Origin of the sequence: Streptomyces sp. NPDC058985 (genome assembly GCF_042740985.1) — a bacterium.
In the GTDB taxonomy this organism is placed as follows: domain Bacteria; phylum Actinomycetota; class Actinomycetes; order Streptomycetales; family Streptomycetaceae; genus Streptomyces.
The window spans coordinates 104,831-149,903 of the sequence record NZ_JBHYJX010000016.1 but is presented as its reverse complement, the minus strand read 5'-3'; the positions used below and the strand labels follow the sequence as shown (position 1 = coordinate 149,903).

Annotated in this window: 49 protein-coding genes, 1 tRNA gene and 1 riboswitch; of the genes, 28 read left to right on the top strand and 22 right to left on the bottom strand. The window is 70.8% G+C overall.

Going from position 1 to position 45,073, the window contains the following annotated elements; all coding sequences use genetic code 11:
- Window positions 1-180: 180 nt before the first annotated feature.
- On the top strand, window positions 181-948 hold the full coding sequence (locus ACFW01_RS17265; protein WP_384504344.1) for an RDD family protein: 768 nt from the start codon (window positions 181-183) through the stop codon (window positions 946-948).
- A 30-nt stretch (window positions 949-978) separates the two neighbouring features.
- On the opposite strand, the gene ACFW01_RS17260 is transcribed toward ACFW01_RS17265, so the two are convergent.
- Window positions 979-1,260 (bottom strand): hypothetical protein, encoded by a 282-nt coding sequence (locus ACFW01_RS17260; RefSeq protein WP_234959553.1) that lies wholly within the window; start codon window positions 1,258-1,260, stop codon window positions 979-981.
- A 417-nt stretch (window positions 1,261-1,677) separates the two neighbouring features.
- On the opposite strand from ACFW01_RS17260, the gene ACFW01_RS17255 reads away from it, so the two are divergent.
- Window positions 1,678-4,023: an immune inhibitor A domain-containing protein gene (locus tag ACFW01_RS17255; protein WP_234959554.1), complete on the top strand. Its 2,346-nt coding sequence runs from the start codon at window positions 1,678-1,680 to the stop codon at window positions 4,021-4,023.
- Window positions 4,024-4,169: 146 nt separating this feature from the next.
- Window positions 4,170-4,511, top strand: coding sequence for a hypothetical protein (locus ACFW01_RS17250; RefSeq protein ID WP_234959555.1), 342 nt, complete (start codon window positions 4,170-4,172; stop codon window positions 4,509-4,511).
- 13 nt (window positions 4,512-4,524) lie between these two features.
- Here the strand turns inward: ACFW01_RS17250 and ACFW01_RS17245 are convergent, their stop codons facing one another.
- Together ACFW01_RS17245 and ACFW01_RS17240 are read right to left on the bottom strand one after the other, a co-directional pair.
- Window positions 4,525-5,112: a nicotinamidase gene (locus tag ACFW01_RS17245; RefSeq protein ID WP_161330770.1), complete on the bottom strand. Its 588-nt coding sequence runs from the start codon at window positions 5,110-5,112 to the stop codon at window positions 4,525-4,527.
- Between the two features lie 86 nt (window positions 5,113-5,198).
- Window positions 5,199-6,548, bottom strand: a complete 1,350-nt coding sequence (locus ACFW01_RS17240) for a nicotinate phosphoribosyltransferase (protein ID WP_234959556.1) — start codon at window positions 6,546-6,548, stop codon at window positions 5,199-5,201.
- A 109-nt stretch (window positions 6,549-6,657) separates the two neighbouring features.
- Here ACFW01_RS17240 and clpS point away from each other — a divergent pair, with 109 nt between their 5' ends.
- The 7 genes from clpS (at window position 6,658) to ACFW01_RS17205 (ending at window position 11,508) form a co-directional block, all read left to right on the top strand.
- Window positions 6,658-6,975 (top strand): ATP-dependent Clp protease adapter ClpS, encoded by a 318-nt coding sequence (gene clpS, locus ACFW01_RS17235; protein ID WP_234959557.1) that lies wholly within the window; start codon window positions 6,658-6,660, stop codon window positions 6,973-6,975.
- A gap of 41 nt (window positions 6,976-7,016) precedes the next feature.
- Window positions 7,017-7,625, top strand: a complete 609-nt coding sequence (locus ACFW01_RS17230) for a DUF2017 domain-containing protein (RefSeq protein WP_234959558.1) — start codon at window positions 7,017-7,019, stop codon at window positions 7,623-7,625.
- A gap of 369 nt (window positions 7,626-7,994) precedes the next feature.
- Entirely contained in the window at window positions 7,995-9,422 is a 1,428-nt protein-coding gene (locus ACFW01_RS17225) for an amino acid permease (protein WP_234959559.1), read from the top strand.
- 145 nt (window positions 9,423-9,567) lie between these two features.
- Window positions 9,568-9,990: a Mov34/MPN/PAD-1 family protein gene (locus tag ACFW01_RS17220; RefSeq protein WP_384504340.1), complete on the top strand. Its 423-nt coding sequence runs from the start codon at window positions 9,568-9,570 to the stop codon at window positions 9,988-9,990.
- A gap of 79 nt (window positions 9,991-10,069) precedes the next feature.
- Entirely contained in the window at window positions 10,070-10,165 is a 96-nt protein-coding gene (locus ACFW01_RS17215) for a putative leader peptide (RefSeq protein ID WP_019065921.1), read from the top strand.
- Window positions 10,166-10,273: 108 nt separating this feature from the next.
- Window positions 10,274-10,552, top strand: coding sequence for a MoaD/ThiS family protein (locus ACFW01_RS17210; RefSeq protein ID WP_161326815.1), 279 nt, complete (start codon window positions 10,274-10,276; stop codon window positions 10,550-10,552).
- A 5-nt stretch (window positions 10,553-10,557) separates the two neighbouring features.
- Window positions 10,558-11,508, top strand: coding sequence for a cysteine synthase (locus ACFW01_RS17205; protein WP_234959561.1), 951 nt, complete (start codon window positions 10,558-10,560; stop codon window positions 11,506-11,508).
- Between the two features lie 39 nt (window positions 11,509-11,547).
- On the opposite strand, the gene ACFW01_RS17200 is transcribed toward ACFW01_RS17205, so the two are convergent.
- Entirely contained in the window at window positions 11,548-12,012 is a 465-nt protein-coding gene (locus ACFW01_RS17200) for a type II toxin-antitoxin system PemK/MazF family toxin (RefSeq protein ID WP_384504338.1), read from the bottom strand.
- Between the two features lie 203 nt (window positions 12,013-12,215).
- On the opposite strand from ACFW01_RS17200, the gene ACFW01_RS17195 reads away from it, so the two are divergent.
- Window positions 12,216-12,968, top strand: coding sequence for an MBL fold metallo-hydrolase (locus tag ACFW01_RS17195; protein ID WP_234959563.1), 753 nt, complete (start codon window positions 12,216-12,218; stop codon window positions 12,966-12,968).
- A gap of 91 nt (window positions 12,969-13,059) precedes the next feature.
- Here the strand turns inward: ACFW01_RS17195 and ACFW01_RS17190 are convergent, their stop codons facing one another.
- Both ACFW01_RS17190 and ACFW01_RS17185 read right to left on the bottom strand, forming a co-directional pair.
- On the bottom strand, window positions 13,060-14,310 hold the full coding sequence (locus ACFW01_RS17190) for a PTS transporter subunit EIIC (protein ID WP_234959564.1): 1,251 nt from the start codon (window positions 14,308-14,310) through the stop codon (window positions 13,060-13,062).
- Window positions 14,311-14,536: 226 nt separating this feature from the next.
- Entirely contained in the window at window positions 14,537-15,832 is a 1,296-nt protein-coding gene (locus ACFW01_RS17185; protein WP_234959565.1) for a PTS transporter subunit EIIC, read from the bottom strand.
- A gap of 158 nt (window positions 15,833-15,990) precedes the next feature.
- Here ACFW01_RS17185 and ACFW01_RS17180 point away from each other — a divergent pair, with 158 nt between their 5' ends.
- The 4 genes from ACFW01_RS17180 to rdgB all read left to right on the top strand — a co-directional run bounded on the left by ACFW01_RS17180 (window position 15,991) and on the right by rdgB (window position 18,300).
- The gene (locus ACFW01_RS17180; protein ID WP_030975226.1) at window positions 15,991-16,224 is read left to right on the top strand and encodes a glucose PTS transporter subunit EIIB; all 234 of its coding nucleotides are present in this window, start codon (window positions 15,991-15,993) and stop codon (window positions 16,222-16,224) included.
- Between the two features lie 97 nt (window positions 16,225-16,321).
- A complete protein-coding gene (rph, locus tag ACFW01_RS17175) occupies window positions 16,322-17,059 on the top strand; it encodes a ribonuclease PH (protein WP_384504335.1) in 738 nt (245 codons plus the stop codon).
- A gap of 171 nt (window positions 17,060-17,230) precedes the next feature.
- Window positions 17,231-17,635, top strand: a complete 405-nt coding sequence (locus ACFW01_RS17170) for a hypothetical protein (RefSeq protein ID WP_234959567.1) — start codon at window positions 17,231-17,233, stop codon at window positions 17,633-17,635.
- A 62-nt stretch (window positions 17,636-17,697) separates the two neighbouring features.
- Entirely contained in the window at window positions 17,698-18,300 is a 603-nt protein-coding gene (gene rdgB / locus ACFW01_RS17165; protein ID WP_234959568.1) for an RdgB/HAM1 family non-canonical purine NTP pyrophosphatase, read from the top strand.
- A gap of 45 nt (window positions 18,301-18,345) precedes the next feature.
- Here rdgB and ACFW01_RS17160 read toward each other — a convergent pair.
- The 4 genes from ACFW01_RS17160 to bcp all read right to left on the bottom strand — a co-directional run bounded on the left by ACFW01_RS17160 (window position 18,346) and on the right by bcp (window position 20,184).
- Window positions 18,346-18,428 (bottom strand) — tRNA-Leu (locus ACFW01_RS17160).
- On the bottom strand, window positions 18,393-18,704 hold the full coding sequence (locus ACFW01_RS17155) for a hypothetical protein (protein WP_384504332.1): 312 nt from the start codon (window positions 18,702-18,704) through the stop codon (window positions 18,393-18,395). The genes ACFW01_RS17160 and ACFW01_RS17155 overlap by 36 nt, the downstream gene beginning before the upstream one ends.
- 227 nt (window positions 18,705-18,931) lie before the next feature.
- Complete coding sequence (locus ACFW01_RS17150) at window positions 18,932-19,582, bottom strand: HNH endonuclease signature motif containing protein (protein ID WP_234959570.1); 651 nt, start codon at window positions 19,580-19,582, stop codon at window positions 18,932-18,934.
- Between the two features lie 134 nt (window positions 19,583-19,716).
- Window positions 19,717-20,184, bottom strand: a complete 468-nt coding sequence (gene bcp, locus ACFW01_RS17145) for a thioredoxin-dependent thiol peroxidase (protein ID WP_122619862.1) — start codon at window positions 20,182-20,184, stop codon at window positions 19,717-19,719.
- A 92-nt stretch (window positions 20,185-20,276) separates the two neighbouring features.
- Between bcp and ACFW01_RS17140 the strand changes: the two genes are divergently transcribed.
- The 3 genes from ACFW01_RS17140 (at window position 20,277) to ACFW01_RS17130 (ending at window position 21,472) form a co-directional block, all read left to right on the top strand.
- A complete protein-coding gene (locus ACFW01_RS17140) occupies window positions 20,277-20,609 on the top strand; it encodes a DUF3618 domain-containing protein (RefSeq protein WP_234959571.1) in 333 nt (110 codons plus the stop codon).
- A 77-nt stretch (window positions 20,610-20,686) separates the two neighbouring features.
- The gene (locus ACFW01_RS17135; protein WP_167307483.1) at window positions 20,687-20,989 is read left to right on the top strand and encodes a co-chaperone GroES; all 303 of its coding nucleotides are present in this window, start codon (window positions 20,687-20,689) and stop codon (window positions 20,987-20,989) included.
- A gap of 62 nt (window positions 20,990-21,051) precedes the next feature.
- Window positions 21,052-21,121: riboswitch (guanidine-III (ykkC-III) riboswitch) on the top strand.
- 30 nt (window positions 21,122-21,151) lie between these two features.
- Window positions 21,152-21,472 (top strand): multidrug efflux SMR transporter, encoded by a 321-nt coding sequence (locus ACFW01_RS17130; RefSeq protein ID WP_055417143.1) that lies wholly within the window; start codon window positions 21,152-21,154, stop codon window positions 21,470-21,472.
- Here the strand turns inward: ACFW01_RS17130 and ACFW01_RS17125 are convergent.
- Window positions 21,466-23,883, bottom strand: a complete 2,418-nt coding sequence (locus ACFW01_RS17125) for a transglycosylase domain-containing protein (protein WP_384504329.1) — start codon at window positions 23,881-23,883, stop codon at window positions 21,466-21,468. The genes ACFW01_RS17130 and ACFW01_RS17125 overlap by 7 nt on opposite strands.
- 204 nt (window positions 23,884-24,087) lie before the next feature.
- Between ACFW01_RS17125 and ACFW01_RS17120 the strand changes: the two genes are divergently transcribed.
- The 4 genes from ACFW01_RS17120 (at window position 24,088) to ACFW01_RS17105 (ending at window position 27,571) form a co-directional block, all read left to right on the top strand.
- Window positions 24,088-24,894, top strand: coding sequence for an ABC-2 family transporter protein (locus tag ACFW01_RS17120; protein ID WP_234959573.1), 807 nt, complete (start codon window positions 24,088-24,090; stop codon window positions 24,892-24,894).
- 70 nt (window positions 24,895-24,964) lie between these two features.
- The gene (locus ACFW01_RS17115; protein WP_384504351.1) at window positions 24,965-25,729 is read left to right on the top strand and encodes an ABC transporter permease; all 765 of its coding nucleotides are present in this window, start codon (window positions 24,965-24,967) and stop codon (window positions 25,727-25,729) included.
- Between the two features lie 21 nt (window positions 25,730-25,750).
- Entirely contained in the window at window positions 25,751-26,746 is a 996-nt protein-coding gene (locus ACFW01_RS17110; protein ID WP_384504327.1) for an ATP-binding cassette domain-containing protein, read from the top strand.
- Window positions 26,747-26,779: 33 nt separating this feature from the next.
- Window positions 26,780-27,571 carry a DUF1707 domain-containing protein gene (locus ACFW01_RS17105; RefSeq protein WP_384504325.1) on the top strand — a complete coding sequence of 264 codons (792 nt, stop codon included), beginning with the start codon at window positions 26,780-26,782 and terminating at the stop codon, window positions 27,569-27,571.
- A 200-nt stretch (window positions 27,572-27,771) separates the two neighbouring features.
- On the opposite strand, the gene ACFW01_RS17100 is transcribed toward ACFW01_RS17105, so the two are convergent.
- Complete coding sequence (locus ACFW01_RS17100; protein ID WP_384504323.1) at window positions 27,772-29,136, bottom strand: SGNH/GDSL hydrolase family protein; 1,365 nt, start codon at window positions 29,134-29,136, stop codon at window positions 27,772-27,774.
- Window positions 29,137-29,335: 199 nt separating this feature from the next.
- Here ACFW01_RS17100 and ACFW01_RS17095 point away from each other — a divergent pair, with 199 nt between their 5' ends.
- From ACFW01_RS17095 to ACFW01_RS17085, 3 genes are all read left to right on the top strand, one after another.
- On the top strand, window positions 29,336-30,736 hold the full coding sequence (locus ACFW01_RS17095; RefSeq protein WP_384504321.1) for a DUF445 domain-containing protein: 1,401 nt from the start codon (window positions 29,336-29,338) through the stop codon (window positions 30,734-30,736).
- Window positions 30,737-30,842: 106 nt separating this feature from the next.
- Window positions 30,843-32,321 carry an MFS transporter gene (locus ACFW01_RS17090; protein WP_234959578.1) on the top strand — a complete coding sequence of 493 codons (1,479 nt, stop codon included), beginning with the start codon at window positions 30,843-30,845 and terminating at the stop codon, window positions 32,319-32,321.
- 33 nt (window positions 32,322-32,354) lie between these two features.
- Window positions 32,355-32,714, top strand: a complete 360-nt coding sequence (locus ACFW01_RS17085) for a VOC family protein (protein ID WP_234959579.1) — start codon at window positions 32,355-32,357, stop codon at window positions 32,712-32,714.
- 242 nt (window positions 32,715-32,956) lie between these two features.
- On the opposite strand, the gene ACFW01_RS17080 is transcribed toward ACFW01_RS17085, so the two are convergent.
- Window positions 32,957-33,259: a hypothetical protein gene (locus ACFW01_RS17080; protein WP_125494338.1), complete on the bottom strand. Its 303-nt coding sequence runs from the start codon at window positions 33,257-33,259 to the stop codon at window positions 32,957-32,959.
- A 226-nt stretch (window positions 33,260-33,485) separates the two neighbouring features.
- Between ACFW01_RS17080 and ACFW01_RS17075 the strand changes: the two genes are divergently transcribed.
- Window positions 33,486-34,385, top strand: coding sequence for an alpha/beta fold hydrolase (locus ACFW01_RS17075; protein WP_384504318.1), 900 nt, complete (start codon window positions 33,486-33,488; stop codon window positions 34,383-34,385).
- Window positions 34,386-34,521: 136 nt separating this feature from the next.
- The gene (locus ACFW01_RS17070) at window positions 34,522-34,995 is read left to right on the top strand and encodes a carboxymuconolactone decarboxylase family protein (RefSeq protein ID WP_384504316.1); all 474 of its coding nucleotides are present in this window, start codon (window positions 34,522-34,524) and stop codon (window positions 34,993-34,995) included.
- A gap of 65 nt (window positions 34,996-35,060) precedes the next feature.
- Here ACFW01_RS17070 and ACFW01_RS17065 read toward each other — a convergent pair whose 3' ends face one another.
- The 8 genes from ACFW01_RS17065 to ACFW01_RS17030 all read right to left on the bottom strand — a co-directional run bounded on the left by ACFW01_RS17065 (window position 35,061) and on the right by ACFW01_RS17030 (window position 43,763).
- Window positions 35,061-36,287: a cytochrome P450 gene (locus ACFW01_RS17065; RefSeq protein WP_384504314.1), complete on the bottom strand. Its 1,227-nt coding sequence runs from the start codon at window positions 36,285-36,287 to the stop codon at window positions 35,061-35,063.
- Window positions 36,288-36,334: 47 nt separating this feature from the next.
- Entirely contained in the window at window positions 36,335-37,555 is a 1,221-nt protein-coding gene (locus ACFW01_RS17060) for a cytochrome P450 (RefSeq protein WP_384504312.1), read from the bottom strand.
- Window positions 37,552-38,190 (bottom strand): ATP/GTP-binding protein, encoded by a 639-nt coding sequence (locus ACFW01_RS17055; RefSeq protein ID WP_234959584.1) that lies wholly within the window; start codon window positions 38,188-38,190, stop codon window positions 37,552-37,554. Before ACFW01_RS17055 ends, ACFW01_RS17060 begins: the two co-directional genes overlap by 4 nt.
- Window positions 38,168-38,521, bottom strand: a complete 354-nt coding sequence (locus ACFW01_RS17050) for a DUF742 domain-containing protein (protein WP_125494343.1) — start codon at window positions 38,519-38,521, stop codon at window positions 38,168-38,170. The genes ACFW01_RS17055 and ACFW01_RS17050 overlap by 23 nt, the downstream gene beginning before the upstream one ends.
- Window positions 38,518-38,967, bottom strand: coding sequence for a roadblock/LC7 domain-containing protein (locus tag ACFW01_RS17045; RefSeq protein WP_234959585.1), 450 nt, complete (start codon window positions 38,965-38,967; stop codon window positions 38,518-38,520). The genes ACFW01_RS17050 and ACFW01_RS17045 overlap by 4 nt, the downstream gene beginning before the upstream one ends.
- A 2-nt stretch (window positions 38,968-38,969) precedes the next feature.
- Complete coding sequence (locus ACFW01_RS17040) at window positions 38,970-40,703, bottom strand: ATP-binding protein (protein ID WP_384504309.1); 1,734 nt, start codon at window positions 40,701-40,703, stop codon at window positions 38,970-38,972.
- Window positions 40,704-41,286: 583 nt separating this feature from the next.
- Window positions 41,287-42,756, bottom strand: coding sequence for a hypothetical protein (locus ACFW01_RS17035; RefSeq protein WP_384504307.1), 1,470 nt, complete (start codon window positions 42,754-42,756; stop codon window positions 41,287-41,289).
- 398 nt (window positions 42,757-43,154) lie between these two features.
- A complete protein-coding gene (locus tag ACFW01_RS17030) occupies window positions 43,155-43,763 on the bottom strand; it encodes a hypothetical protein (RefSeq protein ID WP_384504305.1) in 609 nt (202 codons plus the stop codon).
- 395 nt (window positions 43,764-44,158) lie between these two features.
- Here ACFW01_RS17030 and ACFW01_RS17025 point away from each other — a divergent pair, with 395 nt between their 5' ends.
- Window positions 44,159-44,755, top strand: coding sequence for a hypothetical protein (locus ACFW01_RS17025; protein ID WP_384504304.1), 597 nt, complete (start codon window positions 44,159-44,161; stop codon window positions 44,753-44,755).
- Between the two features lie 44 nt (window positions 44,756-44,799).
- On the opposite strand, the gene ACFW01_RS17020 is transcribed toward ACFW01_RS17025, so the two are convergent.
- Complete coding sequence (locus ACFW01_RS17020) at window positions 44,800-45,000, bottom strand: hypothetical protein (RefSeq protein ID WP_384504302.1); 201 nt, start codon at window positions 44,998-45,000, stop codon at window positions 44,800-44,802.
- Between the last annotated feature and the right edge of the window lie 73 nt (window positions 45,001-45,073).

Below are 45,073 nucleotides of genomic sequence, written 5' to 3'. Positions count from 1 at the left end.
GTTCCCCGCGCCCCTTGAGGTACGTGCACTGGACGCGCCCCAAAGGGGCGCGGGGAACTGCGCGACCAGCCACGACGCACCCGCACCCGGCGACGAACCCCTGGCCGCTTCCCCCGACCGCGTACTCCGGACGGCCGCTCGCCGGATGCGGGGAAAGAGAGTCCGAGTTCGACTCGGGACATGAGCAGCGAACCGCCCCCCGGATCCGGCGGGCAGCCGCCGGAAGACGACCCGTTCAGGAAACCGCCTCCGTCCCCCGGACCGGGCCCGGAGCCCGGTTCCGGCGAGGGCGGCCCCTACGGCACCCCGCCCCCGGGTGGTGCCCAGCCCCCCGGCGGAGGAGGCCCCTACGGTGCTCCGCCTCCCGGCGGTGGTGGCCCGTACGGTGCTCCGCCTCCCGGCGGTGGTGGCTCCTACGGTGCTCCGCCTCCCGGCGGTGGTGGCCCCTACGGCGGTGATCCCTACGGCGGTGCCGGCGCCCCCGGCGACCCCCTCGCCGGTATGCCCCCGCTCGCCGACAGCGGCCGCCGCACCCTCGCGCGGATCATCGACATGATCCTCGTGGGCATCGTGGTCTGGCTGCTCAGCTGGGCCTTCAACGTCCAGGAGTACACGGTGGACGGCGAGGACATCGAGGTCGGCAACTCGCTCTGGCAGTCCGTGATCGCCGCCGTGCTCTACATCGCCTACGACACCTACCTGATCAGCAGGACGGGCCAGACCCTGGGCAAGAAGTGGCTCGGGATGCGGGTGGCCAACCTGGACAACGGAGCGACGCCCTCGGTGCAGACGTCGCTGATCCGCGCCCTGGTGCTGTGGATCCCGTTCGCGTTCTGCTGCGCCTGCATCTGGACGGTCATCGCGGGCGGCTGGAGCTTCTTCGACCGGCCCTACAAACAGGGCCTGCACGACAAGGCCGCCAAGACGGTCGTGGTCAGCACCCGCTGACGGCCCCGCTGACGGCCCAGCCGTCGGCTCCTACGCGGCGCGTCCGCGCGACTCGCCCGCCCCCGCGGAGATCCGGCCCGCCGGCACCGGCGTCCGGTCCGCGGCGGGCCCGCGGGCGGCGACGGTGGACACGGTGCGTGTCCTGGGCTGGGGGACCGTCATGGCGACCAGCAGCCCGAGGGCGAGCGCGGCGACGGCGATGACGGCGACTCCGGGACCCGAACTCGTCTGTGACAGCAGCAACATGGCGAGCGTCGAGAAGATCACGGTGCACGAACCGTAGGCGAACTGTGCGGCAGTCGGACGGGGCATGGCCATCGTGTCCTCGGAAGGCGATCTTGGGGGTGAGACGGGCTGTCGGCCTGGCTGTCCGCCGGCTTCCGGGCGTTCCGCCAAGCGACTCTAACCCGCTGTGTGCCCGAGTGGAACCAGCAGTAAGCATGGCCTAACCGACATGGCCGATGCACGGGGGGCGCACGGATTCATGACGTCCGGGAAGTGGACGGCGCCGCGCGCCCGCCGGAGGGGCCGGCGGCCCTGGCCGGGTGTCCGCAAAACGAACGACGCCTCCGCATAGTGCACTTGTTCTGCTCAAGTCAAGGTCTGTCTTTTCTGATGAACCTCTAGTCAAATGTCGTCACTTGACTACACGCGTTGAGCACGTGTGCGCGGACTTTGCTCTGTCCTTGTCCCCCCATCCGCGCGCGTGGACGCGGGGGAGGAACTCAAGTGACCAGTAGATCCTGGAAGTTCAGAACGGCGGCGACCACCGTCGCACTCGCCGCGGCCACCGCCACGCTCTCGGCGGCCGGTGTGGCGCAGGCGGACGCACCGTCCCGGCCCGAGGCCGTGGACCGCCAAGACCCGAGCCCGGACAAGGGCACACGCTCCCACGACCTGAAGGGCCCCCTGAGCGACACTCAGGCCGCCCAGCGTGAGGAGGCCCTCAACCAGGTCATATCCGGCAAGGCCTCGGTGAAGAAGAAGGACGGCTCCAACGTCGTCCAGCTCAAGAGCAAGAAGGGCGACGCCAAGTACGTCGAGCTGGGCCGGGAGAAGACCGACAAGATCTTCACCATCCTGGTCGAGTTCGGCGACAAGATCGACAGCCGCTACGGCGGCGACGCCGGCCCGCTGCACAACCAGATAGCCAAGCCGAACCGCAAGACGGACAACTCCACGGCCTGGCAGGAGGACTACGACCAGGAGCACTTCCAGGACCTGTACTTCGGTTCCGGCAAGGGCGTCAACTCGGTCAAGACGTACTACGAGAAGCAGTCCTCCGGCCGGTACTCGGTCGACGGCGAGGTCTCCGACTGGGTCAAGGTCCCCTACAACGAGGCCCGCTACGGCTCCAACAAGTGCGACCCCGACAACTGCGCCTGGTACGCGGTGCAGGACGGCGTCACCGCCTGGGTCGCGGACCAGAAGGCGGCCGGCCGGACCGACACCCAGATCAAGTCCCAGCTGGCCCAGTACGACCAGTGGGACCGCTACGACTTCGACGGCGACGGCGACTTCAACGAGCCCGACGGCTACATCGACCACTTCCAGATCGTGCACGCCGGCGAGGACGAGTCCGCGGGTGGCGGCGCGCAGGGCGAGGACGCCATCTGGGCCCACCGCTGGTACGCCTTCGGTACCGACGCCGGTGCCACCGGCCCGGCCGACAACAAGCTCGGCGGCACCCAGATCGGCGACACCGGTGTCTGGGTCGGCGACTACACGATCCAGCCGGAGAACGGCGGACTCGGCGTCTACGCGCACGAGTACGGCCACGACCTCGGCCTGCCGGACCACTACGACACGGCCGGCGGCGACAACTCGACCGGCTTCTGGACGCTGATGTCGTCCGGTTCGTGGCTGGGTGCCGGCCGCAAGGAGATCGGCGACACGCCCGGCGACATGACCGCCTGGGACAAGCTCCAGCTGGGCTGGCTCAACTACGACACCGCGAAGGCGGGCGTCAACTCCTGGCACAAGCTGGGCCTGGCCGAGTACAACACCAAGCACAAGCAGGGCCTGGTCGTCGAGCTGCCGAAGAAGGAGGTCACCACCGAGATCGTCGTTCCCGCCGAGGGGCAGACCCAGTGGTGGAGCGGCAGCGGTGACGACCTCAGGAACACGCTGACCCGCAGTGTCGACCTCACCGGCAAGTCGTCCGCCTCCCTCACCCTGGACGGCTGGTACGACATCGAGGCCGACTACGACTACCTCTACACCGAGGTGTCCACCGACGGCGGCGCCAACTGGACCGCGATCGACGGCACGTTCGACGGGCAGCCGATCCAGCGCGACGGCAGCGACAAGCCGGCCCTCAGCGGCACCGTGGACGCCTACGGCAAGCTGGCCTACCCGCTGGACGCCTACGCCGGCAAGAAGATCGACCTCCGCTTCCGCTACCAGACCGACGGCGGCGTGGCCCAGAAGGGCTTCGCGGCCGACGCGATCACGGTGACGGCCGACGGTCAGGCGCTCTTCACCGACAACGCCGAGACCGCGGACGCCGCTTGGACCGCCAAGGGCTTCTCCCGGGTGGGCGCGTCCTTCACCAAGGACTACGCGCAGTACTACATCGCCGAGAACCGTCAGTACGTGTCGTACGACAAGACGCTGAAGACCGGCCCGTACAACTTCGGCTTCTCGGAGCGCCCGGACTGGGTGGAGCACTACGCCTACCAGAACGGCCTGCTGATCTGGAAGTGGGACACCTCCCAGGCGGACAACAACACCAGCCAGCACCCGGGCACCGGCCTGGTCCTGCCGATCGACTCGCACCCGACCGCGCTGAAGTGGAAGGACGGCACGCTGATGCGCAACCGCATCCAGTCGTACGACTCGCCGTTCAGCCTCTACCGCACGGACGGCATGACGCTGCACCAGGCGGACGTCGCGAAGTACATCCCGGGCTCGAAGGGCGTCTCGGTCTTCAACGACCGCACGAACACCTACTACGACCCGGCGAACCCCACCGGCGGCGTCAAGATCACTGACACCAACACGAAGATCAAGATCCTCAAGGAGGCCAAGAACGGCTCGACGATCGAGCTGGAAGTCGGCCCCGCAGGCAGGTAAACAGCATTAGTGCAGGTCAGAGCGTGTTCGGCGGTGACCCCCTGGCGGGTCACCGCCGATCCGTGTTTAGGTGCGTCCTGTGGTTCTCTTATTGACACCGGGTCCGACGCCCGGACCGACGCCGGCTGACACGGGGGTATGACCGCATGGCCGCAGGAGGCTTCTGCAAGCTGCCGAACGGCACGGTGGTGGTGGCACTGAACCTGCCCAGCCCCGCCTGCCCGGAGGGCAGCGTGCGCTTTCTCGTCCACGCCCGCAACCGGGCGCGCGCCCTGACCAGGCTGCGCAACCTGGGGCTGCGCGCGGTCTACCTGCGGGGCAACGCGGCCCCGCCGACCCCGGACGAGGTCACCGCGGTCCTGCACCACCCGGACGGCCTGATATGGCGCACGGCGCCGGCCGCCGGGGTGGCGGGCGGCCCGGACCTGGTCCAGGAGCTGTGGCACCCGATCCGCGCCCTGCTCAGACAGCCGACCGCCCAGACCTAGAGCCGGCCGGCCGCTACTGGACGACCGGCTTCCCGGACAGCTCCACGCCCGCCTCCAGCAGCTCCTCCAGCGCCCGCTCGGTGGTCGCCTGGGCCACCCCGGCGGTCAGGTCGAGCAGCACCTGGGTGCGGAAGCCCTCGCGGGCCGCGTCCAGGGCGGTGGCCCGCACGCAGTGGTCGGTGGCGATGCCCACCACGTCGACCTCGTCGATCTCCCGGCTCCGCAGCCACTCGGCGAGCGGCGTCCCGTTCTCGTCGGCGCCCTCGAAGCCGCTGTAGGCCGCCGAGTACGCCCCCTTGTCGAAGACGGCGTCTATGGCGCCGGAGGCTACGGCCGGCGCGAAGTTCGGATGGAAGCCGACCCCCTCGGTGCCGGCGACGCAGTGCGCCGGCCAGGAGTGGACGTAGTCGGGGTTGTCGGCGAAGTGGCCGCCCGGCGCGATGTGGTGGTCGCGGGTGGCCACGACGTGGCGGTAGCCGGCGGGCGCCTGCCCGATCAGCTCGGTGATGGCGGCGGCCACGTCGGCACCGCCGGACACCGCGAGGCTGCCCCCCTCGCAGAAGTCGTTCTGCACGTCTACGACGATCAAGGCGCGGCGCATGGTCGGTGTCCTTCGACTGGGTCGATGAGGCGATGTGTGAGGTCGGTGGGAACGGGCGGAGCGGGGCCTGGCGGTCCGTACCAGCTTTAGTTACCCGACCCCTCGTGCGCGTACTCCGTCGGAATGACTGGTTCCCCTCGGGAGAGCTGCGTGGCGGAGAGCGGCAGCCCGGCGCGCGCGGCCGCGTGCCGGTCCCGGGCGGCGTCCAGCGGCTCGCGGGCGACCACCTCACCGCCCCTGACCAGCTCGACCAGGAGCTGCCGGTCGGCGAGGTCCGCGGGCACCGGCCCGGTGCCGATCACCTCGGCCTCCGCGTGGCCCTCGGCGTCCAGTCGCCGGGCGGCCCACTTGCGTCCGCCGACCGACGTCTTGCCGCCGCTGGACTTCTTGGCCACCGGCACCAGCGGCGCGCCCTCGCCGGCGCCGCCGGACTCGCGGGCGACCAGCTTGTAGACCATCGACGCCGTGGGGTGTCCCGAGCCGGTCACCAGCTGGGTGCCGACCCCGTACGCGTCCACGGGCGCCGCCGCCAGTGAGGCGATGGCGTACTCGTCCAGGTCCGAGGTCACGACGATCTTCGTCCGGGTGGCGCCCAGCTCGTCCAGCTGCTGGCGCACCCGGTGCGCGACCAGCAGCAGGTCGCCGGAGTCGATGCGCACCGCGCCCAGCTCGGGCCCGGCGACCTCCACCGCCGTACGGACGGCCTCGGCGACGTCGTAGGTGTCCACCAGGAGCGTGGTGTCCCGGCCGAGGGCGTCGACCTGGGCCCGGAAGGCGTCGCGCTCCTTGTCGTGCAGCAGGGTGAAGGCGTGCGCCGAGGTGCCGACGGTGGGGATGTTGTAGCGGAAGCCGGCGGCCAGGTCGGAGGTGGTGGCGAAGCCGCCGACGTAGGCGGAGCGGGCGGCGGCGACCGCGGCCAGCTCGTGGGTGCGGCGGGCGCCCATCTCGATCAGCGGGCGGTTCCCGGCGGCCGAGGACATCCGGGAGGCGGCGGCGGCGATCGCCGAGTCGTGGTTCAGGATGGAGAGGATCACCGTCTCCAGCAGCACGCACTCGCCGAAGGTCCCCTCGACCCGCATGACCGGCGAGCCCGGGAAGTACACCTCGCCCTCGGGGTAGCCCCAGATGTCGCCGCCGAAGCGGTACCGGGCGAGCCAGTCCAGGGTCTGCTCGTCGACGATGTCCTTCTCGCGCAGAAAGCGCAGCACGTCCGCGTCGAAGCGGAAGTTCTCCACCGCGTCCAGCACCCGCCCGGTGCCCGCCACGACGCCGTAGCGGCGCCCGTCGGGCAGCCGGCGGGTGAAGACCTCGAACACGCTCCGCCGCCCGGCGGTGCCCGCCTTCAGGGCGGCCCGCAGCATGGTCAGCTCGTACTGGTCGGTGAAGAGCGCCGTGGAGGGAACGTCGACCGGCAGCCCAAGGTCCGCTGTGTTCATACGACGGATCGTACCCCCATTTCGTCACTCTGACGATTTCGATGCCGGTCCGGTTCGCGTGGCGCCCACCACAGGCCCGTTTGTGCGGGTGCCCCCCTGTGGTGGCAGCATGGGCCCTGTGACGGCAGCCGCACCCATGGAGATCGAGAAGACCGAGTCGGCGGAGGAGGTCTCCGCCGTACCCGAGCCCGACGTGCCCTGGGTGACGATCGTGCACAACGACCCCGTCAACCTCATGAGCTACGTGACGTACGTCTTCCAGTCGTACTTCGGCTACTCCAAGGACAAGGCCACCAAGCTGATGATGGATGTCCACCACAAGGGCCGGGCGGTCGTCTCCTCCGGCTCGCGCGAGGAGATGGAGCGGGACGTCCAGGCCATGCACGGCTACGGCCTGTGGGCCACCCTCCAGCAGGACCGGAAATGACCCTCGCCCGCCCGCAGGACGGAAGTAGCTGAATCGCCCCCATGTCAGGACAGTTCGAACCGCTCCCCGGCGGCGGCGCGGCCGTCGCCCTCGACGACGTCGAGATCTCCATCATCCGCTCGCTGGCCGTGCAGCTCCTGGAGCTGATCGGCCCCGGCCCCGCCGAGGACGCCTCCGACGACCCGCTCGCCGAGCTGTTCGCCGAGGGTCCCAGCGAGCCGCCGTCCGACCCGGTGCTGCGCCGCCTGTTCCCGGATGCCTACGGCGACCCGGAGGGCACCCCGCAGGCCCGGGAGGCCGAGGAGCAGCGGGCGTCGTCCGCCGAGTTCCGCCGGTACACCGAGAACGACCTGCGGGCCGGCAAGCGGGAGACCGCGCTCGCCGTGATCCGCGCGCTGGACGCCGTGGCCTCCCGGTCGGCCGGCAAGGACGCGGCGGTGCTGACGCTGTCGGCGGAGGAGTCCCGGCAGTGGCTGGGCGCCCTGAACGACCTGCGCCTCGCGATCGGCTCCCGGCTGGAGATCGCCGACGAGGACGACACCGACCTGCTCTACCGGCTTCCGGACGAGGATCCGCGCAAGCCGATGGTGATGGCGTATCTGTGGCTCGGCGGGCTCCAGGAGTCGCTCGTCGCGACCCTCATGCCCTGACCGGGCCTTATGCCCGGAAGGCGGCGGTTCGGCCCCCCTTCGTGTCCGCTCAGCGGAGCCTCAAATCCGGGTAACGATCACCCCAAAAGCGCGCCCTTTTTTGCGCCTCCAGGGCACCTTGTGTCCCTTTTTGTCTGTGGGGTGCGTCACAAATGGTCCCTGTGGTCAGCGCCGCGGTCGTGGTAAATCTTCACGACCGCCCGGCGAACACCACCCGAATGTTCGGCCGGGTGCGCCACCGAGCCGGCGACCGCCGGCCAGGCACCGAGCGGGATGTGAGGCCCGCTCAGCTCCATCATCCGGGGGGATCGCGACCCGATCCGAGACCGACCGAAGGTCCGGATCGGCATGGAGAAAGGCGCATCACACATGACCTCTGCGCAGGTCGACACGGAGAAGGCACCGGAAGAGGGCTACGAGCGCGGGCTCAACAGCCGCCAGGTCCAGATGATCGCGATCGGCGGCGCCATCGGCGTCGGTCTCTTCCTGGGCGCGGGGGCGAACATCGCCAAGGCCGGCCCCAGCATCATCCTCATGTACGCCCTCGCGGGCGTGATCATCTTCTTCATCATGCGGGCGCTCGGCGAGCTCCTGCTCTACCGTCCCGTCTCCGGCTCCTTCGCCGAGTACTCGCGCGAGTTCCTCGGCCCCTTCTTCGGCTACTTCACCGGCTGGACGTACTGGCTGATGTGGGTGGTCACCGGCATGGCGGAACTCACCGCCGCCGCCATCTACATCCACTACTGGTTCCCCGAGATCCCGCAGTGGGTCTCCGCCCTGGTCTTCCTGGTCGTGCTCTTCGGGGCCAACCTCATCTCGGTGAAACTCTTCGGCGAGATCGAGTTCTGGTTCTCGATGGTCAAGGTCACCGCCATCATCGGCATGATCGTGATCGGCCTCGGCGTGCTCACCCTCGGCTTCAGCCAGGCCGGCGACACCGCCGCCGTCTCCAACCTGTGGCAGTTCGACGGCTTCTTCCCCAAGGGCATCGGCTCCTCCCTGATGACCCTCCAGGGCGTCATGTTCGCCTACCTCGCCGTCGAACTGGTCGGAGTCACCGCCGGTGAGTCGGAGAACCCGGAGAAGACCCTCCCCAAGGCGATCAACACCCTGCCCTGGCGCATCGCGCTCTTCTACGTCGGCGCCCTCACCGTCATCCTGGCGGTGGTCAAGTGGACCGAGTTCGCCGAGGGCGTCAGCCCCTTCGTGAAGGCGTTCGCCGTCATCGGCATCCCGGCCGGCGCCGGCATCGTCAACTTCGTCGTGCTCACCGCCGCCCTGTCCTCCTGCAACTCCGGCATGTACTCCACGGGCCGCATGCTGCGCACCCTCGCGGACAACGGCGAGGCCCCCAAGGTCTTCAGCCGCCTGTCGTCGACCAGGACCCCGGCGTTCGGCATCGCGGTCTCCGTCGTCTTCATGGGCATCGGCGTGGTGCTGAACTACGTCGTCCCGGAGAAGGCCTTCGGCTACGTCACCTCCGTCGCCACCGCGGCCGGCATCTGGACCTGGCTGATGATCCTGTTCAGCCACGTCCGGTACCGCCGCAAGGTCGTCGCGGGCCGTCTGCCCGCCTCCTCCTTCCCGGCCCCGGGCGGCTCGGTCTGCTCCTACATCGCCATCGCCTTCCTCCTCTTCGTCACCTGCCTCATCGCCTACGACGCCGACGCCCGCGTCTGTCTGTATGTGATGGCCGGCTGGGCCGCCGCCCTCGGCATCGGCTGGGCCGTGCTCAAGAGCCGCAACCCGCGGATCACCGAGCGGCACGGCGAACCGGAGCTGGAGAAGCTCGGCTGACCTGCGCGTTCGCGCGCCTCGCGGACGTCCGGCCGCACGGGGTGCTCGTGGCACCCGGCACGGCCACCGCTCAGGACGTCCGGCATACGGGCCGGTCCGTACCACCCCTCGGTACGGACCGGCCCTTCTGCTTATCCTGGGCCGCATGCTGACCATCACCCAGGCCCTGTACGACCAGATCGTCGCCCACGCGCGCGAGGACCACCCCGACGAGGCGTGCGGCGTGGTGGCCGGTCCCGAGGGCGAGGGCCGCCCCGAGCGGTTCATCCCGATGCTGAACGCGGCCCGCTCGCCCACCTTCTACGAGTTCGACTCGCAGGACCTGCTCAAGCTCTACCGCGAGATGGACGACCGCGACGAGGAGCCGGTGGTCATCTACCACTCGCACACCGCCACCGAGGCCCACCCCTCCCGCACCGACATCAGCTACGCCAACGAGCCAGGCGCGCACTACGTCCTGGTCTCCACCGCAGACGCGGACGGCGCCGGCGACTTCCAGTTCCGTTCCTTCCGGATCGTGGCGGGAGAGGTCACGGAGGAGGAGGTCAAGGTGGTGGAGGCCTACTGATACCGCATGGCGGACGAAAATCGTCCACGATGCGATATCACACTCCGGAAGCCGGACCGGGAATCGATACGATGAGCCCATGGTTCTTCTCGACGTGAGCGACAAGGCGCCGGGCACGCTGCTCGTGGCGCGGCTGCACGTCGACCTGTGCAGGCTGAACAGCGCCATCTGTTGATCTTCCGCCGCCGCCGTACGGCCCCTCGGCCGTGCGCCGCGGCGTGCCGACGTGTGCCGCCGCGTGCCCTCCGAACCCACCACGAACTTCCGACAGGAGCCCTCAGCCATGGCCATCGAGGTCCGCATCCCGACCATCCTCCGCCAGTACACCGACGGTCAGAAGGCGGTGGAGGGCAACGGGGACACCCTCGCCAAGCTCTTCGCCGACCTCGAGACCCGGCACACGGGCATCCAGGCACGCATTGTGGACGGAGACCAGCTGCGCCGCTTCGTCAACGTCTACCTGAACGACGAGGACGTCCGCTTCCTGGACGGCATCGACACCAAGCTCAGCGACGGCGACAGCATCACGATCCTGCCGGCCGTCGCCGGCGGTATGGCCTGATCGGGATGCGGTACGACTCCCCGCTGGCGGCGGTGGGCAACACCCCCCTGGTGCGCCTGCCGCGGCTCTCGCCGTCCGACGACGTCCGCATCTGGGCCAAGCTGGAGGACCGCAACCCGACCGGCTCCATCAAGGACCGCCCCGCCCTGCACATGATCGAGCAGGCGGAGAAGGACGGCCGCCTCACCCCGGGCTGCACGATCCTTGAGCCGACCAGCGGGAACACCGGCATCTCCCTGGCCATGGCGGCCACGCTCAAGGGCTACCGCATCGTCTGCGTGATGCCCGAGAACACCTCGCAGGAGCGCCGGGACCTGCTCACCATGTGGGGCGCGGAGATCATCTCCTCGCCGGCCGCGGGCGGCTCCAACACCGCCGTGCGGGTCGCCAAGGAGATCTCCGCCGAGCACCCGGACTGGGTGATGCTCTACCAGTACGGCAACCCGGCCAACGCGGGCGCCCACTACGCGACGACCGGCCCGGAGATCCTCGCCGACCTCCCCTCGGTCACCCACTTCGTGGCCGGTCTGGGGACGACGGGGACGCTGATGGGCGTCGGACGCTATCTGCGCGAGCACAAGCCGGACGTCAGCATCGTCGCCGCCGAGCCGCGCTACGACGACCTGGTGTACGGACTGCGCAACCTCGACGAGGGCTTCGTACCCGAGCTGTACGACGCCTCCGTGCTCACCACCCGTTTCTCGGTGGGCTCCGCCGACGCGGTCACCCGCACCCGGGAACTCCTCCAGCAGGAGGGCATCTTCGCGGGCGTCTCCACCGGCGCCGCGCTGCACGCCGCGATCGGCGTGGGCAAGAAGGCGGTGAAGGCCGGCGAGAGCGCGGACATCGTGTTCGTCGTCGCCGACGGCGGCTGGAAGTACCTCTCCACCGGCGTCTACACGGCGGCCACCACCGAAGCGGCCATCGAGACCCTCCAGGGCCAGCTCTGGGCCTGACCGACGGCTGACGGTCCCAGCGGACCCGCGGGCGGCGGTCTACCGCGCGAGGTGACGGACCTGGTCCCACAGGACCGGGTCCACCACACCCACCCGGCGCCGGAAGTCCCCCACGGGCACCTCACGCAGCTCGTCGGTCTCCAGGAAACTCGTCCGGCCCCGGGCGTCCCCGACCGAGCCCGGCGGCAACGTGATCACCCCGGTCCGCCCGTCCCGCTGCCGCGTGGTGATCTTCGCGACCAGCACCCGCCGCCCCCGCACCGAGATCACCAGGCAGGGCCGGTCCTTGGCCCCGGCGGTGTCCTCGTACGGCACGTTCGCCCACCAGATCTCCGCGGGCCGCGGACGTGTGGACCGGGCCCGGGGGCCCGTGGGACGTCCCGGCGGCCGCCGGCTGCCGCCCGGCCGGGGAGGGCGACGCCCGCGGCCCCAGCCGTCGACGACCGTGGCGACGGCCGCGAGCAGGACCACCGCCGCGAGGGCGAGCCACCAGGACGTGTGCATACCGAGACGGTACCGGCGCGCACTCTCCACGCGCGCCCCTTCAACGCCCCCAAGCGCCCCGGTTCCAGCCGAACCGGTGACACCGCAGGTGAGTTCGCCCACAACGCACCCTGGTGGAGGAGCGACCCGGGGTTTTGCGCCTTACGCTCGACAAACCGCACGACCCCCGTCTCTCCATACGCGCCAGCGGAGGTTTCTGCTTCATGAAGCTCACCGTCGTCGGCTGCTCGGGGTCGTTCCCGTCCGCGGAATCGGCCTGCTCGAGCTACCTCGTCGAGGCCGACGGCTTCCGGCTGCTCCTCGACATGGGCAACGGTGCCCTCGGCGAGCTGCAGCGCCACTGCGGTCTCTACGACCTCGACGCGATCTTCCTCAGCCACCTGCACGCCGACCACTGCATCGACATGTGCGCCTACTTCGTGGCGCGCTACTACCGGCACGACGGCGGCCGCTGCGCCCCGCTCCCGGTCTACGGACCCGAGGGCACCGAGCACCGGCTCACCACCGCCTACGCCGACACCCCCTCGGCCTCCTCGATGAGCGAGGTCTTCGACTTCCACACGGTCAAGCCGTCCACGTTCGAGATCGGCCCGTTCACGGTGCACACCGAGCGGGTCGCCCACCCCGTGGAGGCCTACGCCATCCGCGTCGAGCACGGCGGCCGCTCGCTCACCTACTCCGGCGACACGGGCGTCACCCCCACGCTGGACGAACTCGCCCGGGACACCGACCTGTTCCTGTGCGAGGCCGCCTTCACGCACGGCAAGGAGAACATCCCCGACCTGCACCTCAACGGCCGCGAGGCCGGCGAGACCGCCACCCGCGCGGGCGCCCGCCGCCTGGTGCTCACCCACATCCCCCCGTGGACCGACCCCCGGGTCAACCTGGCCGACGCGCGCGAGGTCTACGACGGGGCGGTGGAGGTCGCGGCGACGGGCGCGGTGTACGAGGTCTAGCCCGCCCGCGGACGTACGCGAGGGCCCCGGAACCTTCCCGGTTCCGGGGCCCTCGTCATGCCGTACGCCCGTCATGCCGTACGGCGGGGACTCACGCCTTCGTGAGGTCCTCGACCTCCTCCTCGGGCTCGCGGCCCGGGGTCTTCAGGTCGAACTTGACGATCGCGAAACGGAACGTCACGTAGTAGATCGCCGCGAACACCAGACCGATCGGGATGATCAGCCATGGCTTGGTCGCCAGGTGCCAGTTCAGGGCGTAGTCGATGGCACCGGCCGAGAAGTTGAAGCCCGCGTGCACACCCAGACCCCAGGTGACCGCCATGGATATCGCGGTGAGCACCGCGTGCAGCACGTACAGGACCGGCGCGATGAACATGAACGAGAACTCGATCGGCTCGGTCACACCCGTGACGAACGAGGTCAGGGCGAGCGAGACCATCATGCCGAGGACGGCCTTGCGGCGCTCCGGGCGGGCGGTGTGCGCGATGGCGATGGCGGCGGCCGGCAGACCGAACATCATGATCGGGAAGAAGCCCGACTGGAAGATGCCGGCGGACGGGTCACCGGCCAGGAAGCGGGTGATGTCGCCGTGCACGACCTCACCGGCGGAGTTGGTGAAGTCGCCGAGCTGGAACCAGGCCACGGTGTTCACGAACTGGTGCATGCCGACCGGGATCAGCGCCCGGTTCACGCCGCCGAACAGGGCCGCGCCGCCCGCGCCGAGGCCCGTCATCCACTCGCCGAAGTTGGAGATGCCGGTGCCGATGGGCTCCCAGACCAGACCGAAGAAGACACCGACCACGATGCCGACGAAGGCCATGATGATCGGCACCAGCCGGCGCCCGTTGAAGAAGCCGAGCCAGTCCACCAGCCTGGTGCGGTGGAACCGCTGCCACAGCACGGCGGCGAGCAGACCCATGATGATGCCGCCGAGCACCCCCGGGTCGTTGTACGTCGCGGCGACGTCCTCGCCCTGCTTGACCACCGCCTCGGTGACCGGGAAGGCCTCCAGGACCTTGCTGTAGACGAGGAAGCCGACCACCGCGGCCAGGGCCGTCGAACCGTCCGCCTTCTTGGCGAAGCCGATGGCCACGCCGATGCAGAACAGGATCGGCAGCGATCCGGTCAGGGCACCGCCGGCGTTGTTGAAGACCGCGGCGACCCGGTCCCAGCCGAGGCCGTCCTTGCCGAAGATGTCGTCCTGGCCGAGCCGGACCATGATGCCCGCCGCCGGCAGCACGGCGATCGGGAGCTGCAGGCTGCGGCCGACCTTCTGCAGACCCTGGAAAAGACCAGATCCCCGCTTCTTTGCGGGGGCCGCCTTGTCGGTGGCGGTGCTCATACTTCCTCCATCGGGTGGTGGTCTACACCACTCAGTGGTGTAGACCTGTTGTAGCACGATGAAGGCCGCGTAAGGAACCCGCGATTCCGCAACCGCGGCGCTACGCGCAGTGCTTGCCCAAGGCCCCAGTTCAGACGCGTGCGAGGGCGTGCCGAAGGCCCCCGGACGGGAGGTCCGGGGGCCTTCGCGAGACCACGCTCAAAGGGTACGTGAGGGTACGTGAGGTCTACACCTTCGTGACGTCCTCCACCTCGTCCTCCGGCTCCCGGCCCGGAGTCTTCAGGTCGAACTTTGTGATCGCGAACCGGAACACCACGTAATACACCACCGCGAAGCACAGCCCGATCGGAATGATCAGCCACGGCCTGGTCGCCAGGTTCCAGTTGATGACGTAGTCGATCAGCCCCGCCGAGAAGCTGAACCCGTCCTTCACGCCCAGCGCCCACGTCACCGCCATCGACACACCCGTCAGCACCGCGTGCACCGCGTACAGCACCGGCGCGATGAAGAGGAACGAGTACTCCAGCGGCTCCGTGATCCCCGTCACGAACGAAGTCAGCGCCACCGACAGCATCAGGCCCCCGACCTCCTTGCGCCGGTGCGGCTTCGCACAGTGCGTGATCGCCAGCGCCGCCGCCGGCAGCGCGAACATCATGATCGGGAAGAAACCCGTGGTGAACTGGCCCGCCGTCGGATCGCCCGCCAGGAACATGTTGATGTCGCCGTGCACCACCGTGCCGTCGGGCTTGGTGTACGAGCCGAACTGGAACCACATCGGCACGTTCAGGAACTGGTGCAGGCCGATCACCAGCAACGCCCGGTTCGCGACCCCGAAGATGCCCGAACCCCACGCGCCCAGCCCGTTCAGCCAGTCGCTGAAACTCTCCAGCGCGCTGCCGATCGGCGGCCACACCCACAGGCACAGCGCCGCGAACGCGATCGCCACGAACGCCATGATGATCGGCACCAGCCGGCGCCCGTTGAAGAAGCCGAGCCAGTCAACCAGCTTCGTACGGTGGAAGCGCTGCCAGAAGTAGGCCGCCAGCAGCCCCATCACGATGCCGCCGAAGACCCCCGGGTTCTGGTAGGTGAACGCCGTCACCGTCTCCGACCCGTCGGTCAGCCGGCACCCGATCTGCGGGATGGCCTCCGACCCCTCCGGACAGTCCTCCGGGAACTGCCGCAGTACGTTCCAGTAGACGAGGAACCCCGCCACCGCCGCCAGCGCCGTCGAACCGTCCGCCTTCTTCGCCATCCCGATGGCCACGCCCACACAGAACAGCAGCGGCAGCCCCAGCGAACCGTCGAGCAGCGCGCCACCCGCGCCGGTCATCACCTTCGAGACGTTCGACCAGCCAAGACCGTCGTCCCCGAAGACGTCCGGCTGGCCGAGCCGGTTGAGAATGCCGGCAGCGGGCAGGACCGCGATGGGCAGCTGAAGACTGCGTCCCATCTTCTGCAGCCCCTGGAACGCCTTGTTCCAACGGGCGCGCCCGGGGCTGACCGCGCTGTCGGCACTCATCCGGTCTCCATCCGGTCGCCGGTACACTGGTGTAGACCAGTTGACAGACGGCTCCGCCGCCGTGACGCCATCATTCGGCACCCACCGCACGATGGCTCGCGAAGATGGGCCAACTGTGGGTTACTGCGACAAAGCGGTTCGGATCAGGGAGAAAGAACATGGCCAGCAAGGCTGAGAAGATCGTCGCCGGCCTCGGCGGCATCGACAACATCGACGAGATCGAGGGCTGCATCACCCGCCTCCGCACCGAGGTCAACGACCCCGAGCTGGTCAACGAAGCCGCCCTGAAGGCCGCCGGCGCCCACGGCGTCGTCAAGATGGGCACCGCCATCCAGGTCGTCATCGGCACCGACGCCGACCCGATCGCCGCGGAAATCGAAGACATGATGTGACCCGACCCCATCGGGTCCACCGGCAAGGGGCCTTGACCGCGGCGGCTTCTCCACTGCGGTCAAGGCCCCTTCCGCACGGGCCGCTAGGCTCACCCGCATGTCACGCATCGACGGCCGCACCCCCCAGCAGCTCCGCCCCGTCACCATCGAACGCGGCTGGAGCAAGCACGCCGAAGGCTCCGTCCTCGTCTCCTTCGGCGACACCAAAGTCCTCTGCAACGCCTCCGTCACCGAAGGCGTCCCCCGCTGGCGCAAGGGCAGCGGCGAAGGCTGGGTCACCGCCGAGTACGCCATGCTTCCCCGCGCCACCAACACCCGGGGCGACCGCGAGTCCGTCAAGGGCCGCATCGGCGGCCGCACCCACGAGATCAGCCGCCTCATCGGCCGTTCCCTGCGCGCCGTCATCGACTACAAGCAGCTCGGCGAGAACACCATCGTCCTGGACTGCGACGTCCTCCAGGCCGACGGCGGCACCCGCACCGCCGCCATCACCGGCGCCTACGTCGCCCTCGCCGACGCCATCGCGTGGGGCCAGACCAAGAAGCTGATCAGGCCCAGCCGCAAGCCGCTGACCGGCACCGTCTCCGCCGTCTCGGTCGGCATCGTCGACGGCGTCCCGCTCCTCGACCTGCGCTACGAGGAGGACGTGCGCGCCGACACCGACATGAACGTCGTGTGCACCGGCGACGGCCGCTTCGTCGAGGTCCAGGGCACCGCCGAGGCCGAGCCCTTCGCCCGCGACGAGCTGAACACCCTGCTCGACCTCGCCACGGCGGGCTGCGCCGACCTCGCCGCGCTCCAGCGCAAGGCGCTCGACGAGACCCTGGAAAGGTAAAGGGCGACCCAAAGACGCCCCAAGGAAGTGCGTGCGGACACGCAACTCACCCGCTCGCGACGGCGTCCCTAGCAGTACAGCACCACGGGCGTACGGCCACTCCGGCCGTACGCCCGACGCCGCACCGCACACGGGCCGCCCGGCCCGGTGCCCAGGGGAGGACCGAGATCCATGGCCGCGAGCCGCCACCGCAGCCTTCGCCGCACCGCCACCGTCGCCGCCACGCTGGCCGCCGTCGCCCTCACGGCCGGACTCACCACGGGCTGCGACGCCGTCGACAAGGCCCTCGACTGCGTCCGCACGGCCGACGCGATAGCCGACAGCGTCACCGAACTCCAGCAGGCCGTCGAGAACACCTCCGACCCCACCCAGTGGGAGGAGTCCCTCGACTCCATCGACAAGAACCTGGACAAGATCGGCGACCAGACCGACAACACCGACGTCAACAAGGCCGTCGACGACCTCGGCAAGGCCGTCGACAACGTCCGCACCTCCGTCGAGAACGGCGACGAGACCCCCGACCTCAGCCCCGTCACCGACGCGGCCGGCGAACTGACCAAGGTCTGCACGCCGTAGGGGGAGGGCCCCGGCCCGGGGTGCGCCGGTCCGCAGTCCGCGGCCCGGCGATACTGGTCCCCATGACCCGCCTGATCCTCGCCACCCGTAACGCCGGAAAGATCACCGAACTGAGGGCCATCCTCGCCGACGCGGGCCTGCCCCACGACCTCGTCGGCGCGGACGCCTACCCGGAGATCCCCGACGTCAAGGAAACCGGCGTCACCTTCGCCGAGAACGCCCTGCTCAAGGCCCACGCCCTCGCCCAGGCCACCGGCCTGCCCGCCGTCGCCGACGACTCCGGCCTCTGCGTCGACGTCCTGAACGGCGCGCCGGGCATCTTCTCCGCCCGCTGGGCCGGCCGCCACGGCGACGACCGGGCCAACCTGGACCTCCTCCTCGCCCAGCTCGGCGACATCGCCGACGAACACCGGGCCGCCCACTTCGCCTGCGCGGCCGCCCTGGCCCTGCCCGACGGCACGGAGCGCGTGGTCGAGGGCCAACTCCGCGGCACCCTCCGCCACACCCCCGCCGGCACGGGCGGCTTCGGCTACGACCCGATCCTCCAGCCGGAGGGCGAGACCCGCACGTGCGCGGAACTGACAGCGTCCGAGAAGAACGCGATCAGCCACCGGGGGAAGGCGTTCCGGGCACTGGTGCCGGTGGTGCGGGAGCTGTTGGGCTGACGCGGAGAGGGGGCTGCTCGTTGAGCGGCCCCCTCTGTGCATGTGTGCGGCCGGTGGGACTCGAACCCACACGGGCTTTCACCCACGGCGTTCTAAGCGCCGCTTGTCTGCCATTCCAACACGGCCGCGTGATCGGCCATGCTACCGGTCGGCGGTCGCCTCTTGCTTTGCCCTCCTCGGCACCACGTGTTGGTGATGGCGTGGCAGTTCGGGCACAGCAGCCGGAGATTCTCCTGCCGGTCGTCGCTCCAGTCGCCGTTGATGTGATCAATTTCCAGGGTCATCGGTCTACCGAGCCACTCGGGGCCCACGCCGCAACGAGCGCACGCTTCAGCGACACCGACAAGGAGGATCGCCCGGCGCAGACGCTTGGTGTTGCTGCGGTGCGCACCACTGTGCTTCACCAGCACCTCACTCGGATGCTTGGCGTTCGTGGCGGGTTTCCCCCTTCGATGAGCCTGCCCGAGGAAGTGTGACGTCGAGATTTGATGCTCGGCAATCCATCTGCGTAGCTGCCCGCGTTGTGAGCCGTTGCCCGGTCGGCCCAGACTGCGTAGGACCTCGGCCAGGGAGCTCGAGGCGGCGACTGCCGTTCGCAGCTCCTCCTCCGTGGGGCGGGGCCTCCGACCGGTCATGAGGAGAGCCTCTTTCCCCGGCCGCGGTAACTGTCCGTCGTCGAATGGCAGTTGGGACACAGGAGGCGAAGATTCTCCAGACGGTTGTTCCGCCAGTTGCCATCGATGTGATCGACCTCCAGGGGCAGAGGCTCCCCCAGCCACACGGGCTCAACGTCGCAGAGCGCGCAGCGCTCCTCCGTGCCGAGCTCGAGCATCGCCCTCTTCAGACGGCTGCCCGGGGTCCGCCTGGCGCTGTCCGACGTGTCCTCGACAAGGATCTCTGCCGGGGTCCGGCGTCGCTGGTTGAGTCGCTGCCGCTCCGTGCGGACCACCGGTGTGAAATGCGAGGTGTCGATGCCATAGGCCTTGATGCGTCGGGAGATGTTCGCATGGTGCCCACCGACCGGGGCGAGTCCGAGCCGACGCAGGACGTCGTAGACACTTGCCGATTCGGCGACGACCGGCTCCAGGATCTCCCTGGTCCACTTCGCTCCCTCGCGCTCGAAGTGTGAGACGTCCACCCCCAGCTTCCGCATCCGATCGAAGATGTACCGCCGTTTCCAGCTCTTCGGATCCACCCCCAACCTACGCAGCGCCTCCGACAACGTCCCCGCCCCCCGAGCGGCCTCCTCCAGCCGCTCCCTGCTGTACGCGCTCGCCCCCATCAGGTCCCCTCCGTCCCGGCCGCGCGTTCGCAGCCTCGTACGGAGTAACGAACCGACTATCGGACAGTCACGCACGGAATGCGGAAGGGCCCGTACCGGGCAGCTCCGGTACGGGCCCCGCAGGGAAGAGGGGGTCAGATGCCCAGGTCCTTGATGATCTTGGCTACGTGGCCCGTCGCGCGGACGTTGTACAGGGCGCGTTCGACCTTGCCCTCCTCGTCCACGACGATCGTGGAGCGGATGACGCCCATGTAGGTGCGGCCGTAGTTCTTCTTCTCGCCGAAGGCGCCGTACGCGTCGAGGGCCTTCTTGTCGGGGTCGGCGAGGAGGGTGACCTTCAGGGACTCGGCCTCGCGGAACTTGGCGAGTTTCTCCGGCTTGTCGGGGGAGATGCCGATCACGTCGTACCCGGCGCCGGCCAGCAGCTCCAGGTTGTCCGTGAAGTCGCACGCCTGCTTCGTGCAGCCGGGGGTAAGGGCAGCAGGGTAGAAGTAGACGATGACCTTGCGGCCCTTGTGGTCGGACAGGGACACCTCGTTGCCGTCGGCGTCCGGGAGGGTGAAGGCGGGGGCCGGGTCCCCGGGCTGGAGTCGCTCGCTCATCGAATCAGCGTAACCGGGGGTCCTGACAGTGCGGAGAAGCGAGTAGCTGACAGACTGTGCGGGACAGTGTCAGAGGACTTCGGAGGCGTACGGTGGCGGACACGTCGGACAGCAGGACCCCGGCGCAGATCGAGGCGGACATCAGGCGCCGCCGCGAGGTGCTGGCCGAGACGCTCGACGAGCTGGGGATGCGGGTGCACCCGAAGACGATCGTGGGCGATGCCAAGGCCAAGGTCGCTTCCAGCGTCGACCACACCCTCGGGCGCGCGTACGTCAAGGTCAACAGCGCGGTCAGCGACGTGAAGTCGCAGTTCGTGGACGAGGAGGGCGCGCCCCGTCTGGAGCGGGTCGTGCCCGTCGCGCTCGTGGTGGTCGGGGTCGTGGGGCTGCTCGCCCTGGGCAGTACCCGGCGGCGCGGGCGCTGAGCCGGGGCAGGTAGGTTCGGGGCGTGAGCGCCAAGAGAATCGAGCACGGTTCCCAGGACGACAAGCTGCCCATCCGGATGCTGCACGACCGCGTACTCGTGCGGCAGGACACCGGTGAGGGCGAGCGGCGTTCCGGGGGCGGCATCCTGATCCCCGCCACGGCTGCGGTCGGCAAGCGGCTGGCCTGGGCCGAGGTCGTCGCCGTCGGGCAGAACGTACGGACCGTCGAGCCGGGCGACCGGGTGCTGTACGACCCGGAGGACCGCGCCGAGGTCGAGGTGCGGGGGGTCGGCTACGTGCTGATGCGCGAGCGTGACCTGCACGCCGTGGCCGCGGACCGGTTCGAGGGGTCCGAGGACTCCACCGGGCTGTATCTGTAGGGCCCGCAGCGCGGAGCCCGCGGTGCGGAGAAGGGCGGTGACCGGCGTCACCGTCCCTCTCCGCTGTCTTTGCTACCTTGGAGGCACCCGACGAGACGCGCCGTACCGGGTTGAGCGAAAAGACGACGCACCACCGTTCATTTCGTTCACGGAGGTGCCGTCATGGCCTGGGTTCTGCTGCTGGTCGCCGGTCTGCTCGAGGTCGGCTGGTCGATCGGGATGAAGTACACCGACGGTTTCACCCGGCTGGTGCCCAGTCTGTTCACCGGTGCCGGGATCGTCGCGAGCATGGTGCTGCTGTCGTACGCGGCCCGGACGCTCCCCATCGGTACCGCCTACGGCGTTTGGGTGGGGATCGGTGCGGCCGGGGCGGCGGTGCTCGGCATGGTCGTGCTGGGTGAGCCGGTGACCGCCGCCCGGATCTTCTTCATCTGTCTGCTGCTGGTCGCCGTCGTGGGTCTGAAGGCGACCTCGGGTCACTGACGCCGGGGTGGGACGGGGAGGCCGGCGACCGTGCCGGCGGAGTCCGAGCCGCCGCCGCCCGCCCCGTCGGTGTCCCCGCCTCCGCCCTCGGTGGTGCCGCCGTTGGCCGAGTCGTCGCCTCCTGAGCCGCCGCCCGTGGGGCCCGGCTCCGTGCTGGCGCCGCCCGAGGGTCCGCCGGTGGTCGGTGTGCCGGTCTCGCCGCCGGAGTCGCCCGAGCCGCCGGAGTCGCCGGGCGAGGTGCTGGTGCCGCCGCTGCCGTCGCCCGGGGTCTCGGTGCCGGAGCCCTCGCCGCCGGTGGACTCGTCGTCCGGTTCGCTGCTGCCGCTCTCGTCGCCGGAGCCCGGTTCGTCCGAGGAGTCGGCGGACGGGGGCGCGGTGACGTCGGCGCCGGTCTGGAGCTGGAGGTCGAAGTCGCTGACCGGTTCGCCCTCCAGGGCCTTGCGGGTGTACTGGGCCCAGATCTCGGCGGGCGCGCCGCCACCGTTGATCCTGGCCAGCCCCGTCGCGCCGTACAGCGACTTGTGCGCGGCGGTCTTCGGGTCCTGGCCCATGACGGCGACGACGGTGGCCAGTTCGGGGGTGTAGCCGGCGAACCAGGCGGCGGTGTCCTCCTCCGCGGTACCGGTCTTGCCCGCCGCGGGGCGGCCGGCGGCCTGGGCGGCGGTGGCGGTGCCGTTCTGGACGACGCTGCGCAGTACGGACGTCGTGGTGTCCGCCGACTCGCGGCTGACGGCCTGGCGTTCGCGCCGCTCGGGCAGCTCGACCTCGTGCTTGCCGTCCTTCATGACCTTCTCGACCAGCGTGTACGTGCCGTGCCTGCCGTGGTTGGCGAGGGTCGCGTAGGCCTCGGCCATGTCGAGGGGGCTGGCGGTGGCGACGCCGAGGGCGATGGACGGCGAGGGCGTCAGTTCCGGGGTGTTCTTGGAGAGCCCGAGGTCGATGGCGGTCTGCATGACCTTGTCGGAGCCGACGTCCACGGCCATCTGGGCGTACACGGCGTTGATGGACTTGTCGGTGGCCTCGCGGACGGTGACGTTGCCGTAGTCGCGGTGGTCCTCGTTCTCGGGGGCGTAGCGGCCGCCGCTCCAGCCCTTGACGGGGCGCTCGCTGGTGCCGTCGTAGCGGGTGTTCGGGTTGATCGTGTCGCCGTCCTGCGTCTCGGAGTGGTTCTCGACGGCGGACGTGAACACGAAGGGCTTGAAGGTGGAGCCGACCTGGAAGTCCCGGCGGACGGCGTTGGGTGTGTACTGCTTGACGTAGTCGATGCCGTTGTACATCGCGACGACCTTGCCGGTCTTCGGGTCGACGGAGGCGCCGCCCGCGCGGACGTAGTTGTCGACCTTGCGTTCCTTCTTGTCCAGCTGGGACATCAGCTTGTCGTCGACGGCCTTGACGAAGGCGTTCTGCTTGTCCTTCTGGAGGGTCGTGGTGATGCGGTAGCCGCCGCGGTCGAGTTCCTCCTCGTCCACGATCTCGTTCTGGACGAGGTAGTCCTTGACGATGTTGACGACGTAGCCGCGCTGCCCGGACATGCTGGTGGAGATGGTGGACTGCTTGGGCATGGGGAACTTCGCGGCGGCGCGCTCGGAGGCGCTCAGCCACCCCTTGTCGACCATGCCCTTCATGACGTAGTTCCAGCGGGACTCGGCGGCGCCCTTGTTCTCGGGGTGGGCGACGACGTCGTACTGGCTGGGGGCGTTGAGCAGGGAGGCGAGGTAGGCGCCCTGGCCGGCCGTGAGGTCCTTGGCGTCGATGCCGTAGTAGGCCTGGGCGGCGGCCTGGATGCCGTAGGCGCCGCGGCCGAAGAAGCTGGTGTTGAGGTAGCCCTCCAGGATCTCGCTCTTGCTCTTCTCGCGGTCGAGCTTGATCGAGATGAAGAACTCCTTCACCTTGCGGGTGACCGTCTGCTCCTGGGCCAGGTAGTAGTTCTTGACGTACTGCTGGGTGATCGTGGAGCCGGACTGCTTGCCCTTGCCGGTGGCGGTGTTCCAGCCGGCCCGGACCATGGCGCCCGGGTCGATGGCGGACTCGCTGTAGAAGTCGCGGTCCTCGGCGGCCAGGACGGCGTGCTGGGCGTCCTTGGAGATGCGGGCGAGGCCGACGCTCTCCCGGTTGACCTCGCCGTCGCGGGCGAGGACGCTGCCGTCGGCGTACAGGTAGACGTTGGACTGCTTGGTGGCGGCCGCGTTGGCGGCCGGGATCTGCACCAGGTGGTAGCCGAGGAAGAAGCCGCCGACCAGCAGCAGGAGGCCGATCACACAGGTGCTCAGCACGATGCGCCAGGTCGGGATCAGCCTGCGCCAGCCGGTCCGCTTCGGCCGCTTGGGCTTCGCGTCCCCGTCGCCGGCCGCCTGTGGCTGTCTCGGCGCCCAGCCCTGTTCCGGCTGCTGCGGCTGCGGCTCGTCGCTCATGTCGTGCACGGACTCCTGTTTCGCGTCGTACGGTCTGGTCTCGTACGGCCTCGTACGCCTCTGCGGCCTCTGGGCCCTCTGAAGAAGACTCTCGCACCGCGGGTTCCGTTCCCACTCGACGGCACACCCGTGAAATTCCGTGGCACGGGCGGTCGCCGTCGCATTAGGCTCCTGCGCTTTGGTGCCGATCGGAGGGGGAGGGCCGTGCGCGTGGGCTCGGGGCGGTTGTACGTGGCCGTCGCGGCGGGGGGCTTCAGACGGTACGCGACCTATCGTGCGGCCACCGCCGCAGGGGTGTTCACCAACACGGTCTTCGGACTGATCCTGGTCTACACCTATCTGGCCCTGTGGGAGGAGAAGCCGCAGCTCGGGGGATACGACCAGGCGCAGGCCGTGACCTTCGTCTGGCTGGGGCAGGCCCTGCTGGCGGCGCTGGCGATCGGGGGCGGGGGGTTCGAGGACGAATTGATGGAGCGCATCCGTACGGGTGACATCGCCGTCGATCTGTACCGGCCGGCCGACCTCCAGCTGTGGTGGCTGGCGGCGGACCTGGGGCGGGCGGTGTTCCAGCTGCTGGGGCGCGGGGTCGTGCCGTTCGCGTTCGGGTCGCTGTTCTTCCCGGTGGCGCTGCCGGGGGAGGTGTCGAGGTGGGCGGCGTTCCTGGTGGCGGTGGTGCTGGCGGCGGCGGTCAGTTTCGCGCTGCGGTACCTCGTGGCGCTCTCGGCGTTCTGGCTGATGGACGGCATGGGCGTGACGCAGATGGCGTGGCTCGCGGGAATCTTCTGCTCGGGGATGCTGCTTCCGCTGAACGTGTTCCCGGGCGCGCTCGGCGAGGTGGTCCGGATGCTGCCGTGGTCGTCGCTGCTCCAGGCGCCGGCCGACGTGCTGCTGGGCGAGGCCGACCCGCTGGGGACGTTCGTCTTCCAGGCCGCGTGGGCGGTGGCGCTGCTGGCGGTGGGGCGGCTGACGCAGTCGGCGGCGACACGACGGGTGGTGGTCCAGGGTGGCTGAGACGGCGCGGGTGGCCCGGGAGCGCGGCCGGGTCGCCGAGGGGGTGCGGACGTACGGGCTGATCGCCACGATGTGGATCAGGTCGACGATGGCCTACCGGACGTCGTTCGCGCTGACGACGTTCGGGAATTTCGCGGCGACCGCGCTGGACTTCGTGGCGATCCTGCTGATGTTCTCCCGCGTCGACGCGCTGGGCGGCTGGTCGCTGGGCGAGGTGGCGTTCCTGTACGGGGTGGCGGGGGTGTCCTTCGGGCTGGCCGACCTGGCGGTCGGCTCGATGGAGCGGCTGGGCCGGCGGGTGCGCGACGGCACGCTGGACACGCTGCTGGTGCGCCCGGCGCCGGTGCTGGCGCAGGTGGCGGCGGACCGGTTCGCGCTGCGCCGCCTCGGGCGGGTGACGCAGGGGGTGCTGGTGCTGGTCTACGCCCTGGTGCTGCTGGACATCGACTGGACGGCGGCGAAGCTGCTGCTGATGCCGGTGATGCTGCTCAGCGGGGCGGGGATCTTCTGCGCGGTGTTCGTGGTGGCGGCGGCGTTCCAGTTCGTGGCGCAGGACGCGGCGGAGGTGTCGAACGCGTTCACGTACGGGGGTACGACGATGCTGCAGTATCCGCCGACCGTGTTCGCGCTGGACCTGGTGCGGGGGGTGACCTTCGTGGTGCCGCTGGCCTTCGTCAACTGGCTGCCGGCGGGTTATGTGCTGGGCCGGCCCTTCCCGCTGGACCTGCCGGAGTGGGTGGCGTTCATGTCGCCGCTGGTGGCGGTGGTCTGCTGCGCGCTGGCGGGGCTGGCCTGGCGGGCGGGGCTTCGTTCGTACCGGAGTACAGGGAGCTGACGAGTGAGGGAGCCGACGGCGATGACCGAGGGGGACACCGCCGCGTCCGAGGGCGCGGCCTTCATCGAGCTGGACGGCGTCGAGAAGGTCTTCGACGTGCGCAGGAAGACGGGTTTCCTGAAGCGGGAGCGGCGTGAGGTGCGGGCCGTGGACGGGCTGTCCTTCACGGTGGCGCGCGGCGAGATGGTCGGCTACATCGGGCCGAACGGCGCCGGGAAGTCGACGACGATCAAGATGCTCACCGGGATCCTGACGCCGAGCGGGGGCCGGCTGCGGGTGGCGGGGATCGACCCGTCCCGGGAGCGGACGCGGCTGGCGCACCGCATCGGGGTGGTGTTCGGGCAGCGGACGACGCTGTGGTGGGACCTGCCTTTGATCGACTCCTACCGGCTGATGCACCGCATGTACCGGATCCCGGACGCCCGTTACCGGGAGAACCTGGACCGCTGCGTGGCACTGCTCCAGCTCCAGGAGCTGCTGGACGTGCCGGTGCGGCAGCTCTCGCTGGGCCAGCGGATGCGCGGCGACATCGCGGCGGCGCTGCTGCACGACCCCGAGGTGCTGTACCTGGACGAGCCGACGATCGGCCTGGACGTGGTGTCGAAAGCCAAGGTGCGGGGTTTTCTGCGGGACTTGAACGCGGAGCGCGGCACGACGGTGCTGCTGACCACGCACGACCTCCAGGACATCGAGCAGCTGTGCTCGCGGGTGATGGTCATCGACCACGGGCGGCTGATGTACGACGGTCCGCTGGCGGGGCTGCACGAGGCGGGGGAGAGCGAGCGGACGCTGGTGGTGGACCTGGAGCGGGAGTTGCCGCCGATCGAGGCGCCGGCGCCCGCGCGGGTGGTGCGGGTGGAGGGGCCGCGGCAGTGGCTGGCGTTCCCGGCGTCGGCGTCGGCGGCGGGGCTGGTGGCGCGGATCGCCGCGGAGTATCCGCTGGTGGACCTGTCGGTGCGGGAACCGGACATCGAAGCGGTGATCGCCAAGATGTACGCGGAACGCGCGAGCGCGTAGTGCCCGGCGCGGTGACCTCGTAGGCTGCTGTACATGACCGACGACGCCCCGGAGCTCCGCGCATCCGACGCCGACCGTGAACGAGTCGCCGAGGTCCTGCGGGACGCCCTCGCGGAGGGCCGCCTCGACATGACGGAGTTCGAGGAGCGGCTGGACGCCACGTACCGCGCGCGGACCTACGGGGAACTGGCGCCGATCACCCGGGACCTGCCGGTCGGTACGGCGGTCGCGGCGCCCAAGGTGTCGATGACCAAGGAGCCGGCGGCCACGGGGGACTGGGCGGGCCGGATCACCGGCGGCGAGCCCTCGTCGACCTGGGCGGTCGCGGTGATGTCCGGGTTCCAGCGCAAGGGGCGTTGGACGGTGCCCCGGCGGTTCAACTCGTTCGCGTTCTGGGGCGGCGGGGACATCGACCTGCGCGAGGCGGACTTCGCGTCCGGCGAGGTCGTGATCAACTGCGTCGCGATCATGGGTGGGATGAACGTGGTCGTGCCGCCCGGTGTCGAGGTGATCGTGCGCGGCATCGGGATCATGGGCGGCTTCGACCACCGCGAGGAGGGCGTCCCCGGCGACCCGGGCGCCCCGCGCGTGATCGTGACCGGCTTCGCCTTCTGGGGCGGCGTCGGCGTCGAACGCAAGCTGACCCGCGCGGAGAAGCTCCGGATCAAGGAGGAGCGCCGCCAGGAGAAGTTGGAACGCCGCCGGTCCCGGGGGCGGGACCCGCTGGAGCGCGACGCGGACCCCAAGGAACTGGACCCCTCCCGCCCCACCCTCCACGACCTGCACGGCGACCGGCGGGAACGGGAACGCCGCCGGGACTCCTGACGGCCACCCGGGCGTTCGCGGCCGGCCGGGACGGCGCGTGCCGGGTGGGACGGCCCGTGGGACACCGGCCTGCGCCGGGGTGTCCGGCCGGCGTCGGTCCGCGCCGGTGTGCTGGTACCGCGGTCTCGGACTCCGGTCGTCCGGCTGCCCGGGCGGGGCGGGTGCCCCGGCCGTCTCTCACGCGCAGACGCCGGGGCGGCTCACGCCTCGACCGGGACCGCGCCCTTCAGGGAGTCCAGGTCGAGGACCTGGCCCATGCGGGCGTACCCCTTGTCGCTGGGGTGCAGGTGGTCCCCGCTGTCGTAGTCGCTGCGGAGCCGGCGCGGGTCGTAGGCGTCGCGCAGGGCCTTGTCGAAGTCGACGACCTCGTCGAAGACACGGCCGGACCGGATCTCCTCGTTGACCTGCTGCCGCATGGCCTCGCGGGCCGGCGTGTAGTTCCGGTAGCCGCCGAACGGCATGATCGTCGCGCCGACGACCCGCAGCCCCCGCGCGTGCGCCCGGTCGGTGAGTGTGCGCAGGCCGGCGAGGATGGAGTCCCGGTCGGCGAGTGCCGGGCTGTTCAGGATGTCGTTGACGCCGAGGACGATCACGACGACCTTGACGTTGGTGCGTTGCAGCACGTCCCGCTCGAAACGGCTCAGCGCGCTCGGGTTGTCGGCGGGCCGGCCCGCCCTGCCGGTCAGGATCCGGTTGCCGCTGATGCCCTGGTTGACGACGCTGTAGCGGGGCGTGTCCCGCCCGTCTTCGGCCGCGTCGTGCAGCCGCTCGGCGAGCACGTCGGTCCAGCGGTTGTTGGCGTTCACCTCGGAGCCGAAGCCGTCGGTGATCGAGTCGCCGATCGCCACGACGGTGCCCTGGGCCTCGTTGCTCAGCACGTCCAGCGCCGTCAGGTAGCGCCAGTACGGCGTCTCGGTGGTGTACGCGACGGCCGTGACGTCGGCCGTGCGGTCGCCGGCGGCCAGGTAGCTGGTCTGCCGGGCCTGCGGGTGGTAGGTGACCGGGCCGGAGGGCACCGGGGAGTACGTGGTGACCAGGACGTCCGAGCCGTACGGGACGGTGATGCGGGCGATGTCGCTGATCACCTGGCCGCCCGCCGGGATGACCACCCGGGGGCTGCCGCGGAAGGTGAGCCGGCGCATCGTGTCGGCTACCGCGGCGGCCGTGTCGGGGCCGGCGGCCAGGGCGATGGAGGCGTGCGTGACGGTCAGCGGCGACTGCCCGTACAGGTTGGACAGGGTGATCCGCGCGCTGGTGCCGCCGACGCCCGCGTGCACGACGTTGCGTACCGAACGGCCCGCCATGCCCGTCGTCTCGGTGCCCGGTTCGGCGGCCGCCGGCGAGGTGGACCACGCGCCGACCCACGAGCCGGTGGAGGCGGGAGCGGCTTCCCCGCGCGGGAAGCGACCGCTCGCGAGCGGTGACTGGTCCGTGCTGCCGTCGTCCGCGGACGCTCCGGCGTATATGGCCGCGGAAATCGCCACTATCAAGGTGACGATCGCCGCCAGCAGGGCACGGTGCTTGGTGGGAGGTGCCCCCGCACCCCCGTCACGACCCCGGGTCATGTTGTGCTGTTCTCCTCGGGCGAGGGGAGCCCCGAGGCTCCGGTCCGATGAACCCATGATGCGGCATGGGCCGGGGAAAGGCCGCACCAGCCCCGGGCGTTCCCCCTCACGGACAGACGCGGGGAACTTGTGTTCCGTTCCAGGAGTCGGTCAGGAAGGGACAATGTGTGCGGGACGGATCGGCGAACGGGTGGAGCGGATGGAACGCACGAAGGCGGAACTTCCCGGCGGTTCCGGGGACACCGGGGACACCGGGGACACCGGGGGTGCCGGGGAGCGCACGGGAACCGGCGCGGGCGCCCGCGGACCCGGCGCGGGGGCGTTCCGTGACCGCGCGATGACCTCCTTCAGCCCGGCCGACGAGGAAAAGCGCCGCGGCGTACGCCGGATGAAGCTCACCGCGACCGGACTGCTGCTGTTCGTCGCCGTGGTGTACGTGCTGGCCGAGTGGGCCGCCCACCGCGGCGCGGGCGCCTGGGCGGGCTACGTCGGCGCCGCCGCCGAGGCCGGCATGGTCGGCGCCCTCGCCGACTGGTTCGCCGTCACCGCCCTCTTCCGCCACCCGCTCGGCATCCCCATTCCGCACACCGCGATCATCCCCAAGAAAAAGGACCAGCTCGGCGTCTCTCTGGGTGAGTTCGTCGGCGAGAACTTCCTCTCCGAGGACGTCGTACGGCAGCGGCTGCGCGCCGTCGGCATCGGCAGCCGGCTCGGCGCCTGGCTCGCCGTGCCCGAACACGCCGACCGGGTGACGGCCGAGCTGTCCGCCGCCCTGCGCGGCGCCCTCACCGTGCTGCGCGACTCCGATGTGCAGGCCGTGGTGGGGGAGGCGATCACGCGCCGGGCCGACGCTCAGGAGATCGCCCCCGGCATCGGCAAGCTGCTGGACCGGATCGTCACCGACGGCGGCCACAGACGCGCCGTCGACCTGGTCGTCTCCCGCGCCCACGACTGGCTGGTCCTGCACGGTGACTCCGTGATGGACGCCGTACAGGGCGGGGCGCCCGGCTGGACGCCCCGGTTCGTGGACAAGAGGGTCGGCGAGCGGGTCTACAAGGAGCTGCTGCGCTTCGTCACCGAGATGCGCGACATGCCCGCCCACCCGGCGCGCGGCGCCCTCGACCGCTTCCTCGCGGACTTCGCCTCCGACCTCCAGTCCGACACGGACACCCGCGCGCGCGTGGAGCGGCTGAAGACCGAGGTGCTGGGCCGCGGAGAGGTCCAGGACCTGATCGCGTCGGCCTGGACGGCCGTACGGTCCATGATCGTCTCCGCGGCGGAGGACGAGCGCAGCGAACTGCGGATGCGGGTGCGGGCCTCGCTGCTCTCCCTGGGCGCCCGGATGGCTTCCGACCCCAAGGTGCAGGGCAAGGTCGACGGGTGGGTGGAGGGCGCCGCGGTGTACGTGGTGACGACCTACCGCCGCGAGATCACCTCCCTGATCACCGACACGGTGGCGAGCTGGGACGCCGAGCACACCACCAAGAAGATCGAGGCGAACATCGGCCGCGACCTCCAGTTCATCCGCATCAACGGCACGGTGGTCGGCTCCCTGGCCGGGCTGCTGATCTACACGGTCTCCCGCATGCTGGGGGCGTAGGCCCCGGCCGGCTCCGTTCCGGCGGGCCTTCTGCCACCCGGCGCGACGGGCGTGTTCCCCGCGGCGCCGGGCACAAGGGAGGCGTTCGCTCGACGGAGAGGGAGCCATGACAGCAGAATCGGCGTCGGGTCCGGTGCCCGCCTCCGCCGGGACCGTCACCACGGCCGTCCCGGCCCGCCTGGACCGCCTGCCCTGGTCGCGATGGCACTGGATGATCGTGATCGGCCTCGGCACCGTCTGGATCCTGGACGGTCTGGAGGTCACGATCGTCGGCAACGTCGCCGGACGCATCGCCGAGGACGGCAGCGGCCTCGACATCAGCTCCGCCCAGATCACCGGCCTCGCCGCCGCCCTGTACGTGGCGGGCGCGTGCTCCGGCGCCCTGTTCTTCGGCTGGCTGACGGACCGCTACGGCCGCAAGAAGCTGTTCATCACGACCCTGGCCGTCTACCTGGCGGCGACCGCGCTGACCGCCCTGTCCTTCGAGTCCTGGTGGTTCTTCCTCTTCCGGTTCCTCACCGGCTTCGGCATCGGCGGCGAGTACGCGGCCATCAACTCCGCGATCGACGAGCTGATCCCGTCCAAGTACCGGGGCCGGGTCGACCTCATCATCAACGGCAGCTACTGGCTGGGCGCCATCGGCGGCGCGCTGCTGTCGATCGTGATGCTGGACACCGACATCTTCCCCAAGGACCTCGGCTGGCGGCTCAGCTTCGGCCTCGGCGTCGTCCTCGGCCTGGTCATCCTGCTCGTACGGCGGCACGTGCCGGAGAGCCCACGGTGGCAGTTCATCCACGGCCAGGGCGAGAAGGCGGACACCCTCGTCTCGTCCGTCGAACGGGAGATCGAGGAGGAGAAGGGCGAGAGGCTGCCGCCGCCGGCCGGTGAGATCACCATCCACCAGCGCAAGAGCATCGGCTTCGGTCTGATCGCCAAGACCGTCTTCAGCCGCTACCCGCGCCGCGCCGTCCTCGGCCTCTCCCTCTTCATCGGCCAGGCCTTCCTCTACAACGCCATCACCTTCGGCTTCGGCACCATCCTCATCACCTTCTTCGACGTGCCGACCGGCAGCACCGGCTACTACTTCGCCGTCATCGCCGCCGGCAACTTCCTCGGCCCGCTGATCCTCGGCCCGCTCTTCGACACGGTCGGGCGCCGGATCATGATCTCGGGCACGTATCTGCTCTCCGGCGTGCTGCTCTTCGGCACGGCGTACCTGTTCGACCGGGGCTCGCTCTCGGCCGCGACGATGACGGCCTGCTGGTGCGTGGTGCTGTTCTTCGCGTCGGCCGGCGCGTCCAGCGCGTACCTGACCGTCTCCGAGATCTTCCCGATGGAGACCCGGGCCATGGCCATCGCCTTCTTCTACGCCCTCGGCACCGCCGCCGGCGGCATCAGCGGCCCGCTGCTCTTCGCCGACCTGACGGAGTCCGGCGTGGTCGGCGACACTGTTCTCGCCTTCCAGGTCGGTGCCGGGCTGATGTGCGCGGCCGGTCTGGTGGCGGCGTTCCTGGCGGTGAAGGCGGAACGCCGTTCGCTGGAGGACATCGCCGAACCGCTGTCCTCGGTGAAGGCGCAGCCCTAGGGAACAGGGAACAACGGGATCAGGAGCCACCCGATGACCATCCGCAGAATCGTCCCCAACCTGCACATCGAGTCCGAGGAGCTGTGGAACTCCAGCCGCGACTTCTACGGACTCCTCGGCTTCGAGGAGGTCATGGACATGGGCTGGGTGACGACCCTGGCCTCGCCGTCCAACCCGACCGCCCAGATCAGCCTCTTCACCGAGGAACGCACCGCGCCCGTCGTCCCCGACCTGAGCGTGGAGGTCGAGGACGTCGACGCGGTCTACACCCAGGTGGCCGCGTCGGGCGCGGAGATCCTGCGGGAGCCGCAGGACGAGGAGTGGGGCGTACGGCGCTTCCTCGTACGGGACCCGAACGGCAAGGTCATCAACGTCCTGACCCACCGCTCCTGACCCGGCTCCGGCGCGGCGCACCGCTCGGCCGCGCCCACCGTCACCCCGTACGCCCCGGTCGGCCCTGACCCCCGCTCGCTCAGCCGCGCCGGTCGGCCACCGCCCAGGAGGCCAGGGCCACCGCGCCGGCCACGCCGAGGACTGCGGGCCGGGCGCCCGCCGTCCCGGCCCGGGGTGGGACCCGCGAGGCCCGTCGGGTGGGGGCATCAGGGGCTGACCCAGCGCTCCTGACGCCCACCCGTTCAGCCGCGCCGGTCGGCCACCGCCCAGGAGGCCAGGGCCACCGCGCCGGCCACGCCGAGGACTGCGGGCCAGGCGCCCACCTTCTTGGCCAGGGGGTGGGATCCGGCGAAGCCCGCCACGTAGGCGGCCGTCAGGGCACCGGCGGCCGCGCCGCCGGCCCGCTGCCGCCACTGCTGTGCGGCGGCGGCGCCGGCCACGGCCAGCACGGCCCCGCCCAGCTCCCGCCGCTTGGTCCAGCGGGCCACGCCGTACCCGCCGACGAGCCCGCCCGCGGCGACCGCCGCGCTGGGAACCTTCGCCATCTCTGCCTCCTGCCGTGCCACCGACTGACGGTTCCGAGGCTAATCACCGTCGCGCCCGGCGCACGCGCCGGGGTGAGGCCCGGACGGGTGCCCCAGGGAGCGCCCTCCCGCGCCCGTCGGCGCGGGCGTACCCCCGTTCGGCCGCAGGTCCTGCCCTGGCCGCGTCCCTTCCGGGTATCCGCACGTTCAACGGGTGGACGGACCGACCGATGGGAGCGCGCAGCCGATGAACACGCAGAGTCCCGGCACGGACCGGCCCCGCGCCCGGTCGGTCCGGGTGGACGGAGCGAGGGTGGCCTGCTGGGAGTCGGGGCCGCCCGACGCCGAACCCGTGCTGCTCCTGCACGGCTACCCCGCCGACCACCACTGCTGGCGCCACCAGGTCCCGCCCCTCGCGGCCCGCCACCGGGTCGTCGCCCCGGACCTCCTCGGCTGGGGCGAGTCCGACCGCCCCCTCCACCTGCCCTTCGACTACGACACCGAGGTCGCCCGGATCGGCCGCCTGCTGGACGCCCTGGGGCTCGACTCGGTGAACCTGGTCGGCCACGACTACGGCGGCTTCCTCGCCCTGGGCTTCACCGAGACCCACCCCGCGCGGGTGCGCAGGCTGGCCGTCCTCAACAGCCGCGCGCACGCCACGTTCACCCGCCGCTGGTACGCCGTCTTCAGCCTGATCGGCATCGCCGGACGCACCCCCGTACTCCGGCCCGCGGCGCTGCGCCTGCCGTACGCTGCCCTCCACCGCCGCACCTTCGCCCCGCTCGTCCGCGCGGGCCATCTCGACGCCCGCCTCCTGGACGGCTACGTCGACTGGATGGACACCCCGGAGGGCCGCCGCTGGCTGCTCCACTACTTCGGTGACTACCGCACCCCGCCCCGCCCCGAGCTGCGCCGCCGCCTGGGCGCGGTGACCTGCCCGACGGCGGTGATCTGGGGCCGCGCGGACCCGTACCTGAGCCCGGACATCGCGACCGGGCTGGCCGAGGCCGTGCCCGGCGCCGAACTGACGATGCTGGACGACACGGGGCACTGGGTGATGGACGAACGCCCGGCCGACGTCACGGCCGCCCTGCTCAGGCTGCTGGAACGGCCCGAAGGAACCCAAGGACACGCCGTGAAGGGGTGAGACGCAGGTCACATCCCCAGACCTCCGCGGCCTGTCACATCACGCCCGCGCGCTCCGTCGTAGCGGTGTAGCCCCAGAGCGCACCACCGGCCACCCGGCCGGACCGGTCGGACGACCCACGACGGAGGAACCCTTCATGGAAGCGCGACTCAACCTGTTCTCGAACCCCCTCGCCGGCAAGCTCCTGCGCCACATCAACTCGGCGGGCAAGGCCGTGACCGACTCGGCGCTGCCGGCCGCGACCCAGGAGCTGGTCAAGATCCGCGCCAGCCAGATCAACGGCTGCGGCTTCTGCCTCGACATGCACACCAAGGACGCCGCGAAGGCCGGGGAGACCTCCCTGCGCCTCAACCTGATCGCCGCCTGGCGCGAGGCCAAGGTCTTCACCGACGCCGAGCGCGCCGCCCTCGAACTGACCGAGCAGGGCACCCGCATCGCCGACTCGGGCGGCGGCGTCACCGACGAGGCGTGGGCGAAGGCCGCCGAGCACTACGACGAGGAACAGCTGACCGCGCTGGTCGGCCTGATCGCCCTCATCAACACCTACAACCGCATGAACGTCATCACCCAGCAGCCGGCGGGCGACTACGAGCCGGGCATGTTCGGCTGACCCGCAACGCACTTCCCGCCGGTGGACGGCGCGCCCCGAACGCCGGGGCGCGCCGCCCGGGCGGTTCAGCCGGCGTACAGCCGGACCGGCAGCCGCTGGTGGCCGTTGCTGATCAGCGAGGGCACGGGCGGCAGTTCCTCCGCCGGATCGGCGAGGTGAATGCCGGGGAAGCGGTCGAAGAGGCTCTGCAGCGCGAGCACGACCTCCATGCGGGCCAGCGGCGCGCCGAGGCAGAAGTGCACCCCGTGCCCGAACGCCAGGTGGTCCTTGACCACGCGCGTCGCGTCGAAGATGTCGGCGTCGGCGTGCCAGTCCGGGTGCCGGTTGGCGGCGGCGTACGAGGCGAGGATCGCCTCCCCGCGGGCGATGGTCCGCCCGTCCGGCAGGACGATGTCCGTGACCGCGAACCGCAACGGCAGGTGCTTGACCGCCGGTTCGTGCCGCAGCGTCTCCTCCACCACGTCGCCCCAGGTGACCGCGCCCTTGCGGACCAGTTCGAGCTGGTCGGGCCGGGTCAGCAGGGTGTGCGCGGCCTGGTCGATGACGTTGACGGTGGTCTCGTAGCCGGCGCTGATCATCAGCAGCAGCGTGTCGCGCAGTTCCCCGGGGGAGAGCCGGGCACCGTCCTCCTCGTCGTCCCGGGCCGCGATGAGCAGGGACGTCATGTCGTCGCCCGGAGTGGCCCGCTTGTCGGCGATCAGCTCGTCCAGAACCCCGTACAGACGGGCGGTGTTGGCCTGCGCCTCGGCCTGGCTCAGCGTCGTGTCGAAGACACCGTCGACGAGGGCGCGGAAGCCCTCCCGCTGGTCCTCGGGCACGCCCATGAGGTGACCGATCACCGCGATGGGCAGCGGATACGCCAGCTCCTGCCGCAGATCGACCGGCTGGTCGGCGGGCAGCTCCGCGAGCCGGTCGATCAGCCCCGCCACCATCCCCTCGACGGCCGGCCGCATCGCCTCGATGCGACGGGCGCTGAAGGCCGGGGCCACCAGCCGGCGCAGCTTGCGGTGGCCCTGGCCGTACGCGGTGAACATGTTCTCCACCGCCACCCACAGGGCGAGCGGCCAGGTGGCCACCACCTCGCCGAAGGCGGGCCAGTGCGCCCGCCCGTCCTTGGAGACGTCCGGACTGGTCAGGAGCTGTTTGAGCAGGGCGGGATCGGTGATCGACCAGGCTTCCACGCCGAGCACGTCCACCCGCGTGGCCGCGCCGCGCTCCCGCAGGGCGCGGTGCTCGGCGTGGTGACCGGCACCGGTCGGGTCGAGGACGAGGGGTGACTGCTGGGTCGCCATGACCTGGCTCCTTAGTGTGCGGCTGAGTGCGAGGCTGACTGCTCGGCTCAGTGGGCGGCGGGGAAGGTGACGGGCAGCGATTCCAGGGCCCGGTGGAACGGGCCGGGACGCCAGGTGAGGTCGGCGAGGGGGCGGGCGAGGTCCGTCTCCGGCAGCGCGTCCAGGAGGTGGGTGACCGCGGTCTCCGCGATGAGGTAGGCGTGTGAACGGGCGGGGCAGGAGTGCGGGCCGATGCTCCAGGCCAGATGGGCCCGGTTGCCCGTGTGCCGGCCCTCGGGCACGCCCTCCGTCAGGGCCGGGTCGTTGTTCGCGGCCGCCATCGAGATCACCACCGGCTGGTCGGCCGGCAGCAGCACCCCCTCCACGTCGATGGGGTACGGCGGGTAGGAGATGCAGTAGTTGGCCATCGGCGGGTCGGTGTAGAGGACGGCGTCGAGCGCGTCGCGCACCGTGGAGAGCCCGGCGTGCAGGTCGGCGGAGAACTCCTCGTCGGTGAGGATCTTCAGGATCGTGTTGCTGATCAGGTTGGTCAGCGGCTCGATCCCGGCACCGTAGAGCGTGACGAGCTGATGGCCCATCTCCTCGTCGGTCAGCTCGGCGGGGTGCAGCGTCAGCCGGGACGTGATGTCGTCGCCGGGGTGCTGCCGGCGCAGGGTCACGAGGTCGGAGACGGCCTGGGCGAGGATCTCGTTGCCGCGCTGGGCGTTGGTGGTGTCGAAGATCTTCGCCATGCCGTCGGCGATGCGCTGCCCGATCTCGTCCGGGCAGCCGAGGAGCGCGCTGAGGACGCTGAAGGCGATGGGGAACGAGTACTGGGTGAGCAGGTCCGCCGAGCCCACGGTGCGGAACCCGTCGATGGCACCGTCGGCGACCTTCTCGACGAGGGCGCGCAGTCCGTGCTGGTCGACCTTGTCGATGGCGTGGGTGTTGGCGGACCGGTAGCGGGCGTGCTCGGCGCCGCCCGAGCGCAGCGCGTTGGGCCGCCACTCCATCATCGGCCGGACCGGGCAGGTCGCCGGGATCAGCTTCTCCCAGGCGCGCGGGTCGGCCGGGAAGCGCAGCGGGTCGTTGAGGATGCGGCGGGCCTGGTAGTAGCCGATCACCAGGGTCGCGGGGACGCCCGGCGCCAGGTCGACGGGGACGAGCGGACCGTGGGTGCGCCGCATGCGCCGGTAGGCGGCGTGCGGATCCGCCGCGAACTCCGGGTCGTAGAGGGCGATCCGGCCCGGTGGGCTCGTCGGCGCGGGCTCGGCGGAGGGCGACGTCATGGGCGGGACTCCAGGAGGGCGGCGGAGCGGTGCTCGCGCTGTTGCTGGTGCTCGGAGAGGTACTCGGTGAGCGTGATCAGGGCGTGCAGCGAGGACGTGCGGTCGCGGGCGTCGCAGGCCGTCAGGGGGGTGGCGGGTTCCAGGGCCAGCGCCTCGCGCAGCTCGGCCTCGGGGTAACCCGGCGCGCCGGGAAAGGTGTTGATGGCGACGGCGTACGGGATGCCCGCGCCGTCCAGGAGACCGAGGGCGTCGTGGGAGGCGTCGAGGTCGCGGGTGTCGGCCAGCACGAGACAGCCGAGGGCGCCCTCCGCCAGGTCCTCCCACAGCGGCTGGAACCGGGACTGCCCCGGCAGCCCGAACAGATACAGCGCGAGCCGCCCGTCGGCCATGTGGATGCGGCCGAAGTCCATCGCCACGGTCGTCGTCGTCTTGTGCGGGGTGCCGCGCAGGTCGTCGACGCCGGTGCTGGCCTGCGTGATGGGTTCCTCCATCCGCAGCGGCCGTACCTCCGAGACGCTGCCGATGAACGTCGTCTTGCCGACGCCGAAGCCGCCCGCGACCACGATCTTGGCCGACCGCGTCACCGAGGCCGGGACGTAGGTGACGGGCGGGTCAGACCATGGAGCGCAGTCCACGGAGTACCTCCTGGAGCAGGTCGAAGTCGGGCTGGTGCTCGGTCGCGGCGACCGGGCTGGAGAGGTGGCCGGAGTCCATCAGCGAGGAGACGAGGATGCGCACCGTGGAGGGCGGCAGCTCCAGCGCGGCGGCGATGTCGGCGACGGCCAGGCCGCCGTCCGCGCCGGCGAACAGCCGCATCACCCGGCGGGCGTCCGGGGCGAGGGTGTCCGTGGGGCCGGTCGCGGCGATGACCACGCTCTCCGGGCGCACGTCCTCGCGCGCGCGGACCTGGCCCCCGGTACGGACGTAGGGCCTGACCATGTCGGGGTCACGCCGCGGCCCCGTCATGCCGTCGAGCCGCCTTCCGCGCCTCCCGCGCCCGCCGCGCCCTCCGCGACCGGCACGCGCTCCGCCGTGCCCAGTTCGTGCCCGACCCGGGTGGCGAGCCGCACCATGTGGTGGGAGATCAGCCCGACGTCGGCGTCGGGGCCGGTCGTGCACACCGACAGCATGGTGTTCTTCGCGGCGGTGGTCGTCAGTCCGATGCAGCCGACGGACTCGATCAGCAGCTGGCGCATGCCCGCCCCGCCGGTGAACTCGTCCCAGGCCTTGCCCGCCGCCCGCAGCGCCGCGGTCAGCGCCGCGAACTTCTCCCCGTCGTCCTGGCCGATCGTCGCCGTACGGGCCTTCAGCAGCCCGTCGCTGCTCATCAGCACGGCGTAGCGGACGCCCTCGACGGTGCCGAGTTCCTGGTCGAGCAGCCAGCCCAGGCTGTTGGTGTGTGTGTCTTGCACGATCAGTGTCCTTCGTCGTGAGCGGCGTCGCGGGCGGCCGGGTGGGGGGCGTTGTGGGCGTTGTGGGCGGCGGTGGGTGAGGCTGGGGTGGCTTCGCTGGGGGTGTCCCGGCCCGTGCTCTCGGCACCTGGCGCGGCCGGTGCGGCTGGTGCGGGCTCCCCGTCGCGGCCGCGCCGGGTGCCGGCGGCCCAGGCGGCGGCGACGGCCGGACGGCCGGGCTCGGTGTCGGCGGCCGGGGCGGGGCGTGGCCGCGACCGGGCCGGGGCGGGGGAGCGGCGGCGGACGGTGAGGCCGCTGGCGGTGGTGGTGGGGGGTGCGGGGGTCGCCGGGGGTGCGGGCGAGGGTTCTGGTGCCGATGCCGATGCCGATGCCGATGCCGGTGTGGGTGTGGCTGCGGGTGCCGGTGCGGGTTCCGGGCCGGGGGCGGCGGGTTCGTGCTCCGGCGTGGGCTCGTGCGCGGGCTCGGTGGTGAGGGCCGGGGCGGGGGTGGGGGCGTGCGCCGGGGGCGTGGGGTCGGCGGCCGACGGGGCGGCGGTCGCGGCGACGGGCTGAGACGTCCCCGTGGCGGCCCCCGTCGCCGTTCCTGTTACAGCCCCGGCGGCGGCCCCCGCCCCGCTGCTCCCCACCCCTCGTCCCGCCGCGGGGTCGACGAGCAGGTTCTTCGGCAGGACGACCATGGCCCGGGTCCCCTGGTAGATGTTCGGCGCGGTCAGCTCGACGCGGAAGCCGTAGTTCTCCGCGAGCAGGGACGCCACGCGCAGCCCGGTCTGGGGGTGGGCGCCGAGGCGGGTGATGTCGTCGCGCTGCTCGCCGGACATCACGTTGCCGGCCCACAGCAGCCGCTCGTCGTCCATGCGCAGCCCGGCGTCGTCCACGATCAGGAAGCAGGCGTGGTGCCCCTGTTCGAGCGAGACGTGGACACTGGCGGCGGGCGGGGAGTAGCGCAGCGCGTTGTCCAGCAGGACGGCGAGCGCGTGCACGACCGCCTCCACCGCACGCCCCTCGACCACCACGGACCCCATCTCGGGGTGCTTGATCCGCTCGTACCCCTCGATCCGGCCCATCGCCGCGCGCGTGATGTCGGTGAGCGAGGTGGCGGGCCAGCGCCGGGACAGCTTGTCCCCGGCGAGTACGGAGTACCCCGACGCGGTGAGCAGCATCTGCTGCGCGAGGTGGTCGATCTCCACCAGCGTCGCGTACGCCTCGTCCGAGATGTGCCGCCGTACGCCCTGGCTGACGGCCCGGCCGAGCCGCGCCGACCTGGCCACGACGTTGTTGGCGAAGCCGCGCACGGCCGCCCGGGCGACGCCGACGGACTCGTGCCGCACCTGCGCGACGTACCGCTCGGTTTCCTGCCGGACCTGCTCGGCGGCCTGGGCCGCGGCATGGGCGGCCGCCGCCCGCTCCTGCCCCCGTACGTCCGCCACGGCCGAGGCCACCGCCCCGGGGACGGCACGCAGCCGCTCGGCGAGCGGGGTCCCGTCGAGCTGCGCCGGCACGGGGAGCCCGCCCCCCTCGGGCCCTTCACCGCCCCTGGCCGCCGCGGGGATCACGGTGGCCGCGAGGTGCCCCACGCACTGCTCCGCCGCGACGAGTTGCAGGGTGAGCCGGTCGGCGTGCTCGCGCAGTTGCTCGGCCCGGCGCCGGGCCTCGTCGCGTTTGCGCCGGAAGTACCACGCGGCCCCGACTCCGGCCACCGCCAGCAACGCGGCGGCGCTCACTATCAGTTCAGTCATCAGGTCCTCACGGATCGGAAGCCGTCGGTGGGGGTGGGCCGGGACCGGCGGACGGCGGCGCGGAGGCGCGGAGCGCGAAGGCACATGGCGCGAGGGCACATGGCGCGAAGGCGCGTAGCGCGAGGTGCGGGACGACGCACCGGCACGCCCGTGGCACGGCCGGGGGTCGTCAACAGGCCGAAGAGAACAGGTGCTGTCTCCCTGGACCACCGCGCGCCGAGGTGTCGGCGATCCGTGGGACGGTGAGGGCGACGCACGACATGGATCTCCAAGCAACACACGAGGCCTGTACGAGCTGGTGGTGACGACGACGCGGACTCGGGGCACCCCGGACCGCGAGGGCCCCGACCTGCCTCGAACTCCCGTACACACAACCGTCGTTCGACGTACGGGAAGGGACCCTACCGCTTGCGCTCACGCCGCGTGTCAGCCTCGTGACCATGAACGGGGACCGCCGGGGGATTGGGGCGAAAAATGCGCGGATGACAGCCGACCCCATTTGGCTGAAAAGAGGTTGGCCCTGCCGGATGACACCCTGGTACCTGCCGGAAGCAGGGCTGCCTCCCTGCCACGCCGTCGTGCGTCACCCCGACGCCAGCTGCTCCGCGATCTCCTTGATCCAGCCGTTCGTCTTGGACGGGTCGTTGAGGCTGGCCACCCACGCCTCCTGGTCGAGCTTGTGGTCGGCGGGACCCGACTTGAGCGCGATGAGCAGGGACATGCCGGACTGCCGCATCTCCTCGGTCGTACCGCCGCTCCCGGCGATGTCGGGCCCTGCGGCCAGCGCGTAGATCTCCCGCGCCATGGCCGCCCGCTCGCCCTTGGACACCTTCTTCCAGAACTTCAGGGCGTGCTGGAGCGATTCCTTGCGGGACGCCGCCTCGTCGGGGGTCTCGCCCTCCTTCGCCCAGACCTCCGGGTGGCGGACCTCCTCGTACCGCTTGGTGGCGGCGCGGAGCGCCTTGTAGAGGGTGACGCCGAGGACGAGTCCGGCGCCGGCCCCGGCGAGCCCCCAGCCGACCGGGTTGGACGCGAGCCCGGCCGTCCCCGCAGCGACCGCGGTCACGACTCCGGCGGCGGCCTTGGTGGACTCACCCATCGCACCGCCGACCGTCTCCTTGCCGATCTTGGTGAGCTGCTTCTTCTTCGCGTACCCCTGGACCGTGCCCAGCGTCTCCACGTTCTTCTCGGCGCGCTGGAGCGTCTCGGCGGCGTCACGGGCTTCCCCCATCGCCTCCCAGGCGGCGTCGACGGCCTCGCCGATCAGCTCCAGCCGTCCCTCGCCTTCCTGCTTCCAGTAGGCGTCCAGCGCGACGTACGCCTCCGCCGCGGCCCAGTTGGCGTGCTCCCGCGACTCGTTCAGCCGGGCCAGCGACTCGGCGTGGACCAGCTGCGGATCCCCCAGCTCCTTCACCCGCTTGTACTTCCGTGCCGCGCCCCCGACCCGGAACACGGACCGGACGCTCTTCATCCCGGCGACGGCGGCGCTGGCGACACCGCTCGCCTCCGAGGCCACCGCGGCGTCCGCCGCCTTCTGGATCTTCGTGACCTCCTTGGCGATGGCCGCGCTGTAGGCCCCCGAACCGGCGGCCCCGACGACCGCGTCGGTCCCCTTGGTCTTGGCCCGCTTGTTCGCGGTGTGGTGCGCGGCCCCGTCCCCGGCCTTCCTGGCGTCCTTCATGCTCTTGTACGCGTCCATACCGCTGACCACGGTGCCGGCGGCCTCGGTGAGGAGGTTCCCCGACGCGGCGGAGGTCCCCGAGGCGGCGGCGGAGTGCTTGAGCCCCTCGTTGGCCGAGACGGCGGCCTGCTGGGTGAAGCCGGCGTTGGTGGGCGTCTGGACGCCCTTGATCCAGGTGTCGATGGGTTCGAGGTTCTTCTTGAACCGGTCGAGCAGCCCCGCGATCCGATCCCGGTAGTTCCTCCGCTTCTTCCCCCCGTCACCCCCGCCGCCGGCCCCCTCCGGCGCCTTGCCCTTGTCCGCCCCCCGGGCACGCTGCACGGCCGCGGTGGCGGCCCGGTTACCGGCGCTCCCCTGGATTCCGAGCAGCACCTGCTCCGCCGAATTCCCGTACGGAGCCCCAGCCCGCCCGCTGCCTTCCGAACGCTGCTTGGCCGCCGTCAGCGTGGCTACGGATGGCCGAGTCGAGGTGTGCCGAACCGGGGTGCTCATGGACGTACCTCTCCTGCGCAGGACCGGGCGAGGTGAAGGTAGCCAGGCGTGGCGAACAGCAGGGGTGCGGCGGAAAAACACTTCGCGGACGGTGCGGTACGAGCTTCCTGTGGTCGGCCGCCTTCTTCGCCGTGGGTGGGCTGATCGCGGCGCTGCTCTACCGGCCCGGCGCTCCCGCGGCGGCGGACCCCGACGTCGCCCCTGCCGTCCACCTGCGGGCGTGCGTGGTAAGGGCGCGCCCGTCGCGGGGGTTGCCGGCCACGGGCGCCACCACCCTGTTACGCCTTCGGAACAGCCCACTCAACCGGGTCCCTGTCCGCTGGGGCGTAGATGACCTGGTCGGGCCTGGTTCCTTCCGCGACAGAGAACGTGATCTTTCCTCGGAGGCAGGTACCTGCCTTCACGAGGGCTCCGTCGCCGGTCGGGTACTCGGGCTTGGGTACGCCTGAGCCGCTGGTGCCGGGTGCTTGGAGGCGGGTGTAGTCGGGGAATCCGAGGGCCCAGGGAGCTTGGGCGACGAGCACGGACGAACTGTCCTCGTCAGCGCAGACTTTGACTTCGAGGACGGCCCAGACTGGGCTATCGAAGTCAGAGACTTCGTCGGGGAGGTCGACACCGGTGGCGGGCTGGCTGTAGCTGATCGCCGTCGTGGTGCCGCTGATGTGGCTGCCGTCAGTGTCCGTGTCTGTCCAGTGATGGCCAGCGCCGAGCTTGAGCGGTCCCTGTACGGCCTCCTGCTTCGGCGAAGCCGATGAGGCCAGCCCGTTGGAGGAAGCGGTAGCCGTGCTGGCCTTCGTGTCATCGTGGCTGTCACCGCCGCTGCTGCACGCGGTGAGCGTGAGGGCGAGTACGGCGAGGATGCCGACGGTCGTGGTGCGGGTGCGCATGGTTCCCCCTGGATGCTGATGGCGAAGGGGCCATCATCCGTCGTGTGGGGGAAACGTGCGGTTGGTGTGGCTGTCCTGTGACGTTGTGGTCCGCGCAGGGCGCAGCGCCAGCAGCAAACCCGCCGGTGTGAGTGACGGAGGTTGCCCTGGGCGGACGCTATTGCACGACGAAGCCCCGGGGGCTCGGTGGCCGCTCCGGGGCTTCGTCGTGAGTGCTTGGCGCCCGTCTCGGGGCACAGTTGTTTACCCGGATCGTCACACAGCTTCTGACCTGTGGTCAAGCAGGCGCTTTGATCGATGAGGCGAGGAAGGTAGCAGCAAGGTGCCCGCACCACCACATCACTGTTCGGCAATGTTCGTCACTGTGACCTAGGTACGTGGGCACGCTTTCTCGTGTGCAGATGACAGAGGGATTTGCGACGACCGTTGCCTCGGTGGCGTCGGCGATTCTCATCGCCGCTACGTTGGAGGCAGCCGCGTACAGCAAGGCAATCCAGGGCTGGTCTCGCTCTTTGAGTGATGAGTTCATGCGCAGGTCTACGGAGTTGTCGACTACGGCCTCGGCGGAGCGCCAGGCGGCGCTTCGGTCGATTGCGCAAGAGACGTTTCCGAGGTTTGGGGTGGGGGCGCTTAAGACGACGGTACTGCTGCTGCTCGGTCAGTTGTGGGGCGTACTCCTTCTAGCGCAGACCGCGGCGATCGTTATTTCTCTGCGGTGGCTGGCGGACCCGACGGCGCCGGACAACAGTCAGCAAGCAAAGCTGTTGCTGGTCGCTGTGGGTTCAGGGGCCGTCGTGGTTGCTGTGGTTCCGATCTTTCGCATTGTCTTCTCGCCTTATGGCCCCCTCGCCGAGGCGTGGCTGGAGAGCAAGCTGATGCAAGCGGCTCTCGAAGCGTCCCAGGCTGGCGGAGGCGAAGACGAAGCTGATTCCGAGCCGCAGCAACTTCTGGGGCGCCGTGCGGGCGAGGTTGGGCCTGGGGCTCCCTCGTGAGTGGTGCCGACCCGAGGGTGTAGCTCCGCTGTGGTGGTTTGCCGTCAAGCAGCGGCGCGTGTGCGGCGTTTGGCGAGGAGCGCGGCGAGGTCTTCGGCGCGGTACCAGGGCTGTCGTTCGGTGCCGCCGGCGCGCTGCAACCTGCCTCGGTAGACGAGATTGCGGACGGCGCCAAGGCTGCTGCCGAGGATTCTGGCGGCCTGGTGCGCGGTGACGTGGCCGGGACGGACGAGCTGAGACTCCATGCCCCCAATGACGCCCGGTGGGTGAGGCAGTGGTGAGCATGCGGGAGGGCCGCTGCGGGGGTCGAGGTGACCC

Excerpts from the sequence above, each read along its gene's own strand:
- ACFW01_RS17265 (WP_384504344.1), top strand. The coding sequence starts at position 181 with ATGAGCAGCGAACCGCCCCCCGGATCCGGCGGGCAGCCGCCGGAAGAC.
- ACFW01_RS17260 (WP_234959553.1), bottom strand. The coding sequence starts at position 1,260 with ATGCCCCGTCCGACTGCCGCACAGTTCGCCTACGGTTCGTGCACCGTG.
- ACFW01_RS17250 (WP_234959555.1), top strand. The coding sequence starts at position 4,170 with ATGGCCGCAGGAGGCTTCTGCAAGCTGCCGAACGGCACGGTGGTGGTG.
- ACFW01_RS17245 (WP_161330770.1), bottom strand. The coding sequence starts at position 5,112 with ATGCGCCGCGCCTTGATCGTCGTAGACGTGCAGAACGACTTCTGCGAG.
- ACFW01_RS17240 (WP_234959556.1), bottom strand. The coding sequence starts at position 6,548 with ATGAACACAGCGGACCTTGGGCTGCCGGTCGACGTTCCCTCCACGGCG.
- clpS (WP_234959557.1), top strand. The coding sequence starts at position 6,658 with ATGGGCCCTGTGACGGCAGCCGCACCCATGGAGATCGAGAAGACCGAG.
- ACFW01_RS17230 (WP_234959558.1), top strand. The coding sequence starts at position 7,017 with ATGTCAGGACAGTTCGAACCGCTCCCCGGCGGCGGCGCGGCCGTCGCC.
- ACFW01_RS17225 (WP_234959559.1), top strand. The coding sequence starts at position 7,995 with ATGACCTCTGCGCAGGTCGACACGGAGAAGGCACCGGAAGAGGGCTAC.
- ACFW01_RS17220 (WP_384504340.1), top strand. The coding sequence starts at position 9,568 with ATGCTGACCATCACCCAGGCCCTGTACGACCAGATCGTCGCCCACGCG.
- ACFW01_RS17215 (WP_019065921.1), top strand. The coding sequence starts at position 10,070 with ATGGTTCTTCTCGACGTGAGCGACAAGGCGCCGGGCACGCTGCTCGTG.
- ACFW01_RS17210 (WP_161326815.1), top strand. The coding sequence starts at position 10,274 with ATGGCCATCGAGGTCCGCATCCCGACCATCCTCCGCCAGTACACCGAC.
- ACFW01_RS17205 (WP_234959561.1), top strand. The coding sequence starts at position 10,558 with ATGCGGTACGACTCCCCGCTGGCGGCGGTGGGCAACACCCCCCTGGTG.
- ACFW01_RS17200 (WP_384504338.1), bottom strand. The coding sequence starts at position 12,012 with ATGCACACGTCCTGGTGGCTCGCCCTCGCGGCGGTGGTCCTGCTCGCG.
- ACFW01_RS17195 (WP_234959563.1), top strand. The coding sequence starts at position 12,216 with ATGAAGCTCACCGTCGTCGGCTGCTCGGGGTCGTTCCCGTCCGCGGAA.
- ACFW01_RS17190 (WP_234959564.1), bottom strand. The coding sequence starts at position 14,310 with ATGAGCACCGCCACCGACAAGGCGGCCCCCGCAAAGAAGCGGGGATCT.
- ACFW01_RS17185 (WP_234959565.1), bottom strand. The coding sequence starts at position 15,832 with ATGAGTGCCGACAGCGCGGTCAGCCCCGGGCGCGCCCGTTGGAACAAG.
- ACFW01_RS17180 (WP_030975226.1), top strand. The coding sequence starts at position 15,991 with ATGGCCAGCAAGGCTGAGAAGATCGTCGCCGGCCTCGGCGGCATCGAC.
- rph (WP_384504335.1), top strand. The coding sequence starts at position 16,322 with ATGTCACGCATCGACGGCCGCACCCCCCAGCAGCTCCGCCCCGTCACC.
- ACFW01_RS17170 (WP_234959567.1), top strand. The coding sequence starts at position 17,231 with ATGGCCGCGAGCCGCCACCGCAGCCTTCGCCGCACCGCCACCGTCGCC.
- rdgB (WP_234959568.1), top strand. The coding sequence starts at position 17,698 with ATGACCCGCCTGATCCTCGCCACCCGTAACGCCGGAAAGATCACCGAA.
- ACFW01_RS17150 (WP_234959570.1), bottom strand. The coding sequence starts at position 19,582 with ATGGGGGCGAGCGCGTACAGCAGGGAGCGGCTGGAGGAGGCCGCTCGG.
- bcp (WP_122619862.1), bottom strand. The coding sequence starts at position 20,184 with ATGAGCGAGCGACTCCAGCCCGGGGACCCGGCCCCCGCCTTCACCCTC.
- ACFW01_RS17135 (WP_167307483.1), top strand. The coding sequence starts at position 20,687 with ATGCTGCACGACCGCGTACTCGTGCGGCAGGACACCGGTGAGGGCGAG.
- ACFW01_RS17130 (WP_055417143.1), top strand. The coding sequence starts at position 21,152 with ATGGCCTGGGTTCTGCTGCTGGTCGCCGGTCTGCTCGAGGTCGGCTGG.
- ACFW01_RS17125 (WP_384504329.1), bottom strand. The coding sequence starts at position 23,883 with ATGAGCGACGAGCCGCAGCCGCAGCAGCCGGAACAGGGCTGGGCGCCG.
- ACFW01_RS17115 (WP_384504351.1), top strand. The coding sequence starts at position 24,965 with ATGTGGATCAGGTCGACGATGGCCTACCGGACGTCGTTCGCGCTGACG.
- ACFW01_RS17110 (WP_384504327.1), top strand. The coding sequence starts at position 25,751 with ATGACCGAGGGGGACACCGCCGCGTCCGAGGGCGCGGCCTTCATCGAG.
- ACFW01_RS17105 (WP_384504325.1), top strand. The coding sequence starts at position 26,780 with ATGACCGACGACGCCCCGGAGCTCCGCGCATCCGACGCCGACCGTGAA.
- ACFW01_RS17100 (WP_384504323.1), bottom strand. The coding sequence starts at position 29,136 with ATGACCCGGGGTCGTGACGGGGGTGCGGGGGCACCTCCCACCAAGCAC.
- ACFW01_RS17095 (WP_384504321.1), top strand. The coding sequence starts at position 29,336 with ATGGAACGCACGAAGGCGGAACTTCCCGGCGGTTCCGGGGACACCGGG.
- ACFW01_RS17090 (WP_234959578.1), top strand. The coding sequence starts at position 30,843 with ATGACAGCAGAATCGGCGTCGGGTCCGGTGCCCGCCTCCGCCGGGACC.
- ACFW01_RS17085 (WP_234959579.1), top strand. The coding sequence starts at position 32,355 with ATGACCATCCGCAGAATCGTCCCCAACCTGCACATCGAGTCCGAGGAG.
- ACFW01_RS17080 (WP_125494338.1), bottom strand. The coding sequence starts at position 33,259 with ATGGCGAAGGTTCCCAGCGCGGCGGTCGCCGCGGGCGGGCTCGTCGGC.
- ACFW01_RS17075 (WP_384504318.1), top strand. The coding sequence starts at position 33,486 with ATGAACACGCAGAGTCCCGGCACGGACCGGCCCCGCGCCCGGTCGGTC.
- ACFW01_RS17070 (WP_384504316.1), top strand. The coding sequence starts at position 34,522 with ATGGAAGCGCGACTCAACCTGTTCTCGAACCCCCTCGCCGGCAAGCTC.
- ACFW01_RS17065 (WP_384504314.1), bottom strand. The coding sequence starts at position 36,287 with ATGGCGACCCAGCAGTCACCCCTCGTCCTCGACCCGACCGGTGCCGGT.
- ACFW01_RS17060 (WP_384504312.1), bottom strand. The coding sequence starts at position 37,555 with ATGACGTCGCCCTCCGCCGAGCCCGCGCCGACGAGCCCACCGGGCCGG.
- ACFW01_RS17050 (WP_125494343.1), bottom strand. The coding sequence starts at position 38,521 with ATGACGGGGCCGCGGCGTGACCCCGACATGGTCAGGCCCTACGTCCGT.
- ACFW01_RS17040 (WP_384504309.1), bottom strand. The coding sequence starts at position 40,703 with ATGACTGAACTGATAGTGAGCGCCGCCGCGTTGCTGGCGGTGGCCGGA.
- ACFW01_RS17030 (WP_384504305.1), bottom strand. The coding sequence starts at position 43,763 with ATGCGCACCCGCACCACGACCGTCGGCATCCTCGCCGTACTCGCCCTC.
- ACFW01_RS17020 (WP_384504302.1), bottom strand. The coding sequence starts at position 45,000 with ATGGAGTCTCAGCTCGTCCGTCCCGGCCACGTCACCGCGCACCAGGCC.